Raw genomic sequence first — 57,671 nt, forward strand, 5'->3', positions numbered from 1 at the left:
GGGGAGGCCGACTGCGGAAGGACCGTCGGCGAGCGGCCCCGCGTCAATGGTCACCCCGTTACGGCCGTTGCTCGCAGCGGTCACCTCGTCGAGTTGCACACCGTTGGAGCCACGCGAGACGCGGAAGCCGTCCACGGCGTTCTCCACCGAAGTCGTGCGCGCCACCCGCGACTGGAGCACCTCGCGGTGGAAGACGATTCCGTCGACCAGACTCTTCGTCACCTCGGAATCGATGATCTCGACGGAGCTCGCGTTCGAGACAAAGACTCCGAAGGCGTTGCCTTCGACGGCGATCCGTTGAAGGCGGGCGGTCACTCCCAGTGGGACCGAGTCGCTGGCACTGGGCTGCTGAATGGTCTCGTCGCCGTTCACGGTGGAGATGCCTGATGGTTGCTCTCCATCGTCGTCCGTGGTTCCGCCACTGCCGTCGGCGCCCGCAGAGGACTGCGCTCCGTCCGCCGCCGATGCGGAGCCCCACCCCTGGGTACCGGCTTCATCACCACCACCCGCTGCACCTTCATCGTCGGCGGCGCTAGTGCCCACCCCTACTCCGAACGCGTGGTCGGTTCCGGTCAGAGCCAACCCGCCAGTGTTGCCCGACCAGAACCCGAGAGATTCGAGCCTGACATCCACCATCGACAGCTGTCCCCCGATGGCCCGCACATACGCTCTGCCGTCGCTCGTGTTCGCATCGTGCGACTCGCGAGGTGCGTCCCAGCTGCGGATCAGTGTCGGCTCGTCCGCCTCGCCCTGAACCGCGAGTGTGCCGCCAAGCGTGACGATCGACACGAACCCCTCGGGCTGGCTCGCCAGCTGCAGTTCGCGCACGCCGTCGGCGACGGTGAGCGAGGCGCCGGCCAGAACCGCGAGATGCTCATGCAGGCGGTACACACCTTCGCCCAGGTCGGAGACCGCCACCGGCGCGGCGCTCTGAATCTCTGACAACGTGTACGGCTCCTCCCTCGGGGTGAGCACGAGCGTCGATACGGGCTCTGTCGCGACGCGATACGGCTGTGTGCGGTCGAGCTCGGGTGCGAGATCTCCGGCCGCGACTAGATCGAGGTCGGTCACGCGGGTGTCCTCGCGGCTCACCAGCACTGCCTCGGCCTCGGGATCGCCCTCGTATGCGCTCACCGTCCCGTCCCCCGTGGCGGCGCCGTCATCCTGCTCCGGCCGCTCGGTCGCCGAGGCCGCGGGTGCGAGCAGTGCGAGCACCGCCGCCAAGGCGGCAGAGACAAACGTGCGCGACTCGCGGGCGGTCATGCCGCAGCCTCGCGGGAGCCTGCCAGCGCACGACTCCGCTCTTCGCGTCGAGGCTCCGAGCCCACGGTGTCGAGCGAGCGGGCGTTCTGGCCCTCTCCGCCTACCTGATCCGCTGTGCGAGTCAGCCAGCCCTGCTTGTTCATGGTGGCGAACGCGTAGAGCTTGATCGGGAGCGCGACGAGCACGACCGTGAGTGCCAGGAAAGGCAGGATCAGCAGGTCCGAGGGGTTGCGTCGCAGATTCGACCATCCCCGCACCCCGCGTCCGACCAACAGCCACGCCGCTACGACTGCTCCACCCGCCCAGGTCAGCTCAAGCCGAGAGAAGAAGACGTACCCGAGGGTCAATGCCATCGTGACCGGCGTCAGCAGAATCTGCAGCACCGTCACCTTCGTGACGAAGGGCATTCTCCACAACCAGCCCTTGTAGACGGCAGTCAGGTAGCACCGGTAGGAGTTCCGGCTCCACCGCACTCGCTGCTTCATGAACGCCCGCAGGCTGGCCGGGAACATCGAGACGGCGCGTGCTGAGCGCTGATGCACGGTCTTGTAGCCCGAGGCCAGCACCAGCCAGGTCAGCCGGCCGTCGTCGCCCGCGATGCATCGCCTGCCCAGGAAGTACTCGTTCTCGAGGTGCTCGAGGACAGGAAGGACCGCCTTGCGGCGGTAGACGGCCGTGCGGCCAGAGACGCACGGCACTGCGCCCGCCCGTCCCATGGCCGGCACGTAGTCGTAGTAGCGAAGGTTGACGAGCCAGTCCGCGATGCGTCGCCACAGGCTCGACCCGCGTTCGTAGACGTTCTGCTGGGTCGAGCAGGCTCCGACCTCCGGATCGATGAAAGGCTTCTGCACCTCTTCGAGTAGACGCGGCTGCCACCACGTGTCCGAGTCCACGAGCAGGAGGATCTCGCCGCTGGCCTGCCGGATGCCGCAGCCCAGTGCAGAGCGCTTGCCCGCGTGCTTGAACAGGACCGGTCGCACTCTGTCGTCCTCGAGCGCCACGATCCGGTTGTAGGCCTCGGTGTCCTGCACGTCCAACACGATGATGATCTCTGTCGGGTGCTGAGCGCGCCACGTCTCGAGACACCGCATCAAGATGTCCGGATCCTCGTGGTAGGACGGCACGATCACCGAGGTGGTCGTGCGGAAGTCAGAGTCGATGACCTTGGCCCGGCGCGACAGCACGACCCGGTAGATCCACAGCGACCACACCACGGTGCCCGCCAAGGCGACAGGGAAGAATCCCCGCCACTGGTTCCAGAAATCGATCACTTCATTCGTCGCTGCGTCCACGAGAGACCCTTCATCGGCTGAATGCGGTGTGGTGTCCTGTCGCCCGGGCGACGCTCGAGATTTCGTCGCTAGCCGTCGCCATCAAGGGGTGCGCATCGGAGGCATCGCCCCTCGCCGCGCTACTGGAGGACTTCTTCGACGTTAAGTGTGACAAGCGCCACACTGCAAGCCGAGATGGGCGAATTGGGCAGAATTTACATGCAGTTCACATGACGGCGGGAGCCGAGACTGTTGACGCGCGCAGCACTGTCTAGGAGGCGTCCGGGAGCGCGCCCATCCGTGAGCGAGCTCGTGACACTGAATGTGTCGTGCTGGGTGACAGGAGCCACCCTTGCCACGTCGGCCCCGTCAATGCCCCTGACGCCCGTCCGCGCCTTGCGCAGCGATCTTCCCTTGCAGCCCGACCGCCTGCGTGCGCATCGGAGCGACATCGACGGGCACGAGGCCCGCACGCGTGGCCACCTCGCGCTGCACACCCGCCCGGCCGATGCGCGGGCTGGGATGGCGCAGGGTGACAGGTCAGCGGGGGTCGTCATGATTGTGGGGCACGCCTGATCGCGAGCGGCCGAGTCTGCGAGAGACGCCCCCGCGGCGGCGCTCTCGACCATCGGCCAGGTGCATGTTGACTTCGATTCTCATTAGCAATAGCATCGTCCCTATGAACCTTCGCCCTACCGTCGCAATCACGGCCGTCGCGGCCCTCACCCTTGCCGGGTGCGCCGCAGGCGGCACCTCCCCCACCGCCTCGACCGAGGGCTCAGCTGTGCCCGACGACGCCGCGATCTCCGTCGCCGCCGCCTTCTACCCCCTCCAGTTCGTCGCCGAACGAGTCGGAGGCGAGTTCGCATCAGTCGTCCCGCTCACGGCCCCCGGTGTCGAACCCCACGATCTCGAACTGTCTCCCGCGGTCGTACGGGAAATCCAGGGCGTGGACGTCGTGCTGTTCCTGAGCGAGTTCCAGCCCGCCGTGGACGAGGCCGTCAGCACCACGCAGGTGCGCACGATGGACGCGCACCACATCGTTGAGGAGCACGAGAGCGTGCACGCCGACGAGGACGAGGCCCACGAAGAGGACGACTCTCACGACGACCACGACCACTCGGCTGGGGATCCCCACTTCTGGCTGGATCCGACTCTGCTCGCGGAGTACGCCCATGAGGTATCGGTTGAGCTCGCGGACATCGACCCCGCCAATGCAGGCACGTACGCCACGAACGCAGAAGAGCTCGAGTCGGAGCTCCTCGCACTCGACCAGTCGTACGAGGACGGCCTGGCGCAGTGCGAGCGCCGCGACATCTTCGTCAGCCACGAGGCCTTCGGCTATCTCACGGAGAGGTTCGGCCTCGAGCAGCACGGGCTCTCTGGGCTCGACCCAGAGGCCGAGCCGTCCCCCGCGCGGGTGCGGGAGGTCCGGGACGAGGTGCTGGCGACGGGGGCCACCAATGTCTACTCGGAATCGCTGGTCGATGCCGCCGCCATCGAGGCCCTGGCGTCCGACGCCGGCGTCGAGACCGGAGTGCTCGACCCCCTCGAGGGCGTGTCGGGAGATGACGACTACATTGATGTCATGACCCGCAACCTCGACGCACTGCGAGCAGGGCTTGGCTGCGTCTGACGCCGATCCCCCCACCGGGTCGCCGGTGTTGACCGCGAAGGGCGTGCGAGTCTCGCTGGGCGGCACCGCGATCCTGCACGGGGTCTCCCTGGATGCGCATCGAGGAGAGGTGGTCGCCCTGATGGGCGGCAACGGCTCCGGCAAATCCACATTCGTGCGGGCCCTCGTCGGTGCCGTCACCCCCACCCACGGGGAGATCCACCTGTCCGGACGCCGCCTGACGCCAGCCGCCCGCGCACGGCTCGGCTATGTGCCCCAGCGGCTCACGGCCTCAGGGGGCGTATCCGCGACGGTGGCCGAGGTGGTCGCCTCTGGGCTTCTCGGGAGCCGGCAACTGCGCACTCCCCCACGCTCGCGCACGCTCGTCCATGAGGCGCTCGACACGATGGGGATTCGCGATCTCGCGCGCCGCGACGTGACGCGGCTGTCCGGCGGTCAACAGCAGCGGGCCCTCATCGCCCGGGCCTTGGTCCGCCGCCCCGACGTGCTCGTGCTCGATGAGCCCATGGCTGGCGTCGACATCGAGTCGCAGGTGGCGTTCGCCCACGCGCTGGGTCACCTGAAGGACGGGGGCGCCGCGATCGTCATCGTGCTCCACGAGCTCGGAGCCGTCGCGCGCCACATCGATCAAGCAGTCGTACTCGAGCATGGCTGCGTCACCTACACCGGCGCGCCGCCCACTGACATGGGCGTCCACGCGCTGCCGGGGCACGACCACGAGCATCCACATGCAGACCCTCAGTACGTCGAGGGGCCTTCGCTGGGATGGGACGGGCCATGATCTCGATCCTGCAAGAGCCGCTGGTTCAGCGCATGCTGATCGTCGCGCTCGTGGTCGGCGCGAGCGCGCCCGTGGTCGGCACCTACCTCGTCCAGCGGCGCATGGCGCTGCTCGGCGACGGCATCGGCCACGTCGCGCTCGCCGGAGTCGCCGCTGGCTGGCTCGCGGGGTCCGCCGCGGACCTTGCGCAGCGGGACGCCCTCGCGGTGCCCGGCGCGGTCCTGTTCGCGGTGCTCGGAGCAGTGATCATCGAGCGCATGCGCGCGAATGGCACGGCATCTGCCGACGTCGTGATGGCGATCCTGTTCTACGGAGGGATCGCCCTCGGCGTGCTGCTCATCGGCATCGCAGGCGGCTCCAATGCCAACCTCCTGGGCTACCTGTTCGGATCGATCTCGACCGTCACATGGATGGACGTGTGGGCCACGCTTGCGATGGCCGCCATCATCCTGGTGCTGGGGATCGGGCTTCGCAGCGCCTTGTTCGCGGTCACTCACGATCAGGAGTTCGCGTATTCGACTGGCCTGCCCGTCCAGGCGCTCAACATGGTGGTCGCGGTGCTCGCGGCGGTCACCATCACGGTGTCCATGCGGGTGGTCGGCGTCCTGCTGGTGTCCGCACTGATGATCGTGCCCGTCGCCATCGCACAGCTCCTGACCGGCTCGTTCGCGCGGGTGATGACGGTGGCGATGGCGATAGGTACGGTGCTGTGCCTGACCGGCATCAGCATCACCCTCCAGCACGACCTTCAGCCCGGCGCGCTGATCGTGGTCCTGGGCGTCGCGGCCTATATCGTGGTGGCAGTCGGTGCCGCACTTGTGCGCCGGCAACGACGCCGACGCCCGATCGCGGAGACCACCAGATGACAGCACAACGCATGACGCGGCAACGCACGGCGGTGCTTGAGTTGCTCGACAAGCACTCCGAGTTCCGGTCCGCGCAGGCCTGGCACGAAACCTTGCGCCACGACGGGTCGAGCGTGGGACTCGCGACTGTGTACCGGACGCTCCAATCGCTCGCCGAGGCGGGCAATCTCGACACTGTGGTCACGGACTCCGGCGAGACGTTGTACCGGCGCTGCGAGGCCGGCGACGAGCACCATCACCACCTGCGCTGCCGCATCTGCGGGCGGGCCGAGGACATCGACGTGCCCGACTTCGAGGCATGGGCGGACCGCATCGCACGGTCGCACGGATACTCGCGGATCGATCATACGGTGGAGCTCACCGGTGTCTGCGAGCAGTGCCACGCACGCGGAGCGGACGCGAGCTGATGCCCGGCGTTCCGTCGTTCGTGCTCGCGGGCCCGTGGTGGGGACTGTTCCTGTTCCTGTGCGCCGTGGTATTCCTTCGCACGCAGGCGACCTACTGGCTTGCACGGTGGGCGCGCGGCGGTGCCGACGTGATCGCCGTACGCGGCGAGCCCGACCAGAGTCGCCGCGCGCGCATGGCACGCAAGTTCTCGGGACCGCGCATGGACAAGGCTCGGGTGTTCCTCGAGCGGCGCGGCTACCTGGGCATCCCGGTTTCTTTCCTGACCGTCGGCTTCCAGACCATGGTGAACGCCGCAGCCGGCTACACCCGCATGAGGTTCGATCTCTATACGCTCGCCATGATCCCCGGCTGCCTGATCTGGGCCGCCGTGTACACCGCGATCGGGCTATCGATGTGGGAAGCATGGCTGCGTTCGCCGGAGCTCCTGGGGCTCGCGCTCACGGCCGTGATCGCGCTCGTCTATGCGCTCAACAGATGGCGCCGTCGTGCGACCGCGCGGTCAGCCGCCGAGCCCCTCGACAGGGTCGCCCACGAGGCTCAGAGCTAGGCGGAGCCGAACCTCCGGTTGCGGCGCGCGTACTCCTCGATCGCGGCCCACAGGTGGGTGCGATCGACGTCGGGCCACAGCACGTCGGAGAACACATACTCCGCGTAAGCCGCCTGCCAGGGCAGGAAGTTGCTCGAGCGCTGCTCCCCGCTGGATCGCCAGAACAGGTCCACGTCCGGCATGTCGGGTTCGTCGAGGTGTTTCGCCAGCGTCTTCTCGGAGACCTTGGACGGGTCGAGCTCTCCCGCCGCGACCTTCATGGCGATCGCACGCGCCGCATCGGCAATCTCCGCCCTGCCGCCGTAGTTGACGCACATCGTCAGCGTCAGGACGTCGTTGCCGGCTGTCATCTCCTCGGCACGCTCGAGCTCGTCGATCACGGACTTCCACAGCCGCGGCCGGCGCCCCGCCCACCGCACTCTCACGCCCCACTCGGCCATCTGGTCGCGGCGGCGGCGGATCACGTCCCGATTGAAGCCCATGAGGAACTTCACCTCGTCCGGGCTGCGCTTCCAGTTCTCGGTGCTGAACGCGTACGCGCTGACGTGCTTCACTCCGATGTCGATCGCGCCCGCCACGACGTCGAGCAGGGCCGCCTCTCCACGCGCGTGGCCTTCGGTGCGTGGCAGTCCGCGCTGCTTGGCCCAGCGTCCGTTGCCATCCATCACCACCGCGACATGCGACGGCACGGCCGATGCGGGCAGGTCGGGAGGCGTCGCCCCTCCGGGATGCGGGTACGGCCGGGAGTGCTTCACGGTGGCCAGCCTAGCCGCGCTCTGGCCCCGGACCCCTCCCGAGGTTTGTCGCGTCGGCGGCTCTCAGCGCCATCTGCACCGAAGGCTGACCACCGGAGCTCGTCGACACCTGCTCCGTGCGATCCACGTGGGTGAGCGAGCGCACCTTCCGCTCCAGGTGGAACTGGGTGTACGCCGCGATGAGTCCCGCGGCGTCGCGGCGCGGACGGGCGTCCGAGGCGTCCGCTGAGAGCCAGTCGCCGCTGAGCAGCGCCTCGAGCAGCGAGAACGTCTCGGGCGCCGGTGCCGCGGCCCCGGGAGGCCGACACGCCTCGCACACCGCCCCGCCCCCGGCCACGACGAACGCCCGATGCGGTCCCTCGCGACCGCAACTCGCGCAGTGGTCGAAGCTGGGCTCGTAGCCCGCTAGGGCAAGCGAACGAAGCAAGAAGCTGTCGAGCACCATTCCTGGCTCATGCTCACGCCGGCTCAGCGACCCCAGCGCCCCATGGAGCAGCCGGTACTGATCCCACGCCGGCTCCTTCTCGTGGTCCACGAGCTTGTCCGTAGTCTCGACCATCGCGATGGCCGAGGTGTACACCGCGTAGTCGTCGGCAATGCGCCGCGCATACGGCTCCTTGATCACCACTTGGCTGACGATGTCGAGGTTGCGGCCCTCGTAGAGCTGCACGTCGATCAGCATAAAGGGCTCGACCCGCGATCCCAGTCGAGACGAGGTGCGACGCACGCCCTTGGCCACCGCGCGGACCTTGCCGTGGCGCTTGGTCAGCAGCGTGATGATGCGGTCGGCTTCACCCAGCTTGTGGGTGCGGAGCACGATGGCGTCGTCACGGTAGAGGGGCACTTCCCCATTGTCTCTCGCAGCGTCCACATCGACCCGCCCCCCGCCGCGTCACGCCCGATGCCTTCTACCCCCGACACCTCGCGGAGGCCACACAATCGTTGACTTTCGTACTTAGTACGGTTAGCCTAGCGTGCGTGACTAGTACTAAGTACGACTCGCGCGAGGGGTGAGAGACGGCCCAAGGTCATCTCGCCCTATTGTCAATCCACTTCCGAAAACCCGAACGATGAGTTGCCCTACTCGCCACCCACATCACCAGAAGGATGGAGAACCACCATGTCGAACACCCCAGCAGAGGCCCAGCACCGCAAGGCCGCGACGCCCTCGATCAAGGAACAGCCCCTTTACACGGTTCCCGTCGTGCTCGCGATCTTGATGTTGAGCTCCGGAGGCTTCGTCCTTCTCTTGGCGCAAGCCATCAAGATCTTCTCTTCGATCGGTTACTGAGACGCCGGGGAGGACGCTTCGCGTCGATAACTGCCCGCGGATGCAACCCCGAGACGGCGACCCTTTGTCCCCACCACCCTGACGCCCCGGCGGCCCCTGAGCTCGCCGGGGCGTTTTGTGTACCACCCGCGGCGCCGGCGCTAGTCCTGAGCGCGCTCTAGACCGTCCAAGAGCAGGTCGAGGCCGTACTCGAACGAAGCTCCGAACGAATAGTCCGGACGCATCACATGCTCGGTCGCCAGGCGGACGAGGTTGGGGTACTTGGCTGGATCAAACGCCGCGGAAATCTGCTCGGCGAGCTCAGCGCTGGCCTCGCCTCCCTGCACCGCAAGATTGGCCTCCTCCATTGCGAACCCATAGATGAAGCTGTCGAGGATGGCGTACGCGTGGGCCATCAGTGGCAGCGCCATGCCCCCTCGGCTCAGTGCCGCCAACACGGCCTCGTGGTGCGCGAGCGACTCTGGCCCCGGTGCAGTCCCTGACTCCAGCAAGGGAACCGCCCACGGATGACGCCTCAACACGTCGCGAGCCGAGACACACCGGTTCCAAATGGCGTCACGCCACGGCAGGTCCGGGTCCGGGCGCTTCATCTCGGCAAACACCGCCTCGACCATCGCAGCAAGCAATGCGTCCTTGCCATCCACGTAGTGGTACATCGACATGGGCTTGGTTCCGAGCGAATCAGCGAGCGCGCGGATCGTGAGCGAATCGATCCCGTCGCTGTCCGCGAGCGCCATGGCCGCATCGATCACCTTCTCCCGCGAGAGTCCCGCACGGCGTTGTCCCTGTTCAGACACCGATTCCTCCACTACGTTGACGAAAGCGCTTGACGGACGTACTAAGTACGAATAGTCTCAACTCATCAGTTCGTACTTAGTACCAACCTACACCCGGAGGATAGGTCCCATGACCACTGACCAGGCATCCGCACCGCACCCCCACACACTTGATCAAGTGACCATGCGTGCGGCGGTCCAACGTCGCTATGCCGGTCCGGAGCACATCTCGCTTGCGACAGTGCCTCGTCCAAGCGTCCGACCCGACCAGGTGTTGATCGAGGTTCACGCCGCGGGCGTCGAGCGAGGTGCTTGGCATCTCGCGACCGGTCAACCGCTCGTCATGCGCGCACTGGGCTTCGGCCTGAGACGCCCCCGCCAGCCCATCGTCGGGACCGAGGTTGCCGGCATCGTCGTTGAAATCGGCGAAGCCGTGACCCGCTTTGCCGTGGGCGACGCGATCATGGGCGCGGCCGACGGCGCCTACGCCGAATGGGCCGTCGCGAAAGAATCCGCCGTCACGTTGAAGCCTGCCGATATCTCGTTTGACGAAGCGTCTGCCGTCGGAGTTTCCGGCCTCGCCGCGCTCGTCGCAATCGAGCGCGCACACCTCCGCCCCGAGCAGCGAGTGCTCGTGCTCGGCGCCTCCGGCGGCGTCGGCAGCTTCGCCACTCAACTCGCCGCGGCCGCCGGAGCCCACGTCACCGGCGTCTCGAGCGCGGCCAAAGCGGAGTTTGTCGCGAACCTCGGGGCGGATGCCGTCATCGACTACCGAACGACCGAGGTCACCGCCGCACGGCACTCCTTCGACGTCATCATCGACGCGGGCGGACTGACGCCACTGTGGCGCCTGCGCCGCATCCTCGCGCCCGAGGGGACTCTCGTGATTGTCGGCGGCGAGGGCGGTGGTCGCATCACCGGTGGCGCGGGACGACAACTCCGTGCAGTGTTCGCGTCGCTCGTCACCCGCCGAACCCTCACTTCCATTCTGTCAACGACCAACGCCGATGGTCTGCAGCGGTTGTGTGCTCACATCACTGCGGGTGACGTTCGCGCCGCGGTCACCACGTCGTATCCGCTTGAGCGCGCTTCAGAGGCGCTCGTCGACCTTGGCGCAGGCCGCATCGCAGGCAAGGCCATCATCACGGTTCGCTGATCCCCCACCACACCCCGATTGGACCCCGATGATCTCTTCCGTCTCCCTCTCCCCCTCCAAGGCCGCTCGCTGGGCAGGCGTCGGCTACCTCGTGCTCTTCGTATTGGCGATCGCCGCAAACTTCGGCGTACGAAGCCAACTAGTGGTCGACGACGACCCCGCCACCACCATGGCGAACATCGCCACCAATGAGACGACGTTCAGACTCGGGCTCGCCGCCTTCGTGGCGATCGCAATGATCGACCTCCTCATCGCTTGGGCACTCCACGTCACGTTGCGACGCACCGGTGAACATCGCTCGCTGCTGGCCGCATGGCTCCGCTTCGGATACAGCGTCATCCTTGGCGCATCCCTGACGTTCACGGCACTCGCACTCGAGATCGCCACGGCGGGCGATCGACAGGCGGGACTCACCCTCGCCCAGCGCGAGTCGTTCACCATGCTCGCGCTACACGGTTTCGAGATTGGCTGGCTCATCGCGTTGGTGGCATTCGGGCTACACCTGATCGTGCTCGCGCGGATCTTGTTCGCGTCGAGAATTGCGCCACGCGCACTCAGTGTCGCCCTGGGGGCAGCGGGCGCGGCCTACATCGTCGACACGTTCGCGCACGCGGCGCTCCCCGATTACTCGGCCATCGCATCCATAATGCTCGTGGTGGTCGCCGTGCCATCCATGGTTGCGGAGCTGTGGTTCGCCGGTTGGCTGCTCGCGCGGGCCCCACGTGCCGTCGCTACGGTTCCCGACCGAGAGCTTGCCGCTGCTGTGGTCTGACCCGTCACTCATGCGGGAGCCCCCGTCGCACACCGGTCACGGCGCCTGCGGCGGGGCCTCCGGCAGTTGCAGGCTCAGCGGTCGTCGAGCAGACGCCCCATGCTCATCGCAGGATCCTCGCTCCACCCGAGCGATTCGTAGAACGCGCGCACCTCGCGATTGGTCTCGCGCACCTGCAGGTTAACCTTAATGCAGCCCAGGTCGCGCAATACGTCGACCGCGTGCTCGACGAGCCCGCTTGCCACGCCCCGACGCCGATGCGCGGAAGACACCGCGAGGTGGCACAGCCATCCGCGCACTCCGTCGTAGCCGGCCATCAGCGCGCCAATCGCCTCGCCACCTGTGCCCGCACTATCCGCCGCGCCGCCCGCGGACCCGACCCCCGCATCGGCCGCCGGCACGCACGCGACCCAGAACAGGTCCGGGTCGCGTGCGAGCTTGCGCGCGATCATGCCGTGCGGCTCGTTGCGCGCGGGATCCTCCGGGAAGGCCTCTGTCCACAACGCAGCGACGGCGTCGGTGTCTGCTGCGACAAAGCGCCGCACCGTGTGCTTCACGAAAGCGCTAGCGCTGCGCGCGGTTGACCGCCGAGATAATCGCCTCGAGCGTCGCGGTCGTGATTGACGGGTCCACGCCCACGCCCCACAGGATGTCGTCGCCGATCTGGCACTCGACGTAGGCGGCGGCCTGAGCGTCGCCCCCGCCGGTCATCGCGTGCTCGTGATAGTCGAGCACCTCGACCTTGACCCCGCGAGTGCCGAGCGCCGCGACGAAGGCATCGACCGGGCCGTTCCCGGAGCCCTCGATGGTCACGGCCTGGTCGCCGTCCCGGATGTCCGCCGAGATCGTGTCCGCGCCCTCCTCGGATGACGTGGTGCGCGTGCCGTGCAGTGCGAACCTGCCCCACCTGCGCGCCTCCTCGGTGACGGGCAGGTACTCGTCCTGGAAGATGCGCCAGATGTCCTCGGCCGTCTGCTCCGCGCCGGTGGAATCGGCGGCCACCTGCACCACGCGTGAGAAGTCGATCTGCAGGCGCCGCGGCAGGTCGAGATTGCGCTCGGTCTTGAGCAGGTACGCCACGCCGCCCTTGCCAGACTGCGAGTTGACGCGGATGACAGCCTCATAGGTCTGACCCACGTCTCGCGGGTCGATCGGCAGGTATGGCACGGCCCACGCGAGGTCATCGACCCCCACACCCTGGGCGGCCGCCTTCGCCTCCATCGCCTCGAGGCCCTTCTTGATCGCGTCCTGGTGCGAGCCAGAGAAGGCCGTGAACACCAGGTCGCCGCCCCATGGGTGGCGCGGGTGCACGTCGATCTGGTTGCAGTACTCGACCGTGCGGCGGATCTGGTCGATGTCGGAGAAGTCGATCTGCGGGTCGATGCCCTGGCTGAACAGGTTCATGCCCAACGTCACCAGGTCCACGTTGCCCGTGCGCTCGCCGTTGCCGAACAGGCAGCCCTCGATCCGGTCGGCCCCGGCCATGTAGCCGAGCTCGGCTGCCGCGATGGCGGTGCCCCGGTCGTTGTGCGGGTGCAGGCTCAGCACCACCGAGTCGCGGTAGTCGAGGTGGCGGTTCATCCACTCGATCGAGTCCGCGTACACGTTGGGGGTGGCCATCTCGACGGTCGCCGGCAGGTTGATGATGACCTTGCGGTCCGGGGTCGGCTTCCACACGTCGAGAACGGCGTTGCACACCTTGACGGCATACTCGAGCTCGGTGCCCGTGTAGGACTCGGGGCTGTACTCGTAGAAGACCTGGGTGTCCGGGATGGTCTCCTCGAACTTCTGGCACAGCATCGCGCCATGAGTCGCGATATCCAGGATCTGGTCCTCATCCGCGCGGAACACGACCTCGCGTTGCACGATGGACGTCGAGTTGTACAGGTGCACGATCGCGTTGCGCGCGCCCTCGAGCGACTGATACGTGCGCTCGATCAGGTGCTCGCGCGCCTGGGTCAGCACCTGAATGGTGACGTCCTCGGGGATCTTGTCGCCCTCGATCAGCGCGCGCACGAAGTCGAAGTCGGTCTGGCTCGCCGAGGGGAAGCCCACCTCGATCTCCTTGTAGCCCATCCGCACCAGCAGGTCGAACATGCGCATCTTGCGCTCGATGTTCATGGGCTCGATGAGCGCCTGGTTGCCGTCGCGCAGGTCGACGGCGCACCAACGGGGTGCCTTGTCGATGCGGCGGTCGGGCCAGGTGCGGTCCGGCAGATCGACCGTGATCTGCTCATGGAACGGGCGGTACTTCTGAATCGGCATGGTCGACGGGCGCTGGGCTCCGCCGGTGTAATGGTCGCTCATGATTTGTCCTTCGTCGGGGTCTGTGGCTTTGGTGTCAGCCGGCGCGACAGCCTCCGCGACGAGGGGCCGGCCTGGTGTCAGGCCTCGTCGCGGCGACGAAGAAGAAGCGAGCGTGCACGCATGGTTTCACCATAGCGGACGGCCGATGCGCGGGTCACGCCCGCTCTCAACCAGACTCCCAATGGTCGCTGTGACCCGTGTGACGCATGTGGCCGTTGCGCAGTCTCTGCGCGTCTCACAGGCCCCCTGCGTCACATCGGCCATTGGGAATGGAAGGCGGTCAGAAGCCCATGCGGCCCAGCTGCTTGGGGTCGCGCTGCCATTCCTTGGCGACCTTGACGTGCAGGTCCAGGTACACGCGCCGGCCCAGCAGTCGCTCGATGCCGGTGCGTGCCGTGGCGCCGACGTCGCGCAGGCGCTCGCCCTTGTGGCCGATGATGATGCCCTTCTGAGAGTCGCGCTCGACGAACAGCTGGGCACGAATCTCGAGCACGTCCTTCGAGGCCTCCGGGGAGTCGGGCTCCACCATCTCCTCGATCATCACCGCTATCGAGTGCGGCAGCTCGTCGTGGACGCCTTCAAGAGCGGCTTCGCGGATCAGCTCCGCAACGCGCACGTCCTCGGGCTCGTCCGTGATCTCGCCGTCGATGTAGAGAGGCGGCCCCTTGGGCAGGTACTTGACGAGCAGGTCCGCGAGCACGTCGACCTGGATGTTCTCCACCGAGCTCACCGGGATCACCTCGGCCCAATCCGCAAGCTCGGACACGGCCATCAGGTGCTCGGCGACACGGTGCTTGGGGACAGCATCGACCTTGGTCACGATCGCGATCACGGGGGCACGGGCCTCAGTGAGCTCGCGCGCGATCCACTTGTCGCCCGGGCCGATCTTCTCGTCCGCAGGCAGACAGAAGCCGATGACATCGACCTCGTTGAACGTCTCGCGCACCACGTCGTTGAGGCGCTCCCCAAGCAGCGTGCGCGGCCGGTGAAGTCCGGGCGTGTCCACCAGGATCAGTTGCGCGTCCTCGCGCGTCAGCACGCCCCGGATGGCGCGGCGGGTGGTCTGCGGGCGCGAGGACATGATCGCGACCTTTTCCCCCACCAGGGCGTTGGTGAGAGTGGACTTGCCCACGTTGGGGCGGCCCACGAAGCACGCGAAGCCGCTGCGGTGTGCGGTGACCTCGCCCATGTCAGGCCCGTCCCGCGAGGAAGGTCAGCAGGAGACGGCGCTGGAGCGCGAACATCTCCTTCTCCTCCTCTGGCTCGGCGTGGTCGTAGCCCAACAGGTGCAGGATTCCGTGTGTGGTGAGCAGGAGCATCTCCTCTTCGGGGGTGTGGCCGGCAGTCGCGGCCTGTCGAGCGGCGACCGTGGGGCACACGACGATGTCGCCCAGCAGGCCAGGTGGCGTGGGGGCGTCTGCCGTGCCGGGACGCAGCTCGTCCATGGGAAAGCTGAGCACGTCTGTGGGGCCGGGCTCGTCCATCCACTGCAGGTGCAACTGCTCCATCGCGGCCTCATCGACGAACAGGATGGCGAGCTCCGCACCATCTGCGACGTGCATCTCGCCCAGCACGTACGCTCCGAGTTCCGCGAACTCGACCTCGTCGACGTCCACGTCGGTCTCGTTGTTGACGTCGATCACGCGGGCCCCCCTTGGCGGCCGAACCGGCGGTGCTGACCGCCGCCGCGCGGAGCGGTGCGCTCGTCCATCTTGGCGTAGGCAGTGATGATGTCGCTCACGAGCCGGTGACGCACCACATCGTCGGCATTCAGCTCGCAGAACGCGATGTCGTCGATACCGTCGAGGATCTCTCGCGATGCGCGCAGCCCGGACTGAGTCCCACCAGGCAGGTCGACCTGAGTGACATCTCCGGTCACGACCATGGTCGACCCGAAGCCGAGCCGGGTGAGGAACATCTTCATCTGCTCGCGCGTAGTGTTCTGCGCCTCGTCGAGGATCACGAACGCGTCGTTGAGAGTGCGACCGCGCATGTAGGCCAGCGGGGCGACCTCGATCGAGCCCGCCTCCATGAGGCGCGGGATCGACTCGGGGTCCACCATGTCGTGCAGCGCGTCATACAGCGGACGCAGGTACGGGTCGATCTTCTCGCTGAGCCCGCCCGGCAGGAAGCCCAACCGCTCCCCCGCCTCCACGGCGGGGCGAGTGAGCACGATCCGGTTGACCTTTTTCGACTGCAGCGCGGCGACCGCCTGAGCCATCGCCAGGTACGTCTTGCCCGTACCCGCCGGGCCGATGCCGAAGGTGACCGTGTGGTTCTCGATCGCGTGGACGTACTCGGACTGGCCGTGAGTCTTGGGACGGATGGTGCGGCCCCTGCTCGACAGGATCGACCGCGACAGCACCTCGACCGGGCGGCTCGCGACGACCGTGCCCGTCTCGCCCGCCCCGGCGGCGGCTGCTGCCACACCGCGGGCGGCGCTCAGCATGCGCACGGACTCGCGGGCGACCTCGGGAGTCAGCGGAACGCCGGCCGCCCTCACGGAACGCAGCTCCTCGATGGCGGTGGCCGCCGCCGCGATCTGCGCGTCATCACCCGTCAGGGTGATCTCGTTCCCGCGGACGTGCACGTCGACGTCCTCGAAGCCCCGCTCGATCTCCTTCATGACGCCGTCGCCGCTGCCCATCAGGGCGGTCATCTCTGTGGAGTCATCGATGATCAGCACCCGGCTCGGGCTCATGCGGGGTTCCATTCGAGCTCGCCGCCGCCGATCACGTGGCCGTGCACGTGGAAGACACTCTGGCCGGCGCGCGAACCCGTGTTGAAGATGAGCCGGAACTGGCCGCCGCACTCGGCATCGGCAACGCGCTGGGCGACCTGCGCCATCTCCGCGAGCTCATCGGGGACCTCGCGGGCGGCCTGTGCCACATTGGCCACGTGAGTGCGCGGCACCACCAGCACGTGCACCGGAGCCTTCGGCGCGATATCGCGGAAGGCGACCACGCGGTCGGTCTCAAGCACCATGTCGCCGGGCACGTCGCCGGCGATGATCTTGCAGAAGAGGCAGTCGTCGCTCATACGGCTAGCGTATGCCCCCGTCGGCCTCGTCGTCAGCCGCGTCTGTGGTCGACCAGGAGCCCCGCAGCACCGCGAGCGCGGCGATCGCCGCCGGGCCAGCGGTGGAGGCCCTCAACACGTGCGGTCCCAACAGGGTGGCCTCGGCGCCCGCTGCCGTGATCGCCGCCAGTTCCGTGTCCGCGATGCCGCCCTCGGGCCCCACGATCAGCCACACCGGCTGAGGGGCGCTCGACCACGCCAGCGAGGTCAGACGCGTCGCGGCGACCTCGTGCAGCACCAGGACCCGCTCTCCGCGCTCGACGGCCTCGCGCACCATGCGGACCAGCTCGGTGGTGGTGGCCAGGGGGTCGACGGTCGCCACCAGGGCGCGGCGGGACTGCTTGGTGGCGGTGAGCACCAGTGACTGCCACTTGGCGCGTGCCTTGTCCGCCTTGTCACCCCGCCACTGAACGATGCTGCGCGAAGCCGCCCACGGCACGATCCGGGTCGCGCCCAGTTCGACGGCGGACTCGACCGCCTGTTCGTCCCGCCCGCCCTTCGCGAGCGCCTGGACCAGCACCACCTCGGGATCGTCGTCACGCGATACCGCCTCCACGCGGACGAGCATCCGCTCGGGCGCGGCCTCGACGATCTCACCGGTGGCGCGGCTGCCGTCGCCATCGATGACGTCGACCCTCTCGCCGACGGCCCTGCGCTGCACCGTGACCGCGTGGCGCGCCTCGCCGCCGGTGACGGCGATGACCGAACCGGCCCGTGCATCGGCCGCACTGTCGCTGACGAAGACCGGAGCGCTCACGGAGCTGTCAGCGCACCTTGAAGGCGTCGCGCAGCCTCGAGAACACCCCACCGCCGATGGGGGCGAGGGTCGCCTCGGGCATCTCCTCGCCGCGCAGCACGGCGAGTTGGCGCATCAACTCGCGCTGCTCGTCGTCCAACTCGGAAGGAGTCTGAATGTCCAGGTGCACGAACAGATCACCCCTGCTGCCGCGCTGGAGCCGGCCCACGCCGAGTCCGCGCAGCCGCACGGTGGATCCCGCATGGGTGCCCGGCCGCACGTCGATCTGCTGCTCCCCGTCGAAGGTGTCGACGCCCATGGTCGCGCCCAGCGCCGCCGCCGTCATGGGCACCTCGACCGTGCAGTGCAGGTCGTCCCCCCGGCGCTCGAACGTGGGGTGCTGCTGCTCGCGGATCTCGATGTAGAGGTCGCCCTTGGGTCCGCCACCCGTTCCCGCGTCGCCACGGTTCGGAAGCCGGATGCGGGTGCCCGTCTCGACGCCTGCCGGGATGTCCACGGAGATCGTGTGGCGCGAGTGCGTGCGGCCCTGACCCGAGCAGTCGGCGCAGGGCTGGCGGATGATCGTTCCGTAGCCGCCGCAGCCGGGGCAGGGCGACGTGGTCATCACGGGGCCCAGCAGCGACCGTGCCGTGCGCTGGATCATGCCAGCACCGTTGCACTGCCGGCACGTCTCGGGGGATGTACCGGGTGCACAGCAGCTGCCGCGACACGTCTCGCACGTGTCGGCGAGGTCCACCTGCACCTCGCGCTTCACGCCGAACACGGCCTCCTCGAGAGACACCGTGGTCTGCACGAGCGTGTCGCCGCCGCGCTGGGTGCGCGACGCCGGGCCGCGTTGCTGCGCCGAGCCGAACGGGCTGCCGGAGCCGCCGAAGAACTGCTCGAAGATGTCCTCGAAACCGTATCCCTGAGCGCCGCCCTGCCCGCCTGAGGCCGAGCGGGGGTCGACGCCGCGGTCGTACTGGGCGCGCTTGTCCGCGTTGCCGAGCACCTCGTACGCGGCAGCCACGTTCTTGAAGTGGTCGCCGCCGTCTGGCCCCGCGACATCCGGGTGGTGCTCGCGGGCGAGCTTGCGGTAGGCCTTCTTGATATCTGCCTCGGAGGCGTCTCGTGAGACGCCCAGGGTGGCGTAGTAGTCCTTCACTCGTTCTCCACGACTCTCGATAGGTAACGGGCGACGGCGCGCACTGCGACCATCGTCCCCGGATAATCCATGCGGGTGGGGCCAAGTGCGCCCAGCAGAGACGTCGCGTCTCCGCCGGGTCCATAGCCCGCGGCCACGATCGATGTCCGCGCCAGCGCCTCGTTCTTTGTCTCAGCGCCGATGCGCACTGCGATGTCTCGACCGTCAGCGGCCATCTCGTGCAACAGTCGGAGCAGCACCACTTGTTCCTCAAGCGCGTCCAGCACCGAGCCGATCGCGTCGGACTCGAAGTCGGCTCCGGCGCGAGCAAGGTTCGCCGCACCCGCAAACACCACTCGTTCCACCGTACCGCCACGCGCGGCGGTCACGACCGCATCGGCCACCGCCCTCGCCCAGCCGACCTGTTCCGGGCGGTCGACCCACGCATCGAGAGAGCCCTGGAGGGCCGCCGGCGTGTGGCCCACGGAGGCCTCGTTGAGCTCCCGGGCGACGCGCTCGAACTCCTCATCCGAGGTCACACCTCCCAGGGAGACGGCGGACTGTTCGACACGCGCGTCGGCCGACACGACGACCACGAGGGCGCGCTCGGTGCCGATCCGCACCAGCTCGACGCGGCGCACGGCGGACTCGCGCAGGCTCGGGTACTGCACCACGGCGACCTGACGGGTGAGCTGGCTCAGCAGCCGGACCGAACGCTCGACCACATCGTTGAGGTCGACGGCATCCGACAGAAAGGTCTGAATCGCGCGCTTGTGGGGGTCCTGCAACGCCGATGACGCGAGGTGGTCGACGAAGGAGCGGTATCCGGCGTCGGTGGGGATGCGCCCGGCGCTCGTGTGCGGCTGGGCGATGAGCCCCTCCTCCTCGAGCGCCGCCATGTCGTTGCGGATCGTCGCCGGTGACACCCCGAGCACGTGGGACTCTGCCAGCGCACGCGACCCCACGGGCACCGACGTCGAGACGTAGTCCTCCACGATCGCGTGAAGGATCGCGCGCCTGCGTTCCTCGCTCACCCCACACCTCCCCTACGGACTCGACATACTGGCACTCGGCTGGATCGAGTGCTAATTCTAACGCGCGCTCTTGGCCGGGAGCGTGGCCACATGAGCGACCGGTCCGCAGACAACCTTCCACCGGGTCGAGACGTCGCTCTGGCGAGCGTCGCGCACCTCGGTGCCATGGCCGGGCCACTCGTGCCCGGCATCGTCTATCTCATGCGCCGCCGGCGCGAACCGTGGTCCGCACGCGAGGCAGCGACTGCGACAAACTTCGGATTCCTGGTACTTGCGGGTTTCCTGGTCGCCACTCTTGTGAGAGAACTCGTGCCTTTGCTGGCGTTTCTCGGTACATTGGCCCAGTTGGTGGTCCTCATCGTTGCGGTCGCGCTCAGCTTTCAGGCCTTCCGCTCCGTGCGACGAGGACTGCCAGCGACGTACCCCTACGAGATAAAAGTGGTGAGACACGCATGACTGACAGCACGACTCCCCCACCCCCAGAGCAGCCCTACAACAACGGACAGCCCACTGGCGGGCAGCCCGCCAGCAGCCCGCCGATGTCTGACAGCGAGGGCCGCACCTACGCCACCATCGCGCACGCAGGCGTCGCCGCGAGTGCGTTTCTAGGCATCACGCTCCTGGCGCCTCTCGTGATCTGGCTGATCGCGAAGGAGCGCAGCGCATTCGTCGACAAGGAGGCGAAGGAAGCGCTCAACTTCTCGATCCTGCTCGTGATCCTGTACTTCGTCGGCGGCATCCTCGCCTTCGTTCTGATCGGCTTCCTGGTGCTGGCCGCAGCCTGGATCTGCTCGATCATCTTCGGCGTCATGGGCGCCATCGCCGCCAACAAGGGCCAGAACTACCGCTACCCGGTGAACCTGCGACTGGTGAAGTAGCCCTCAGGGTTCCACCCCGACGCAGCTCAGGGCCCGTCATCCGCCCATTGGCCGATGACGGGCCCGTGGCGTCTCTGTCACGCTTGAGGCATGAGCGAGAACACCCCTCCCGAACCCTCTCCCCAGCCCGACTACGCACAGTCAGCCGTCACGCCGATGCTCGAGTCCGAGGCCCGCACGTGGTCGATGCTCGTCCACATCATCGCGGTGGCCGCCCTGATCCTCAGCGGCGGAACCCTCGGATTCGTGGCGCCGCTGGTGCTGTGGCTGATCTACCGCGAGCGCAGCGCGCTGGTGGACTTCCACGGCAAGCAGAACCTCAACCTCCAGCTCACGCTGCTCGTGACCGGGATCGCCGCCGTGATCCTCGGCACGCTCCTCTTCGTGGTCGGCCTCGCAGTGACCCTGCCGCTGTGGTTCGCGTACTGCGTCTACGCACTCGTCATCTCGATCATCGCGGGGATCAAGGCCAACTCGGGCGAGTACTACCCAATCACATTCACCATCCGATTCCTGCGCTGATCGAGCCGGGTGCGGCACCCGTGCATGCGCACACGCTCTGACGGTTCAGGCAGGAGCGTCCCGCTCAAGGAGCTCCCTCACCCCCTCCGCCGCAGCATCGTCAGGTCCGAGGCGCAGGAACCGCTCGAGCAGTTCGGTGCCCTCCGCGTCACCGACCCGCCACAGCATGATCCCCCGCAGAAGCAATGTGGGAGCGTGCTCGGGCTGAACGTCGAGCACGCTGTCGAGCGCCGCTCCAGCGGCCTCGATCTCGCCCTCCTGCAGCAGCAGCGTGGCGCGCAGATGGCCTACCTCGGGATCAGTGGGGCGCAGACGGTGCGCGGCATCAACGTGCACAGCAGCGCGATCATGCTCCCCCTCGCTGACCAGCGCAGTCGCAAGCGCCACCCGGAGATCGGCATCGGCAGGGGCGTTCGTCACCGCAACAGCGAGCGCCTCCGCCGGCCCGATGCCGGGGGCACCGAGGCCAGCAGTGGCGGCGGTCTGTGGTTCGCCACGACCAGCGGTCACCGCTACGACGAGCACGGTGGCCGCGACCGCGACTGTGACCGCGCCCACCGCCGCGGACAGCGATAGCCGCGAGCGGTCAGCCGGTCGCGACGCCTTGCGTGCCCGTATGAAGGCCATCGCCCCGACAGCCGCCACCACAACGACGGGCGCAACCCACATCACGACACCTGGCCCATTGACCGGCGGTGCGAGCAGGACTTCAGGTCCGTACGCCTCAGCGAAGAACGCGCGCACCTCTCCGGGAGACTCCCCCGCTGCCAGTCGCCGCTCCGCCTCGTCCCGCATGGCGACAGACAGGGGTGCTGTGGAGTCGGCGATGGATTCGCCGATGCAGGTAGGACACCGAATGCTGGTCGTCACGTCCCGCACCGCGGCATCTGCCGTCGCGGGTGCAGGTGCCAACCACGCATAGGCGAGTGCGGCGGCGATTACTCCGAGCGTCACCAGCAAGGCCATGCGCGAACCGGAGTCGATGCCGCGTCGAGAGGCCGTCACGACGCGACCTCCGGCGCGACCACGTCGTCGATCCAGGCGTCGTCGACCGGACCGACCTTCCGCGCCGCCACGTCGCCACTCCGGTCGATCAGGAACGTTTGAGGAAGGCCGCGCACGCCCCACGAAACTGCAATAGCACCTTCGGGATCCGCCACACTAGGGAAGGCAACCTGCTCCTGTTCGACGAACTGCGCGGCGGCATCGGGATGGTCCCTAAAGTTCACTCCGACCACCGCGAACCCTTGGTCATCCCACCGCTGAAGCGCGCGATGAAGCACGGGCACCTCGTCGCGGCAGGGAGCGCACCACGAGGCCCACACCGTCACCACGACAACGTCTCCGCGCAGCCCAGCAAGTTCGATCTGCTCGCCCCGCAAGCCCTCCCCCTCCAGCGGGGGTGCCGGCTGAGGCCCCGATGTCGCCGCGCAGGCACCGAGAGCGGTCGCCACGGCCACCGCCCAGCACCATCGCGCCGCCCTCGTCATGCGCTCGACCGGACAGCAGCTGGCGAGGCGGACGGCAACTCGTGGCGGGGCCGCCCGGGAGCGCCAGCCACGATCACGCCGGCCATCATCAGCACGACGGAGGCCCACAGCCACGGCATCATCGGGTTGACGGCCACCCGCAGCGTGGCGCGCTGTGCGGAATGATCGACTCCCAGGACCGTCACGTACACGTCCGCCCACAACTGCGCGTCGATGGCTGGCCCCGCGAGCACGGCGTCGTGCTCGTGGTACCAGCGCAGTTCGGGCTGCACCTCCTGCACCGGCGCGTTCCCTCGCGCGATGAGCACGCGCGCCATCTCGACTGTGCGGCGCTCCTCGACGGTCTCGTCGACAGCCACCAGGACGGCCGTCACGCCGCCGGCCTCCATGGCCTCACCGACCCCGACCGTCCTCTCAGACACCTGCACCATCCCGCTCCAGACCAGCGCTACGGCCCCGATCGCGACGCCGACATGCGAGAGCGTCGACCCCATGGCCGCGCGGGAGGCGAGCCGGCGCTGAAGTCCGCGCACGACCGCACTCGCGACGACGAATGCGGCCAGCGCACCGGCGGACGTCAAGGCAAGGTCGCGGGTGACGACGGCAAGTACCGCTGCCGCGACCGCTAGTACCGCCATAGCGACCGTCAGCCCGCCTCGCTCGCCCGAACGCAGCCACGGCCCTGCCGCCATCGCCGCTAACAGCACGAGACCGATGGGCGACAGCACCGTCTCGAACCACGGGGGCCCTACGGACACCCGAGCGTTCGAGACCGCTTCGACGACCGCTGGCAGCAGCGATCCTGCAAGCACGATCAGAAGGACCGCGACCACACCCCAACGGTGGACCACCAGCGGCACGTCCTCGATGCCGCGCTCGGGAACCGGAGATGGCCACGACGCTCTCACAGCGACGAAGATCGCGGCAGCACAGGCAGTCGCGGCCAGTCCTGCCAGGAGCGGCCCGAGGGGAGACACGCTGAACGTATGCACGCTGGCGACCACACCGGACCGGGTCAGGAAGGTCGCGATCACAACCAGCGGGTAGCCGGCGAGCGCGAGCGTGGTCGCCCATTGCAGCGCGTTCGCGCGCCGCGTGGTGCGTCCCGCGCTGTGCAGCAGCACCGTCGCCGCCAACCATGGCAGCAGTGACGCGTTTTCGACGGGGTCCCATGCCCAATAGCCACCCCAGCCGAGGACCGCATACGACCACCATGCGCCCAACGCGATCCCGGCGGTGAGCGGAATCCACGCCAAGAGCGTCCAGCGATGGAGGGAGCGCCACCAGGCAGTGCCCCAGCTCCCCGTCGATGCCGCACCCACAGCAAGCGCGAAGGGGGCGCCCAGCAGGGCGAAGCCGGCATACAACAGCGGGGGGTGAACGCCCATGGCCGGGTGGTCCTGAAGGAGGGGGCTCGGTCTTGCACCGACTTCGTCGCCCATACCCGCGAAGGGCTGCGCCACGACAGCCACCACCGCGAACGCGACGACGATGCACTGCAGGACGGCTGCGGCCACGTGCCGCGAGCGGTGAGAGCCGGGCTGCGCCGTCACCGCTGCGAACCACACCGCGACCCCGCTCGAGACCACCAGCCACAGGAGCAGCGAGCCCTCCGTGCCTGCCCACAGCGCTGTCACGCGGTAGTACAGCGGCATGCCTGGTTCGACCGCGCGCTGCGCGTATGCCAGGGATGAGGTACCCGTGACGAGAGCAACGATCATCACGCCCGCCGCGGCGAGCGCGGCCGCCCCGCTCGCCCAGCCGAGCAGGCGTGCCATCCGCGCGGGGTCGCCTGTCCTCCGAGCAGCCGCCCACCAGGCTCCGGCGGATGTGCCTGACAAGACCATCACTGCGATCAGCAGTGCCGTTCCCGCGAGCGTCATCGCGGGCTCGAGACCTCGGGGGCCCGGTACTCGTTCGAGTGCCGGAGCAGCACCTCGGTGGCCGCCAGCGTCCCTCCCCCGCTCCACACGCCCTCAGCCACCGCACCTTCGCCCTCCTGGACAACGCCGGGCAAGGGACCGGCGTAGGTGACCGCGAGCTCGTTCTTGCCGTCGGTGAGGACGAACCGCGACTCTGCGTCGTCCCGAACGATCGTTCCCGGGAGCACGTAGCCTCCCACCCGGAGCACCGCCCCGTCGCGGGGACCCTCGATCACCTCGGTCGGCGTGCGGTAGTACACGAGCCCATCGGCGCTCGCCGTCACTACAAGCACAACCAGAGCCACGCCGGCAGCGATGAGTGCCGCGAGCGGCCATCGCCGTCCTCCAACCGCCCCCTTGGGCGACCCGAGAGTCATGTCACCTCCCACTCGTCGGCAGTCGTGCGGCGGGTCGGGGAGCTCTGGGAGGCCGTCTCCGATGCTCCGGCACGGGACGCCAGCTCCCTCCGGGAGAGGGCGACGATCACCTGCCCGGTGACCAGTGTCGCCGTGAGCACCGCGGCACCCAGGGGGACCGCCATGGCGGCGTCGATGGGCGGCGCGCCCTGACCGTTCAACACCGTGGCGGATTGGTGGAGAGTGCGCCACCACACCACAGACATGTGCACGACGGGCACCGAGACGAACCCGAGCACACCCACCCACGCAGCCGCCGTTCGCGAGCGCCGTCCGTGTGCCGCGGCTCGGGCGGCCAGATAGATGACATAGATGAGACCCATGGCCACGGTGCTGGTGGTGCGGCCGTCCCACACCCAGGCTGTTCCCCACGCGAGCGCGCCCCACACCATCCCCGAGGCGAGCGTAAGCGCAGTGAGCACGAGGCCCACCTGGCCTGCCGCGCGTGCGACGGCCGCCGCACGTGCGCTCCTCGTGCGCAGAAACACGATGCTCGCCACCAGCACGGCCGCGAAGCACAGGTATGCGGACCACGCCGCTGGCACGTGCACGTACATCAGGCGCTGAGCCTCGCCCTGGACGGCGTCGGGCGGCGCTGCGAATGCGAGAACCGCAGCGAGGATGCCGACAGCGACAGTGGCGGCGCGCAGCGCGGGACTTCCGAGGCCGCCGCCGCTCATGTGTCTTTCACGGCTCATCTGTCCTCCTGCATCGGCCGGGCGGCGGTGCACTTGTCCTGACAGCGGTTCATGAGCAGCCCCCGAGAGCGATGCCGGTCAGCGCAATGAAGACGATGCCCCCGCCGAACACCACAGCCGAGGCGAGGGTGCTGATGCCGAGGAAACCGATCGCCGGGTGCTGATCACGCCGCCTACGGCCGATCCGAAAGGCGACGAATCCCGCGAGGATCGTCAGGACCAGCAGCGCTGCGTTGAGGATCAGCACCGCGGTCAAGACACCCGATGAGGGCGCTGTCGCGCCCGCGCTGCGCGCTGCGGTGCAGGCGAAGTCATCGATGGCGTATGAGCCCGCGAGCGACGCCAGCCAGGCCGCAGGCGGAACCAGCGCTAGCGCGACCAGCGCGACGCCTGTGCCTCGTGACATGACCGTTCCGCCAAGCACGTGCTTGGTCTCGTGCGTCTCACTCATCTAGATCGCCATCCTCGGCATCACGTCGGCCACGACCCACGTCATCGCCCACACCACAAGGACTGTCGCCCACAGGATCGACGCGTTCTGCAGTTGCAGGGCTGGGCGCAGATCGCGCCGATGGTGCAGTCGCGCCCACCCGGCTGCGAGCGTGATTCCCAGCGCGAAGGCAAGCGCGAGACAGGACGCACCGAACATGGTCCACACCGTCGAGTCGTAGGCGTGAGCGGTCTGCTCCAAGCCAGACGTGATCCACATGACCGCCGCCGCGATGGCGGCGACGAGCCCAGCGATGATCACGGCGAGCAGGGCGCCGCGCTGGCGCGCCGCGACCTGCACGTCCTCGGCATCCCAGCGGGCATCGCGGTCGGTGCGCGAGCCCCACCACGCCAGAGCAGCGCACGCGAGCAGGAGCGCTCCCACGCCGGCGAATCCGAGAGGAGCCTGGTAGGTGCTGCCCTCTGGCCATGCCGAGGCGTTCACCTGCAGGTACAGGCCCGAGAACGTCAGCGTGACGGCAGCCACGAGGATCACTACTCCAGCACCAGCGGCGCCCCACAGCCCGATCGACCTCCCGCCCGGCTCCTCGATGCGCAGACCTCCCGGAAGAGGTCGCATGTGATTGTGTCCGTACTCGGCTTCGTTCCTCCACCCCCACCCCGCGAGCCCGCCGATGGTGACAGCAATGCCGACGAAGGCGAGCGGGTACCACTGGCTGAGCAGAGACGCCGCGATGGTGCCGAGACCGAGCGGCGGCACCATCGGCCAGGCAGTGGAACGCGGCAACAGCATCGCCGCGTCCGGCTCCCCCGACAGCACAGTCGTGAGGGGACCCGCACGGAACGCGGCAGGCGCTCCGTCGAATGTCTCGCGCACGGGGCCGGACAATGCAGGATCTTCGCGGGCCGGTGGATCCCAGCCCGGGTGACGGCTGCGGATCACCGGGATGCGCGTGAAGTTCTCCGATGCGGGGGGCGACTGCGCGGTCCACTCCAGGCTGTCGCCCTCCCACGGGTTCTGGGCCTCCTCGTGGACGGGACGCCGCAGGCTCACAGCCAAGCTCACGACGAGCACCACGACGCCCACTCCGACGATCATCGATCCGATGGTCGAGAGCAGGTTGACGGTGTCGACTCCAAGCGTCTCCTCGTACGTGTACACCCGCCGCGGCATTCCCCACAGCCCCGCCAGGTGCATCGGGAAGAACGTCAGGTGGAAGCCCACGAAGATCAGCGCGAAGGCGAGCCTCGCCGGGCCTTCCGAATAGAGCCGGCCCGTGAGCTTGGGCCACCAGTGATACAGGCCCGCAAACAGGGGGAAGAGCATTCCGCCGATGATCACGTAGTGGAAATGAGCGACCACGAAGTACGTGTCGTGGACCTGGGAGTCGAACGAGACGGACGCGACCATCACACCAGTCACCCCACCGGCCACGAAGGTGACGATGAAGCCGATCGACCAGAGCATGGGGGCGGTCAACCGCGGACGGCCGGACCACAGCGTTGCGATCCAGGCGAAGACCTGCACGCCGCTGGCAAGGGTGATTGACATGCTGGCCGCCGTGAAGAACCCCATTGCGGCCGCCGGCAGCCCGGTGGTGTACATGTGGTGCACCCACAGCCCAAGGCTCATCACCGCCGTGACGATCACCGCGACGACCACCAGCGGGTACGCGACTAGCGGATGGCGCGCATGGACGGGTATGACGTGGCTGATGATCGCCGCGCCCGGCAGGAACATCACGTAGACCTCGGGATGCCCGAATATCCAGAACAGGTGCTGCCATAGGAGCGGACTGCCACCCAGTTCCTGTTCGAAGAAGGCGGTGCCCACGGTGCGGTCGAGCTCGAGCAGCACGGACGCGACGATCAGCGGGACGAACGCGATGATGATGAGCAGGCCCACCGACAGCATTGTCCAGGCGAAGATCGGCATGCGATTGAGGCTCATGCCCGGCGCGCGGCAGCGCAGCACGCTCACGACGATTTCGATCGCTGCTCCGACGGCCGCGATCTCGGCAAGGGTCAGTCCGAACAGCCAGAAGTCCATCGAGCGGTCGCTGAACTCCGGTCCCGACAGCGGCACGTACGAGAACCATCCGGTGGTGGGAACCATGTCGAACAGGTAGCTCGAATACAGGATGATCCCGCCGAGCAGGTAGCACCAGTAGTTGAACGCGTTGTACCGCGGGAACGGCATGTCCCTCGCCCCGATCAGGAGCGGCAGGAAGTAGGTTGCGAGCCCCTCGAGGAAGGGGATCGCAAACAGGAACATCATGGTGGTCCCGTGCATGGTGAACAGCTCGTTGTACGTCTCCGCCGAGACGAAGTTGCTCTCCGGCTGAGCGAGCTGCGTGCGCATCAGCATTGCGAGGACGCCGCCGATGAGGAAGAAGATGAACGCCGTGACCATGTAGCGCATGCCCACCGACTTGTGCTGGACCACGCTCGTGAAGGCGAACGGACCCGGCGGCTTCGACCACGTCCGGTCGAACCGGTCGCGGCGTTCGATCTCAGCAGCTGTCACGTCGTCACTCCAGCGACTCGAGGTAGGCAACGATGGCGTCCACTTCGCTTGGATCGTCGAAATCCGTGCCAGGCATCAGCGAACCGGGCTTGATGCTCTGCGGGTCCGTGATCCAGGCGGTCAGGCTCTCCGTGTCGTTGGGCAGGATCCCGGCTGCCAATCCGAGCCGGCTTCCCACGTGGGTAAGGTCGGGGGCCGTCTGGCCCGTGGCCGCGGTGCCCTGCACCGCGTGACAGTAGACGCACGACGAGCTCATGAAGACCTCGCGCCCTCGCTCGACCAGAGCGTCCCCCTCCAGTTCGGAGGTGGGCACCTCGTCCGAGACCTCATCCGAGCCCTCGTCCCGATCCCGCAGCCAGGCGTCGAGCTCCGCCTGCTCGTGCGCCACCACCACGAACCGCATGCGTGCGTGCTGCGCGCCGCAGTACTCGGCGCACTGGCCCCAGTACACGCCCGGCTCGTCCGCCTCGAGCCACAAAGGATTGGAACGACCCGGGATCATGTCGACCTTGCCGCCGAGCTCGGGGACCCACAGGCTGTGGATCACGTCCGCAGACGACAGCTCGATGCGAACCCGCTCGCCGACCGGAATGTGGATCTCGTTAGCGCTCGTCACATCGTGGTCGGGGTACGACACCTCCCACCAGAACTGGTGACCGACCACCTCGGCGATCGGTGCGCCGCCCTCCGCAGAGTGGTCCGTCTCTCGCTGCACCGAGATCGCCATCACGGCGATCACACCGACGATGATGGCGGGAATGAGCGCACCGGCGACCGCGACAGCCGCTACCGGGCGCCCGGTCATCGCCGCTCGCCTGCCGGCTGAGTCCTCCGCAGTCGCATCCGCTTCGCCATGACCGCGCCGCGCCAGCGCCACGAACATCAGCACTACGACGATCGCCCACACGACGGCGCCCACTACCGCCATCCACACCCACAGCTCGTGAACGGCCTGGGACTGTGATCCGGCCGGAGCAAGCGCCGACTGCTCACTGGTATCCGTCGAACAGCCCGCAGCAAGCCCCAGCAGCGCCGCGCACGCGAGGGTCCTCGCCGTGATCGAGGGTACGCTCACGGCGCGATCACCTCCACGGTCGCCACCGACACGGATGACTCAGCGCCCTGATAGACATACGTTCCCGGCACGTCCAACGTCACCGCGAACGTCTCTCCGGGCCGTAGCGGCCCGGAGTTGAAGGCCTGTGCACCTCCGGGCACCGCGGGTATCCCGTCCGCGTCCTCGATCACGGCGATCACATGCGTGTAGGCGCCGTTGTTGCGCCAGCGCACTTCGGTGCCGGCCTGCACTGTGAGCACAGCCGGATCCAGTTGGGGGCTTCGAGCCTCGTCGTCGATGACGTGGACCACGGCGACCGGCGGCGGCGTGCACGAGGTCGCGCCCGCTGCCACCACGAGCAGTGCGAGCAGCGCCCCGCCGATGCGTGCCCGCGCGCTCATTCGAGCAGCCTTCGCGGTGCCTCGAAGTAGCGGTTGCGAATGGCCTCAGCGGTGCGGTAAGCGAGAGCACCGACGGTGCCGGTGGGGTTCGCGCCCGCGTTCTGCGGGAACAGCGCGGCGCCCGTCACGAACACGTTCGGCGTGTCCCAGACCTGGCCGTAGCTGTTGGTGACGCTCTCGCCAGGATCGCGCCCCATTGTCACTCCACCAGTGGCGTGGGTGCTCTGGTACACGTCATACCGGTACGGCGCCAGCTCCTTGTCGACCTGCATCCGGTCGGGCCCCATCTCCCGAATGATCTCCTCGGCCCGGTTCGCCAAGAACCGGTAGTTGTTGCGTTCGTTGTCTCGCCAATCGAAGGTGATGCGCAGCAGCGGCCGCCCCCAGTGATCCGTGAATCGCGGGTCGAGGTCGCAGAAGTTGCCCCGGTACGCGGGGCTCTCCCCTTCGATGCCGACGCCGCCGATGCTGTCCCAATGGGTCGCCAGCGTGCGCTTCCACTCGGAGCCCCACCGGCGCTCGGTGAACGGCCCTGCGATCGTCTGTGCCGTGCCGACGGGCTCGCGTTGACCGGCGCTCGGGTACATGCGTCCGCCGCCGATGAAGTTCAGGCCGCTGTGATCGAAGTTGTCGCCGTTGTAATCGAAGATCTGCGGGATCGTGCACCCGTTGCCCATGTAGAAGTTGAAGCGCTGCCCCTCCCAGAGACCCGTGGCCGGTTGTTGGAGGAGCTGATACGTGTAGTTCGTACCCACCATGCCGCGGTCGTTGCCCACCCCGTCCGGATGGGCATCACTACGCGACAGCAGCAGGTTGCGGATGTTCTCCAGCGTGTATGCGGAGGCGATGACGACGTCGGCCGGCTGAAAGTGCTCCTCGCCGTCCTCGTTGATGTAGCGCAGTCCGGTGGCCATGCCGTCGCTGTCGGTCTCGATCCCGAGCACCACCGAGCGGGTCCGCACCTCGTATCGCCCAGTGTCGAGCGCGACGGGCAGCCAGGTCGTGAGCGGCGACGACTTGGCTCCCACCTCGCACCCGTAGCGGGTGCAGAACCCGCAGTACAGGCACCCGGCGCGGGTGTTGCCGAACGGGTCGGTCCAACCCCGGGACAGGATGCCCGCGGGGGTGGGGAACGGGTGCAGGTCCAGCTTCTCTGTCGCCCCCCAGAACTTCTCGCCGAACGAACTTTGGGCGAGCGGGGGGTTGGGGTACGGGCGCTGCCGCGGCCCCTCGAAAGGGTTGCCGCCCGGCAGAATTCGGCCGCCGAGGTTGCCGGCCTGCCCGGACACGCCGATGTCCCATTCGAGGGCGTCGTAGTACTGCTCCATGTCCTCGTAGGACACGGGCCAGTCACGCACGGTCATCTCCTCGGGGATGCGATCCGCGCCGTAGCGATCCTCGTGATGGGTGCGGTACCGAAAGTCGGTGGGCATGAACCGCCACGTCAGCGCGGTCCAATGCACCATCGAGCCCCCCACGCCGGACCCGGGGTTGAACGAGCCGTACTGCCTCATCGGCAGCGCCGCGCTGTTCGAGTCGGGCCGCCAGGTCCAGGACACCCGCGACAGGTCCTGCATGAGCGCATACCGATTGCTGTGCTTCAGGCTGTCGTGGTTGTGCTGGAAGTCCGGGTAGGTCCACCGAGCGTCACCCTGCTCGAGCGACACCATCCGCATCGAGGTGCCTGGCAGCGTGAACGCCGCGATGATCGACGCGGTCATGCCCCCGCCGATGGAGACGATGTCCACCTTGTCGTGGGTGATCATCCCCTCACCACCCCTTGGCGGGGCTGCTCGAGCGCATCCCCTGCCGGGCTGTCGCGCTCATCCGGGTTCATAGGCGGCAGCCCGTCGAGCGACTGAGGCTGGCGCCTGACCCCTGGTGCGCGCATCTCGTCTGGGGACCATGCGCGCCGGGCGCCCGGGTAGCCGATCAGCAGCCATCCCGCGTAGTCCCGGTTTCCCCCGTAGGCGGGATCGGCGAACATGCCCTCGATGGAGTCCGTGCGCACGCGCGAGAAGAAGCCACCCGCGCTGACGTCCCCGAAGGCGGCCTCGATGCTACGCAGAGTGGATCCCGTGGGCCCCTCGGGTCCGTCCGGCTCGGCGCTGAGATCCAAGTCGTCCAGAAGCGTCAGGACCTCGTCCTGCCGCTGCGCGGATAGCTCGGCGAACGGGCCTCCGTGCAGATCCTCCACCAACCGGTCGATGCCGAGCAGGCCTTCGCGATACACCTGCCGGGGGAACACGTCGGACTGGAACCCATAGCGGTACAGCTGATCGGCCTCCACGGCCACGGTCTCCCCATCGTCGGACGAAGGCCCCTCGCCAGCCTCGCGCGCAAAAGGCCCACGAATGTAGGTGGGCTCAGCAAAGAACTCGTGCTCCGCGAGCTTGTGGTCGATGTAGTACAGGACCCCTGCCTCGCGAGCCCCCGGGGACGCCTCGTCGCCGGGAATCAGCCTCGCGATGATCGCGTCGACAGTGGTCGCCTCGGCATCGGTGAAGAACTGCAGAGTGTCATCGCCCGGGGCTCGATCTGCGGGGCCCACATGTTCGTCCTCTTCCCCCGGGACGGAGGCCACGAGGTAGATCCCGCCCGCCGCGAGGGCCCCTCCAAGGAAGCCGCGGCGGGTGATGCGCCTCGGCTCGGTACCTTCTGATTCAGGCTGCGACATGGAATCTCCGGGTGTCGTGCAGTGACATTCTGAGCCAGTTGTGACGGGCGACTCCGGCCCGCCCGGACCGGCCGATATCACCCTTAATGCGACGTTTTTCCAGGTTAAGGTAGGTCCGTGCCGCTGTCCAACGGTCGGCCCCCGCGGCCACCTCCTTCTCTCCGACCGGTGCTGCTTGCCTCGACCGCAGTGACCGGCGCCGTCCTCGGAGTCATCCTGGCGAGCGCGCTGCCCGACGGAGCTGCGAGCGCGCTGCCGGGCGCGCTCGGGGACGGACCCACCACCCTGCGTGTGCTCGCCCGCGTCATCCGTCTCGGAGGCCTCATCACGCTCGTGGGGGGCACTCTCGCGGCGATCTGGGTCATCGAACCGGGTGCACCCGGACTGCGAGGCCGCGATCGCTGCCTGCGGATCGCCGTCTTGGGTGCGATCGGCTGGGGTACGGGGGCCGCGCTCGAGCTGGTCGCCGTGTGGGCCACCATCTCGCCCTCGACCGGCCTCGACTCCGAGGTGCTGCCGGCGCTGCTGAACGCGCGCGTGGGCTCGACGCTCGCCGCCCAGGTGCTCCTAAGCGCGATCGCAACAGCGATGCTGATCGTGCTGGCGCCGGTCGGGACGTCGGCGGAAGCCTCAGGGCTCGCCTCGGGAATCGCGGGCATCTCCGTAGCGGTCTACGGCGGCCACGGGGCGCTCGACGCTGCGCACCAGCTCGCGGGAGCAGCGATCGCCCTGCACGTGATCGCTGCGGCCATGTGGGCTGGCGGCCTGGTCGCGACCCTGCTCGTACTGCCGCTCACCACCGACGCGACGGCCGCCATCAGGAGGTTCGGGGCGCTCGCGCTGTACTGCGCGATGGCGGTCGCCGGAGGCGGCATCGCGGCCGGGGTCCTGATGAACGACCCCGCTCGGCTCACCGAGAGCCGCTATGGCTGGCTGCTGATCGCCAAGGCGGCTGCGCTTGTCGGCGCGATCTCCCTCGCCTGGATCGCGCGCAGACGGATGGTCATCAGCGGCGACAGCGCCGCATCGGCGGCGCGCATCGTGGCCGGTGAAGTGGGGTTCTTGGGGCTCGCCGTTGGCCTCGCGGCGGTGCTGGCGCAGAGCGCACCGGCGGCCCCGCCGGGTCTGACGACGATGGACCCTCTGCTCCAGCCACCCAGCGCGGTGACCCTCGCCACCCTGGCTCCCGACCCCTGGGGAATCGCGACTGCCGTCATCCTCGTCGTGCCATATGTGGCGGCCCTGCTCACCCTGCGTCGGCGCCGAGACTCGTGGCCGATGGGGCGCACGGTCGCGTTCATTGGCGGGGTCGTGGTGCTGCTGCTCGTCACCTGTACTGGCGTGGGTGCGTACGCCGATGTGCTGCTGAGCGCGCACATGGTGCAGCACATGGCCATCAACATGGTCGTGCCGATCCTGCTCGTCCTGGGAGCGCCGCTGTCGCTCGCTCTGCGCACCCTGCCACCGAGACCGAGGGCCTCCCTCCTCGGCGCCACCCGGTCGCGTCCGATCAGGGTGCTGCTCCATCCCGTCGTCGTCACGACCTTGTTCACTGCCAGTCTCTTTGCCATCTACTTCACGCCCGTGTTCGCCGATCTCATGGCCACGCATGCCGGGCACAGCTTCATGCTCACCCACTTCCTCATCACCGGTGCGGCGTTCTTCTGGATGCTGCTGGGCGTCGACCCCGACCCGCACCGTCCGAGCGCCCCTGCCCGCCTGCCCCACATCGCGGCCTCGATGATCGCGCACACGGGCTTCGCGGTCGTGCTGGTCTTCGGCTCCACCGTGATCGGGCTGGAGTGGTTCAGCCTGCAGGCGCCGCTGTGGGCCGTATCCCGTCTGGAGGACCAGTCGCTTGCAGGCGGGATCGCGTGGGGCGTCGGCGAGTTCGTCATGGCCGGTGTGCTGATCTTCGTACTGGTGCGGTGGTTCTCGGCGACCGAGCGCACCGAGGCCGCTCGTCGGCGCCAGGGACGGCGCGCGCACGCCAAGCCCGACACGCACTCGCCTGTCAGCTGACGGCCCACCGCCGAGGTCCACGCATCGCGGGCCTCGGTCAGGTCAACGCGCGTACGGCCGCGTCGGCCAGCAGGCGGCCGCGCAGCGTGAGCCGCAGCGTGCCGGCGATGGCCGCCCGGCCGTCGAGCACGCCGTCAGCCACCAGCGCCGCAACCTGCTGAGAGCGCGGCTCGGGCAGATCCTTGACAGGCAGGCCTTCTGACAGCCGCAGGCGCAGCATCACGGACTCGAGCGCGAGATCCGCCTCAGTCAGCGGCTCACGTTCGGCCTCAGGGCTCTCGCCAGCGTGGAGGCGCTGCGCGTAGACGCGCGGCAGCTTCACGTTCCACCAGCGCTCGGCGGCGACCACCTCGCCTGCGGGGCCGATGCGCGGGCCCAGGTAGCTGTGCGCACCAGGCCCCACACCCCACCAGTCCTGGCTTGTCCAGTACGCGATGTTGTGGCGGCACGCATCGGAAGGAGTGCGCGCCCAGTTGGACACTTCGTACCAGGCATAGCCCGCCTCCGTGAGCCGCGCATCGGCCGCCTCGTACATGTCTGCCTGGGTATCCGGGTCGACCGCCTCGATCTCGCCCCGCCGCAGCTGCATTCCCATGCGGGTCCCCGGCTCGATCACCAGGGCATAGGCGCTGACGTGGTCGGGCCGGAGCGCGATCGCGGCGTCGAGGCTCGCCTCCCAATCAACCAGGGACTCTCCCGGGGTGCCATAGATCAGATCGAGGCTGGTCGCGAGCCCGGCCTCCTTCGCCCAGGTCACGGCGCGCTCGACGTTCTCTGGTCGGTGCGTGCGGTCGAGGGTAGCCAGCACGTGAGGAACGGCGGACTGCATGCCGAACGACACGCGCGTGAAGCCGGCCGATGCGAGGGCATCCAGGGATTCGCGCGTCACCGAGTCCGGGTTGGCTTCCGTCGTCACTTCGGCGTCGGCGGCAAGGCCCCAGGTGCCCCGCACGCCGTCGAGCAGCGCCGCCAGGGCTCCCGCGTCGAGCATCGTCGGGGTACCGCCGCCCACGAACACCGTGCGGGCCGGGCGGTCGTCGCCGGCCATCGCGGTGCGCGCATGCGCCATCTCCCCGAGCGCCGCTCCCACATAGTCGTCACGAGACGAGAACTCGCTCTCGCCGGGCGCGTAGGTGTTGAAGTCGCAGTACCCACACCTCACGGCGCAGAACGGCACGTGGAGGTAGACGCCGAAGTCGCGCGTCGCGCTGTCCGAGTGAGACCGGGCCGGGGCGTCGGGCAGGGCCTGGGCGAGCGAGCCGTCGCCCACGACTACTTCTTCTTGCCCTTGGCGGAACCGTCGTCGGACGTAGACAGGGCCGCGATGAACGCCTCCGGCGGCACCTCGACGGAGCCGATGTTCTTCATGCGCTTCTTGCCGGCCTTCTGCTTCTCGAGCAGCTTGCGCTTGCGGGAGATGTCGCCGCCGTAGCACTTGGCGAGTACGTCCTTGCGGATGGCGCGGATGGTCTCGCGCGCGATGATCCGGGCGCCGATCGCGGCCTGAATGGGCACCTCGAACTGCTGGCGGTCGATCAGGTCCTTGAGCTTGCCCACCATGGACACGCCGTACGCGTACGCGGCGTCCTTGTGCACGATCGCGCTGAAGGCGTCGACCTGCTCGCTCTGGAGCAGGATGTCGACCTTGACCAGGTCGGATGCCTCCTCGCCAGCGGGCTCGTAGTCGAGGCTCGCGTAGCCCTTGGTGCGGGACTTGAGCTGATCAAAGAAGTCGAACACGATCTCCGCGAGCGGCAGCGTGTAGTGCATCTCGACGCGGGTCTCGCTGATGTAGTTCATGGTGCCCATCTGGCCGCGGCGCTCCTGGCACAGCTCCATGACGGACCCGATGAACTCGCTCGGGACCAGGATCGTGGCCTTCACAACGGGCTCGCGCACCTCGGCGATCTTGCCGCCCGGGAACTCGGACGGGTTGGTAACCGTGATCTCCTTGCCGTCCTCCATCTTGACCGTGTAGACCACGTTCGGGGCGGTGGAGATCAGGTCGAGATTGAACTCCCGCTCGAGCCGGTCGCGCACGATTTCGAGGTGCAGGAGTCCCAGGTAGCCGCAGCGGAAGCCGAAGCCCAGTGCGACAGAGCTCTCGGGCTCGTAGACCAGCGACGCGTCGTTGAGCTGCAGCTTGTCCAGGGCGTCGCGCAGCACCGGGAAGTCCGAGCCGTCGAGCGGGAACAGGCCCGAGTAGACCATCGGCCGGGGGTCGCGGTACCCGCCGAGTGACTTCTCCGCCCGGCCTTTGGCTCGCGTGACCGTATCTCCCACCTTGGACAGGCGCACGTCCTTCACGCCGGTGATGAGGTAGCCCACCTCGCCGACCCCCAGGCCCTTCGTGGGAACAGGCTCGGGCGAGATGACGCCGATCTCGAGCAGGTCGTGCGTCGCGAGGGTCGACATCATGGCGATCTTCTCGCGGGGCTTGAGATCGCCGTCGACCACGCGGACGTAGGTGACCACGCCGCGGTACGAGTCGTACACGGAGTCGAAGATCATGGCGCGGGTGGGGGCATCCGGATCGCCAACCGGGTGCGGGATGTCGCGCACCACGCGGTCGAGCAGCTCGGACACGCCCTCGCCGGTCTTGCCGCTCACACGCAACACGTCATCGACGTCGCAGCCGATGAGCTGCGACAGCTCGGCTGCGTAGCGATCGGGATCCGCCGAGGGGAGGTCGATCTTGTTCAGCACCGGGATGATGGTGAGGTCGTTCTCCATCGCCAGGTAGAGGTTGGCGAGCGTCTGCGCCTCGATGCCCTGCGCCGCGTCGACCAGCAGCACGGCGCCCTCGCACGCCGCGAGCGAGCGCGACACCTCGTACGTGAAGTCCACGTGGCCAGGCGTATCGATCATGTTGAGGGCGAACGGGCTGCCGTCCACGTCCCACGGCATCCGCACTGCCTGCGACTTGATGGTGATGCCACGCTCGCGCTCGATGTCCATGCGGTCGAGGTACTGCGCCTTCTGCAGGCGCTCCTCGAGGACACCCGTGATGCCGAGCATGCGGTCGGCAAGAGTCGACTTGCCGTGGTCGATGTGCGCGATGATGCAGAAGTTCCGAAGGAGCTCCGGCGCGGTCGCGGCAGGCACGATGCGGGGATCGGTGGTCACGGTGGTGGCGGTTCCTCGGGTCGAGTGATGCGGATCCCCCATCCTCCCATGCCCCGGCCCGGGCTCATGCGACGGAGGTTCGTGCCGATAGAACCTGATGACGGCGGAAAGAACCCGCCCTCATGACCGTGACACAAGGGGGGCACGGGATGGCGCACCACGAAGACCTTTTCGACCAGACGTTCCAGCACTCGCCCATCGGCATGCTCATTGCGGACGCCGACGGCAAGGTGGTGTCCGTCAACCGCGCGTTCACTCACATCTTTGGGTACGTTGGATCAGCGCTGCTCGGCCAGCAGGCCGATGCGCTCACTCACCCAGACGACCAGGCTCACGAGCGCGAGCTGGCCGAGCACCTCGTCGCCGGCCTGCAGCCCTCGTATCAACTGAACAAGCGCATCTTGCATCGCTCGGGTGACGTGGTGTGGACGCGCTCGACTGTCTCGAGAGTGGTGGACGCCTCGGGCACCGAGCACTTCATCTCTCAACTCGAGGACGTGACCGAGGCGCACAAGGCCAAGGCCCTCCTGACGCGCCGCACGCTTCACGATCCGCTCACCGGCCTCGCCAACCGTGCGCTGGTGCTCGACCGGCTCGCATGCTCGCTGGCTGCGCACCACGAGCGCGACACGACGGTCGCATGCCTGTTCCTCGACGTCGACCACTTCAAGCTGGTCAACGACTCGCTGGGGCACGAGGCCGGCGACACGCTCCTGGTCGAGCTCGCCCGTCGCATCCAGCGAACAGTGCGCCCCGGGGACACCGTCGCGCGGCTCGGAGGCGACGAGTTCGTGGTGGTGCTGGAGGACATCCCGACCCAGGAGGCGGCGCAGGAGCTGCTGACGATCGTGTCCGCAGCCGTGCAGGCACCGGTCCTGATCGAGGGGCACGAGGTGGTGCCGACCGTGAGCGCGGGACTCGCGCTCGCCGAGCACCACATCACCGCGGAGACCCTCCTGCGCAACGCGGACACCGCCATGTCGCACGCCAAGCGCAGCGGCCGCAACCGCATCGAGGTCTTCAGCCCCAACCTGCGCGAGTCCGCTCTGGTGAGATTGTCGATCGAGGCGGAGTTGCGGACGGCAATCCGCGAGGGTGAGCTCGTGGTGCACTACCAACCGATCGTGAATCTCGAGACGCGCGAGACCGTGGCGGTCGAGGCGCTCGTGCGTTGGGACCACCCCACGCGTGGCCTGCTGCTCCCCCACCACTTCATCGACATCTGCGAGGACGCGAACCTCGTGGTGCCGCTGGGGGCGTTCGTCCTCCACGAGGCATGCCGGTTCATCGCGGAGCAACCGGAGTACGAAGGCCGAGTGCTCGTCAACGTGTCGACGCGCCAGATCGGCGGCGCGGACCTCGCCCGCGTGGTCCGGGAGGCGCTCGACGCCACCGGAATTGATCCGGCCCGGCTGGCCCTCGAGATCACCGAGTCGGGGATGCTGCTCGCGACCCAGGCGGCGCACGCCGACATGTCGGCGCTGACGGACATGGGAATCGACCTCATCATCGACGACTTTGGGACCGGGTACTCCGCACTGTCCTCGGTTCTCCAGAACCCCGTCGCCGGGCTCAAGCTAGCGCGGGAGTTCACGCTCCGGCTCGGAGACCGGTCCACGGGAGACCGCATCTCCACGGCAGTGGCCACGCTGGTCGACAGCCTGGGGATGTACGGCGTGATCGAAGGCATCGAGACCGAGGCGCAGTACCGCCAAGCCCTCGGTCATGGCTGGAAGCTGGGGCAGGGATTCCTCTTCGCGTACCCGGCACCGGCGGAGCAGGTCGCGGCCACGTTGCGCGACCAGGCTTCACAGCCCGCTCCCGTTGGCTAGGGTTCGCCTGTGGAGCCCGCTGTCATCCTGCTCACGCTGGCGGTCATCGCCGCGCTGGCGCTCGTGCAGCGCCGCCGGCGGCGCGACCACGAGAGCGCGAGGCGGGATGCGCCCGGTCGCCGCTCCGGCGCACCACGGTCCCCCTATCCCGGCGACTTCGACGGGCACGTCGATGTGCGCTACGCCCCCGCTCGCAATGGCCTACCCGATCCGGGTGAGGTCGTTTGGACGTGGGTGCCGTTCGAGGAGGATCACTCGCGCGGCAAGGACCGGCCCGTGCTGCTGATCGGTCACGACGGGCCGTGGCTGCTGGCTATCCAGCTGTCCAGCCGGGACCACACCGACGACGCCGCACACGAAGCTTCCCGGGGGCGTCACTGGCTCGGAATCGGCGCGGGACCGTGGGACGCACAGCGGCGTCCCTCGTCCGTTCGACTCGATAGGATTGTCCGGGTCGACCCCGGTGGTGTGCGGCGCGAAGGTGCGATGCTGGCACGCCGGACGTTCGACGACGTCGCACGTTCGCTTTCAGCGCTGCATCACTGGTAGCATAGGAAGCCGTGTGTGAGCGCGTCTCGTGCTCCACTCCCCAATTTCCACCCTCATCGTCAAAGGACCGTCGTGGCAAACATCAAGTCGAAGATCAAGCGGATCGGCACGAACGAGAAGTCGCGCCAGCGCAACGTCGCCGTGAAGTCGGAGCTCAAGACCCACGTGCGCCGCGTGCGCGAGGCCGTCGCAGCAGGCGACAAGACCGCCGCTGAGTCCGCTCTCAAGAGCGCCTCGATCAAGCTGGACAAGGCTGCATCGAAGGGCGTGATCCACCAGAACCAGGCGGCGAACCGCAAGTCGTCGCTGGCCAAGAAGATCGCCTCGCTGTAGCAGCAGCTAGCGCCAAGAGCCCCGACTCGCCGACGTGGCGTGCGGGGCTCTTGTCATTCGTGTCGATACTGTCCACTACGTGACACGCCCCCCGGACGCGCCGCGCCCCTGGCACCTGCCCGCATCGGGCCGCCATACTGGCCCATCCCGCCGCGTGCTCCTGGGCCGCCAGGGCATCTTCACGCCCCAGCGTGACCTCTTCGCCTACGAGCTCCTGTTCCGCGCTCCAGGCAGAGTGGGCTTACGAGTCGACCTGTGGAACGCCCGCCAGCAGGACCGTGCCACCGAGCACGTCGTCGCCGCCGCGTTCCACACCGAAGGGCAGCCGCCCCTGGATCGCCTGGCCTTCGTCAACTTCACCCGCAGCTACCTCATCGAGCGGGACTGGATTGGCTTCGATCCGAACCAAGCCGTGATCGAAGTCGTCGAGTCGGCCTTCGCCGACGACGCGTTGCGCCATCGTGTGCGTTCGCTGCGGGAGGATGGCTACCGGATCGCCATCGACGACTTCGTCGCGACCACCTCGCAGCTCGCGCTTCTCGAGCACGCCGACTTCGTCAAGATCGACGTCCGTGACCTGGCCGCTCGCGGACCCGAGCTGGCCGCCGCCGGCAGCGACCGCGGATGCACGATGATCGCGGAGCGCGTGGAGGATGCAAGCACCATGGCGTGGTGTCTCGACCTCGGCTTCGAGCTCTTCCAGGGCCATGGCTTCGAGCCCGCGATCATCATGGACCGCGGTTACGACTCACGCGACGAGCTTCACCCGGCCGCCAGCTGAGCCACTCGCCTCACAGCGCGCTCCATCGCGAAATGCGGTGCCCGCCCGCCGCCCTTGATGTCCGCGTCGGCCTCGGCAATCACCTCGATCGCCTCGCCAAGCGTCTCTGCGGTCCAATGCCGGAGATCGCGTCGAGCCCGATCCACCTGCCACGGGGGGATGCCTAGGTCCTTCGTCGGGTCAAGCCTGCGCCCGCGCGACGCCCCCACCTTGGCGAGGGTGCGCAGCTTGGCGGCGAGCGCGGCCGTGAGGGGCACAGGGTCGACTCCCGACGACAGCGCGTGCCGCGTCAGCGCGATGGCCTGGCGCACGTCGCCGACGATCGCGGCATCGGCAACCGCGAACGCCGTCGCGTTGACCCTGGTGCCGTAGTAGCGGCCGACGGCCTCGTCGTCGACGGTGCCCTCGACATCGTTCATCAGCTGCTGACAGGCGGCGGCGAGCTCTGCGATGTCTCCCCCGACCGCGTCGAACAGGCGGCGGGCCACAGCGGCCTGAATGGGCCGGCCCGCCCGCTCGAACTCCGCCCGGACGAAGTCCACGAGCTCGGCGTCCTTCTTCACAGCGGGGCAGGTGTACTCCGGCACGCTCGCCTTGCGCAGCGTGTCGAGCAGCCGCTTGCCCCGCACGCCGCCCCCGTGCACGATGACCACCACGACGTCGGCCTCGGGTGACTGCGCGTAGGCCAGCGAGTCACTCAGGAACTCGTCGTTCATGGCCTCCGCGCCGCGCACCACCACCAGGCCGGGCTCGTCGAACAGCGACGGACTGGCCGCTGCAAGCAGGGCGCCGCGCGAGTATGCGCCGGCGTCCAGCGCGGTGATCGCCACGCCCCGCCCCATCGCGTGGTGAATCTGCTCGACCGCGCGTTCGGCGAGCAGCGACTCCGGGCCGCTAACAAGTACGAGCGGGGCGGGCTTCGCGCGGTGCCAAGTGGGTTCGGCTGCGCGGGTGCGGGGCGGCATGGCACTAGCGTGCCACGTCCGTCGGACACGTTGACCACGCGAGTGCCCCCGCCACGGTGGCCACCTGGATGTCGCCGCACGTGTCGGTGCGAAGCACCGCGTGCGCATGTGCGCCGTAGAGCGCCAGCGCCGCTGCTGTCGGATGACCGTGGGGGTTGTCTCGTCCGGCGGACACGAGCGCGACTGGCGCGTCGATGACCGCGGCGAGCTCGGGAACCTGGTCCGCAGAGCCGTGGTGCGCGACCTTCACCACATCCACGCTGGCGCCACCCTTGAGCGTATCCAGCAGCTCGCGCTGGCCACGGGTCTCCAGGTCCCCGAGCGCGAGCACCGAGGTGTGACCCGCAACGCCCTGGACCACCACGCTGGCGTCGTTGCTCTCTGCCTGGGCGCGCTCGTGAGCCGTCGACAGCACTGTCAGCGCCACGGCTCCCAGGACAGCCCGCCGGCCGCTCGGGGGAACCTCGACCTGCGCCCCGGCGTCACCGAGCACGCGAGCCGCGGGCCCCTGCGCGCCGGCCGCAGACACCCACGCTGCCTCGACGCGTGCCTGGCTCAGCACGGACACGACCGCACCGTCGTGATCCTGGTGCGGGTGGGTGAGCACCAGCAGCGGCACCCGTGCCACTCCGTGCCGGCTCAGGCATGCCGCCGCACCGCCGCCGGGCGGGCCCGTATCGATCACCACCGCCGCGTCGGACGCAGCTCTGAGCAGGATCATGTCCCCCTGCCCCACGTCGCACATTGCGATCTCCCAGCCCTCCATCACCGGCCGCTCTGCCTGGCGCGGGACCCCGAGTCCGACTCCGATGAGCGCGCAGGCGCCAACGACGGCCGCCGCGCGTCTGCCGACGTGATCGGCTGTGGTGGCGATGATGAGGAGCGCGGTGAGGGCGATCGCCAGCGACACGCCCAGTGGGCCCGGTGCCCACGGAAGCCACGATCCGGGGGCGCTTGATGCGGCGCGCGCCACGGCGGCGATCACCGACGCCGATGCTCCCGCGACGGAGGCCATCAGTGTCGCGGCATCGATGCTGAAGACCGCGAGCACGAGCGTTGCCGCGCCGGTGAGCATGGTCGGCAGCACGGCGAGCCCGGCCACCAGATTCGCCAGCACCGCGTAGGGGCCCAGCCTGGGCTCGATCACGAGCAGCATGGGGGTCACCGCCGCTTGCGCGGCGATGGGGATGGCCGCCACCCTGGCGAGCGTTGGTGTGACCGCGTGCGCGAGCACTCCTGCGACCCGCGGGGCCCACAGCACGATCGCGGCGACGGCCACCACGGACATCCCAAAGCCGAGCGAGCGCGACAGCTGAGGCTCGAGGATCAGGAGAACGATGACGCTGGTCGCGAGGGCCGCGAGACCACGCGCCGGCCGTCCCCACCCGGTCGCGAGCGCGACGGCGACCGCCATGCCGAGCGCACGCAGGACCGAGGACTCGGGTCCGACCAGCGCAGCGAACGTGGCGGCGACGACGAGGATCGCCGCCGCGCGCGCCGTGCGCGGGGCACGCAGCGCGGAGAGCCCCGCGCTGCACGCCATGATGAGAATCGCGAAGTGCGCACCCGACACCGCGGTGAGATGGGCGAGCCCCGCGACGCGCATGTCCTCCACCTGCGACGCAGACATGGTCGACGTGTCCCCCACCACCATCCCACGCACAAGACCCCGCGACTCGTCACCGAGCGATGCGGTGGCGCGTGTGAACCGCTCTCGCCAGGTGACCAGCGCGGTGGGCGGGGCCGCGGCCACCTGACGCGCGTCCCACGCGATCGCCGCCCCCGGCCCCCGGTCGGAGGCCGTCCACCTCGCTTCGACGAGCAGCCTCTCGCCGCGGCTGGTGGGCGAGTCCAGCGACACCACGACGGGAGCGTCCGCAGCGATCCACGCCGCGCAGGCGGGCGGCTCACGGCACTGCGGGCGCCACGCGGCAACGGAGGCCGCGACCCGGTGTCGCTGCTCGCCATTCCAGCCCCGCATGGGCGCCACCTGGCCGGTCACCTCGATCCACGCGTCGGTCTCAGCCGCGGTAACGAGCTCCGTCCCACCGATGGCAGCCCGGTGGCCCTCCGCCGTGGCCACCAGTCCCACCGCCAGCACCACCGTGCCGAGCAGCGCGCTCAGCGCCGCCGTGCGCGAACGCGACCTCACGGCGACCACCGCCATCGTGACAGTCACCGCAACCAGCGCGATCACGAACCAGGGCGGTGGCGCCCATCCTGTGGTGAGCACCAGCGCGGCCGCCCACGCGGCGAGCGCAGCGGGAACCAGGCGCGCGTCGTGGACCGTGCTCACGCGACGGCGGCGTCAGCCAGGCCCGCGACGAGCGCGTCGCCCACGCCGCTCACGCGGGCCAGATCCTCGACGGACGAGAACGGCCCCTGCGCGTCCCGGTCGGCCACAATGCGTGACGCGAGTACCGGCCCGATTCCCGGCAGCTCCTCGAGCTCTTCGGCTGTCGCGGAGTTCAGGTCCACAGGCGCTGCCGGGTCCGCCGCTGCCGGAGCCTCTCCCACCACCGGGACGTGGACCTGCTCGCCATCGTGGGGTTGCCGAGCGAGGTTCACGGCGGCGAGGTCTGCCTCGGGTGTCGCACCGCCCGCGCGCTCGATCGCGTCCGCGATGCGCGCATCGGCGGGCAGCTCGACCAGACCAGGCTCACCGACAGCCCCGCTGACGTGCACGATCACGCCATCCCCGTCCGCGTCTGCCGTCGGGGTCGCTAGGGCGGGCTCTGCGGCGGTGCCCCCGTCGTCGAGCTCGTGCGACACCGAGGCGACCGCGGACGACTGCACGTGGGCCGGCAGCGCCGGCTCGGCCTGCGCCGCCCACCACGCGCCGATTCCCAGCAGGGTCAGCGCCACGGCCGCAGTGACGGCGACGCGCGGCTCCAGGCGCCAACGCACCCGTGTCGCGTCATCGGCGATCTCCCTGCCGTAAGCCGCGGCGTAAGCACGCGACGCCACCCGGGCGGCGCTGTCGGCCCAGCGTTCGGACACCTCGCTGCCCGGCGGGCGGGCCAGCGCGTCGCGATCGTCGGCTGAGTTCTCGTCAGGGGTGTTCCTGGGCACACGAGCACGCTAGGTCGCCGCCCCTTGGGGATGCGCACGCATGCGGCGCGCACGGTGCAGCACCCGTGTCAGCGACGAGCTGGGGACGGGTGCGAAGTCAGCGGACCCGGTCGGGAAGGTCTGCGACCACAGCGGCCAGCGTCCCCGGACCGGTGTGCACGGCGAGGACGGCGCTCACGGACGTGCGCACGAGCATCGCGAGCTCCGGGTGGCGTGCCTCGAGCTCACCTGCCGCCTGGTCTCCGTAGTCGCCGGCCCCCAGGGCCAGGACGGCCGATGCGGGGTGCGCCATCTGCACCATCGCCGCCTCGGCGCGCGCGAGCACGGCAGCGCGCGCGCGATGCGTGCTCCGCACGCGCTCGACCATCTCCACCTCGCCGCCGATCAACTCGAGCACCGGCCGCACGCTGAGGACCCGGCCCACCGCGGCGACCGCGGGCGACACGCGCCCTCCGCGCTGCAGGAAGTCAAGCGTGTCGACGGTGAACACGCAGGTGGCGCCGCGCGCGACCCGCTCGGCCTCCGCGGCGACCTCGTCCGGACCAGCGCCCTCGCGCGCGAGGGCCGCCGCCGCCACTGCGGCGAAACCCGTCGCCATGGCGAGAGTGCGCGAGTCCACCACAGTGACCGGCACGTCGGCGCGGGCCGCAGCCGCCTGCGCGCCGTTGACGGTGCCGGACATCTTGGACGAGATGAGCACGGCGACCACATGCGTCGCGCCTTCGGCGGCGGCCCGAGCGAAAGCGTTCTCAAACGCCCCCACCGAGGGCTGCGAAGTGCTCGTCTCGCGACCTGACGTGAGCGCGTCGAGCACCTCGTCGGGACCGATCTGCTCGCCCTCGTCGCGCGCGCGCCCGTCGATCACGACCTGGAGCGGTACTACCCCGATCCCCCACTTCCGCGCGAGCTCGGGCGGCAGCGACGCAGCCGAGTCGGTGACGACGGTGACGGGTCCGGGCATGACAGTCAGCGTAGCGACGGGTGACCGGCATCGCTCAGAGGCGGTGCGCCGTGCGGCGAGGGCCGCGCGCTACTTCGGAACGATGTTGACGAGCCTGGGCGCGCGCACGATGACCGTGCGGATCTCCGCGCCGTCGAGTGCGCGCTGAACGGTGGCAGAGGCGAGCGCCGCTTCCCTCAGCGCGTCCTCGCCGATGTCGGGCGCGACCTCGAGACGATCACGGACCTTGCCCTTGATCTGCACCACGGCCGTCACGGTCTCCTCGACGAGCAGCGACTCGTCTACCGCCGGCCATCCCGCGCGCGCGACGTTGTCGTGGCCGAGCATCGACCACATGTCCTCCGAGCAGTAGGGCGCGAACAGGCTCAGCAGCACCGCGACCGCCTCGGCAGCCTCGCGCACGGCCGGGTCACCGGCCCCCGGGCCCGAGTCGATCGCCTTGCGGGTCGCGTTCACGAGCTCCATCACCCGGGCGACGACCACGTTGAACCGGAACCCCTCGACCAGCGTGCCGCAGTCGTGGAGCGTGCGGTGGGTGACGGCACGCAGAGCCGCGTCGCCGGCGGAAGCATCGGCCCCGGGCTGGGAGTCGACGTCGCGCGCCAGGCGCCAAGCACGCGCCAAGAACTTCGCGCTGCCAGCGGGCGACACATCCGCCCAGTCGATGTCGTCCTCGGGAGGTCCGGCGAACGCCATCGTGAGGCGGATCGCGTCGACCCCGTACTCGTCGAGCTGCTCGCTCAGACGCACGAGGTTGCCGCGGCTCTTCGACATGGCCGAGCCGTCCATCTGGACCATGCCCTGATTGAGCAGCGCGCTGAACGGCTCCTCGAAGTCGACCATCCCCATGTCATGCAGGGCCTTGGTGAAGAAGCGGGCATACAGCAGGTGGAGGATCGCGTGTGTCACGCCGCCCACGTACTGGTCAATCGGTGCCCAGCGCGCCGCCTCGGACGGGTCGAACGGGCCGTCGGTCTTGCCCGGCGACAGGAACCGCAGGAAGTACCAGGACGAGTCCACGAAGGTGTCCATGGTGTCCGTGTCGCGGGTGGCGGGGCCCTCGCACGTGGGGCAGGTGGTGGTCACCCACTCGGTCGCCGCTCCCAGCGGGGAGGTGCCCTTTGGCTTGAGGTCGAGGCCCTCGGCAGGCGGGAGCTCGACGGGCAGCTGGTCGTCGGGAACCGCGACCTCGCCGCAGGACTCGCAGTGCACGATGGGGATCGGCGTGCCCCAGTAGCGCTGGCGGGAGATCAGCCAGTCGCGAAGCCGGTAGTTCGTCGAAGCGCGGCCCAGACCGTCGGCGCCGAGACGGGCCGTGATAGCGGCGATGGCCTCTTCCTTCGCCATGCCGTCCAGGTCCCCGGAGTTGACGAGAGTGCCGTCCCCCGTGGTCGCGATACCGGAAATGGCCGGATCGGGCAGCGGCTGACCTTCCTCGTCACGACAGTCGAGCACCGCCCGTACGGGCAAATCCATCGCGCGGGCGAAGTCGAGGTCGCGCTGGTCGTGGGCGGGCACCGCCATGATCACGCCGTGACCGTAGTCCGCCAGCACATAGTCGGATGCCCAGATGGGCAGCCGTTCGCCATTGACGGGGTTGATCGCGTACATGTCGAGGAACACCCCGGTCTTGGGCCGCTCGGTGCTCAGGCGGTCGATGTCGCTCGAGCTGCGCACGCTCTCCACGTACGCCTCGAAGTCCCGCCTAACCCCCGCATCGGCGCTCGCGGCAAGCTCAGCGGCGAGGTCCGAGTCCGCGGCCACCACCATGAAGGTCGCGCCGTGAAGCGTGTCGGGACGGGTCGTGTAGATGTCGACCGGCTCGTCGCGGCCCTCGATGCGGAACGTGACGTCGGCCCCCGCCGAGCGCCCGATCCAGTTGCGCTGCATCGCGATCACTTTGGACGGCCACGTCTCCTGCAGCCCGTCCAGGTCGTCGAGCAGGCGGTCTGCGTAGTCCGTGACCTTGAAGTACCACTGGTTGAGCTTCTTCTTGGTGACCGGGGTGTCGCACCGCTCGCAGAGCCCGCCCACGACCTGCTCGTTCGCGAGCACGGTCTGGTCCTTGGGGCACCAGTTGACGTTGCTGTGCTTGCGGTAGGCCAGCCCGCGCTCGTGCATGCGGGTGAAGAGCCACTGGTTCCAGCGGTAGTAGTCCGGACGGTGAGTCGCGAGCACCCGATCCCAGTCGAACGAGCACGCGTAGCGTTCCATCGAGGCGCGCTGCTGAGCGATGTTGTCCTCGGTCCAGCCGCGCGGGTCCAGTCCGCGAGTGATCGCGGCGTTCTCCGCGGGCAGCCCGAACGAGTCCCATCCAATGGGGTGCATCACGTTGTAGCCGCGCTGGAACCAGTATCGCGCGATGACGTCGCCAAGCGCGTAGGCCTCGGCATGACCCATGTGGAGGTCCCCGGAGGGGTAAGGGAACATGTCGAGCACGTACTTGGTGGGCCGGTCGTCCTCGGGGCCCGCTGCGCGGAACGGCTGGGTGCGGCGCCACTCGGGCAGCCAACGCTCCTCGATCGCGCGGAAGTCGTAGCGGGAAACGTCGGTCTCAGGGCTCGCGGAAGTCACCCGCCGATTCTATCGGCGTGTGGGCAGGCTCCAATTCGGCCCAGATAGCGCCTGATACATGGCCGAAACCTGGGGCATCATTCTCGAAACAGAGATTGTCTAGCGTGATCAAGACGCCGGCGTCCACGCTTCAGACGCGCCGGTGGCACTCCGCGTCGGGAGCTCTCACCCCAACAAGGAGCATGACCTCGATGCACTCACCATCCATGTCGTCGCGCACGCGACGGATGACAGTCCTGAGCGGCCTCGTCGCCGCCAGCATGATGTTTGCGGGAGGGGCCGCATATGCGGCGCCCACCGCAGGCACACCAACCGTCGAGGCACCCGCCTCCGTCGACGAGGGCGACACGTTCACCGTGACCGTGACGCTGCCCGCGACCGAGGACGTCTTCGCGTACTCGACGACTCTGGCCTTCGATCCCGCCCTCGTCGAGTACGTCGATGACAGTGCGGCGGGTCCCGACGGCGGGTTCTCCTCGTCCTCCACTACGGCCGATGCGGTCACGTTCACCCACACACGCCTGGGCGGCTCTCCGGCACTCGACGGCGACCTCGTGCTGTTCACGGCCGAGTTCGTCGCTCTCGGCGGCGGCTCCGCCGCCTTCGAAATCGGTGCGCTCACGCTGGTGGGCACGGACACCGAGGAGCTGTCGGTGGACGCCGAGGCTTCAGCCGACACCGAGATCACCCCCGCAGACGGTGGCACCGATGGCGGTGGCACCGATGGCGGTGGCACCGATGGTGGTGGAGACGGCGGCACGGACGGAGGCACCGATGGTGGGACTGATGGCGAGACCGACGGCGGCACCGATGGTGGCGACGGCGGCACCGGCACTGGCGACGGCACTGCTGAACCAGTCTCCGACGACGTCAGCGTGGGCGGGTCCGGAGCGGACAACCTGTCTGACACTGGCGCCTCGCCCGCGGGCTTGATCGCGGCCGCCGCCATCGCTCTCGCACTCGGCATCACGCTGGTCGTGCGCAAGTCGGTGATGGCCCGATGACCGCCAACGCACCCCTCGATCACTCATCCAGCAGGAGAATGTCCATGAAGTCTCGTCGTACCCTCTCCGCCGTGGGTGCCGGAGCGCTCGCCGCGACGCTGGCCATGCCGGCCGTCGCCTCGGCCGCACCCGGCGAAGCCCCTGCGGCCTTCCTCTCCCCCTACTACACCGAGCTCGACGTGACGGGCGACCGTCAGGTGTCGACCGCGGACCTTGAGGTCGTGGCCAACAGTCTCGGAGCCACGGCCGACTCCGCGTCGTGGGACACCGTCGCGGCCGCGGACGTGGACGAGGACGGCACCATCACCGTCACCGACCTCGCGGCGGTGTCGCAGCGCATGATCTATGACGACGGCGAGTTCGAGATCGTCGAGGCCAGCGTGCTCGACATGCAGGCGGCGATGAACGCCGGCGTGACGTCCTCGGTGGCGATCACCCAGGAGTACCTGGACCGCATCTCGGCGTACGACACCGTCACCATCGACCCGGCCGACGGTGGGCGCCCGCTGAACTCGATCATCTCTACCAGCGCGGTGGCTCTGGACGCTGCCGCGCAGGCGGACGCGGTTCGCGAGTCCGACGGGATGACGAGCATGCTGCTCGGCGTGCCGATCGCGCTCAAGGACAACTACAACACCTCCGACATGCCGACGACCGGCGGCTGCTCGTGCTGGGACGACAACTGGACCGAGGACGACGCCTCCATGGTGGAGGGCCTCCGGGACGCGGGAGCCGTGATCCTCGCCAAGGCGAGCCTCGACGAGTTCGCCTACGGTTTCAGCTCGGTATTCAGCTCCTTCCAGGAGCCGGGTGAAATCACGCCGATCGCCAGCCCGTACAACACCACGCGCACGGCCGGCGGATCCTCGGGGGGAAGCGCGGCATCCGTCGCGGCGAACCTCGTCGGCATCGCACTCGGCACCGACACGGGCGGGTCGATCCGCGTGCCCGCGTCCTACAACCAACTCGTGGGCGTACGGCCCACGGTGGGACTGTCCAGCCGCGACGGCATCATCCCCCTCGCGCTCTCGCAGGACACGGGCGGACCGCTCACGCGTAGCGTGGTCGACGCGGCCGTGTCGATGGATGCCCTGACCGGAGTGGACGAGAACGACCCCGTGACCTCCAACCAGGCGGGTCTCGTTCCTGAGTCCTACACGGCGTACCTCGATGAGGACGCGCTGGACGGCGCCCGGATCGGCTACGCCTCGTCGATGCTCCCGACCTCGAACGCGACCGTGATGGCCGGGTGGAACGCCGCCGTCGCGGCGATGGAGGCCCAAGGCGCCACTGTTGTCGAGATCACGCCGCCGGAGGCCTTCACCGCGGTCCTGGAAGAGGGAAGCGGCAGCACGAACGAGTTCAAGCACGATCTGGACGAGTACGTCGAGGCCTACCTTGCACCCGAGGTCGAGTTGCGCACGCTGACCGAGATCCTGGAGACGGAGAACTTCGTCACCCAGCGCCGCGGCACGTACGAATACCGCAACGGCGTCACCTCTGAGACCTACGAGGAGTGGGCCGGTCCCGAGGGTTCGCACACTCTTCAGTTGGCGGCGGGTAAGGAGCTGCTCCACGGCATGTTCGACGAGTACGAGCTGGACTCGCTCGTGTACCCCTCCACCGTGATCTACGGGACGTACAGCCGCAACATGCGGCTGAGCCCTAACACGGGTATGCCGGCGGTCACCGTACCGATGACCGTGGAGACCGAGGGCGACCGCGCAGGCGGCGGCGCTGGACTGGAGTTCCTGGGACGCGACTTCGCCGAGGGCACCATCCTGGGTCTGGCGTACGCGTTCGAGCAGGCCACCGACGTGCGCACCACGCCGGCGCTGTACGGGCCTGTCGAGGACTGACGGCACAGCACAGCACAGGCGGGGCCCCGGGAGATATCCCGGGGCCCTGTCGCGTGACACAGGCGGACACCACGAGTGGCATACCCCACACCACTGTTTACTTGGGCTCAGCGGATGCCGATCATCCCCAAGGGATGTCGCGCGCGGCCGTCGCGCGACCCCGCTGATCGAGAGGCAGGCCCGCGCATCCACGCACGCATCACCCGCACGCGAATCTTCGCTACCCGCGCCGCGAGCGCGCTCGCCATGGGCGCCGCGCTCGCCTTCTTCGTGACGCCCGCTCAGGCGCAGGTGGTCTCGCCCAGCCCGAGCGATACGCCCTCGGTTGCGCCGTCTAGCACCGTGGCGCCCACCGCGACGCCGGAGCCGACGACGAGCCCCGCTCCCGGCACCACACCGAGGCCTTCGCCGGCGCCCACCGCTGAGCCCGACGCCGCCGAGTCACCGGCTCCCGCCCCGAGCCCGTCGACGTCGAACGATCCAGCGCCGCCGAGCGACGAGCCGACCCCGGACACCGCCGATGGCGCTGATGAGTCCGCCGACGCCCCATCCACCACCGACCTCGAGATCGCCGCCTCGGCAGGACCGCGCATCCAGTTCGTCGACGTCTCCAGCCGCACCGGCGACGCCCTGTACTCGGAGTTCGCCGCCGAGATCGCATGGCTCGCCGATTCCGGCCTCAGCGAGGGTTGGCTCCTGTCCGACGGCTCGCGCGAGTTCCGGCCCTACGCGTCAGTGTCCAGGGACGCGATGGCGGCCTTCCTCTACCGGTTCGCCTCATCGCCAGCTCACGTGCCGCCCACCCGGTCTCCCTTCGTGGATGTGCTCCCCACCACGACCGAGTTCTACCCCGAGATCACGTGGGCCGCTGATGCGGGCATCTCCACAGGCTGGAAGGTCTCCGGCGGCAACGCGTACCGCCCCTTCACCGCGATCACGCGCGAGGCGATGGCGGCGTTCCTGTACCGCTATGCCGGCTCCCCCGATGTGACGCTCCCCCAACGCTCCCCGTTCATCGATGTCTCGTCCTCGTCGCCGTTCTACAAGGCCATGGTGTGGCTCGAATCCACCGGCGCCTCCAACGGCTGGCAGACCGACAACGGCGCGGAGTTCCGCCCGCGCGCGACCATCACCCGAGACGCCATGGCGGCGTTCGTCAATCGGCTGGACAGCGTGGGCGTGGCGTTCACGCCGGTCGATGCCTCGACGCCGCTGCTGCGCCACTCGGTGATGTACGTCTACGGTGCCGACACCCTCAACATCCGGTCGGGCCCGACGACGTCGCACACGGTGATCGCCAGGCTCTCGCGAGACGCGGCAGTGCCCACCACGGGCACCGTGTCGTCCGGCGGCTGGATCGAGGTGCTCATCGATGGCAAGCGCGGCTGGGCGTCTGGCTACTACCTGATCGGCAAGGGGGGTGCGACGATCACCCAGGCGAAATCCACGTACTCCAACGGCCGCATCCCTGAGTCACACCTGTGCCCGCTGTCGTGGGATCGCGCCGAGATCCTCCTGTGCCAGGCGGCCGAGGACTTCGAACGGCTCAACCTCGCCTTCCGGGACCGCTACGGCTACAACATCCCCGTGAACGACTCGTACCGCGATTACGCAGGACAGGTCAGGGCGAAGGAACTGTACGGGTATCTCGCCGCGACGCCCGGGACGTCCAATCACGGCTGGGCGGCCGCGGTCGACATCTCCGGATCCTCTCTGCCCGGCGGCTACCAGGGAGCCACCTATCTGTGGCTGCGCCAGCAGCTCGCGGGCTACAACTGGGTGCTGCCCACGTGGGCGCGGCCGGCAGGCAGCAAGCCCGAGCCCTGGCACTTCGAGTACACGGGCTGAGCTCAGCCCTCCGCCAGTCGGGCCGCCAGGGCATCGAGGGACACCAGCCACTCCCGCCGCGCCTCGAGTTCGGCGGGAATCTGCAGCCGGTGCGCCCCTGGGTCCGCGAGGAACTCCGTCAGCTCGGGCAGTTGGAACAGCTGCGCCTTCTGGCGGAAGTAGTCGCTGGCACCCATCAGGTAGGCGGGTTTGCCCATGAACGCGCCGAACAGGGCGGTGTGGTACGACGACGAGAGCACGACATCCACATCGAGCACGCCCACGAGCTCGGACGGCAGACCCGTCCCGAACCCGTACTCGAGGGACGCCTTGGCGATATCGATCACCGAGAAGTCGGCGAACGGCAGGTCCTCAGCGAGCGCCGTGACGGTGTCCAGAGTGTCGCGGACCTCGGGGCGCGGATCGTCGTACGCGTGGAGGAGCACGAGCTCGCAGCCGGGCATCGCTGCCACCACCTCATCGAGCACGCCCCGCCACATGGCGAGGGCACGGGCACCGCCGGCGTAGTCGGAGGTGTTCATGTGGATCGCGACACGGACCGGCCCCTCCGCGCGCACATGACCTTCCGCCGCACGCGCCCAGTCCTGGAAGATCTCGGTGAGGTCGTCGAAGGTGAATCCCACAGGAACGTCGAGCCCGCCGCTGGCCAGATCGAAAGACACGTGGTCGCGCAGGCCCACCTGGACGATCCGGTGATGTCGCGCAAGCTCCGTGAATCCCTCGAGAGCGGGCGCGTCGATCTGGAGTCCAGAGAAGAGGATCGGTGCCTCGCCGGCATCGCGCGCGACGGCGTCGATCAACGGGAAGTGCTCGCCGCCCCATCGTGCATTGAGGTAGCCGCCGCCCACGACGTGGAGCAGACGACCGTCGCGCGGCAGCGCGACCTCGACCAAGCCCGCAGTGCGCAGATCCTGGGGACGAGTCGTCGCGAAGACCACCGCATCGGCCGGATACCACGCCTCCAGCTCGACGGCCCTCCCTCCCGGCAGCGCCGCGTGCCCCGGCATGATCAGAGTCACCGGGAGAGTCTCACGCTCTCTCCAGGACGCCAGGATGTTCTTGGTCTGCAGGATGTCGCCAAAGTTGGAGTGGCCGTTGGAGCCGGTGTAGACGACCACGCCTGCTCCGTGCTCGGCGAGCACGCTGGCGGTGGCGGGCAACGCGTAGTACCTCATCGCACTGCGAGCCCACTCTCCGCGTCCCGCGGACCGCGGCAGGTAGCCGGGCAGGCCCTCGAGCAGCGCGTCGAAGGCGTCCCTCGATGACCGCCGCACCACCCGGTGGTGCGCGGCGACGGCTCGCGCCCGCGCTCCTGCAGGATCCGAGCGCAGTGCCTCGATCGCCGCGAGGTAGCCGTCGATGCCCGACCTCGGGTCGACGGGAAAGGCCACCTCGTCGTCGATCATCTCTGACATTCCGCCCACCATCGGCGCGATGACGGGCAGCCCGCTCGCCATCGCCTCGAGCACCACCATCGCGATGCCTTCGTAGTCCGAAGTCAGCAGCAGCGCATCGAACTGCTCGGGGTGAGCGTTGAGGAACCCGCCGTCGAACGGCTCCTCAACGACCGCGACTCCCGCGGCTGCGCGTGCCAGGTGCTCGCGCCACTGCTCGTCCGTCTCGATCACGGGCCGACCCCTGATCACGATCTCGACCGGCTCCCCGCGCTCGTGCAGCACGTCCGAGATGTCGGCGACGCGATCGAGCCGCTTTTGGAGGTCGAAACGTCCCGCCCACAGGAGACGGACCGGGCCCGACGACGGCCGGCGCTCGGCGCGCGCGGCCAACGCCGGCGCCAGAGCCTCGGTGTCGACCACGGTGAACACCGTGAACAGCTCGCCCGGCACGCCCTGGACCTGCACGACCTGATCCACGAACGCTTGGCTATCCGTGAGGATGCCCGTCACGTGATCATAGAAGTCGCGGGATCGGTTGTAGAGGAACGACCATTCGGACTGGTCGTCGTAGCGGTCGATGCAGAACGTCTGGAGGTAGATGCGGCTGTGCGGAGCGATCTGGCGGCCGAAACGCTCGACCGCCCAGAAGCCGGCAACGGAGTTGTTGATGTGGATCGTGTCTGGCCGGAGTTGCGCGCACACCATCGCGAGCACTTGCTCGGTGAACTGCGGCCACAGTCCGAACTGCCCGAGCTCGACAACGGTGACGCCGCTCGGCACCTCCGCCAGGTGCTCGGAGGCATCGGGCTCGGTGGTGATGAGCGCGACTGTCGCGCCGGGCCTGAGCCGCTGCACCGCGTGCAGGTGCTCGAGCGTCATGCGGTCGCCGCCGCCGGTGCGGACCCACAGCGCCACCGCGAGGAAGTCGACCTCGGCCGGCAGCTGATCGATGGCGGACCAGTACGCGAAGCGGTCGGGCACGGACAGGTCGTCGTAGTCGGTGCCGACGGTGCGGTACTCCACCAGGTGGCGCTCCACGGGGGTGCGCAGCAGCGGCTGCAGGAGGTGGGCACCGTGCCAGTCGTTGATCTCGTGCGCGGTGAGGGCGCGAAGCTCGGCGGGCACCTCACGGAGCTCCGGGGACGGGCCGTTCGCGCGAAGCTCGTGTGCGACTCTCCCGGCGACCCCGCGCGCCAGACGTGCCGCGCGGCGCAGCGCGCGCACCGGCAGCGGGCGTGAGCGCGGGGCCGGCGCGCCCTGGGGTGCACGCTGCAGCCGGCTCGCGAGGCGTGCCGCCTCGGTGCGGGCGAGCGTCTTGTCTCGCATCAACGCGTTGCGCGGGACCAGCGATCCCCCGTGCGCGTGAGACAGCGACCCGTGATGACGCACGTGGTAGTACAGCGTGGTCTCTGCAGCGATCAGATGAGGGATGCCGGCCGCGACGGTGTCGCAGTTGAAGGCCCAGTCCTCGGGTCCGAAGCCCGTGTGAGGCCGGCACTCGCGGTACGGGTGCGCGAGCGCGACCTCGCGGTGCATCAGCGCGAAGGCGTCCCACATGTTGAACCACGCCAGCAGCCCCGGCTGGAAGCGGGGGTCACGCGTGCTCATCAGCGGCCACACCGCGAGGTCATCCCCGAACTTCAGGATGCGCGCGGGATGAACGATGCTCGGCTCGGTCGCCGCGCCGAGCACGGCGTGAGCGGCGGCCAGCCAGTTCTCGGAGGGCAGGTTGTCGGCGTCGAGCACGCCCACCAGCGGCGCCGTCGACGCCGCGATGCCGTCGTTGCGCGCGAGCCCCAGGTCGCCGTGGTCGACGTCGGTGACCTGCACACGGACGGCATCGGCGAGCACGGCTCCGGCGACGAGCTCATCGACCTGCTCGACGGTCCGTGCGTCCGCACGGTCGCGGACGAGAACAACCTCGACCGAGAGGCCAGCGTGACTCGCGTGCGCCAGGGTGCGGGCCAGACCGCGCACCGTCGGGATCATCAACCGGCCCTCGCGGTGGGTGGTGACGACGACGGCGATGTCTGGGCGGGGGGTCACCGGATCAGGCTACCGGCTGCACGCCCCCACAGCCTCACGCCACCTGGGTCACGGAGACGGTGACGTCCAGATGCTCGGTGCTGCCTGCGACCACACCGGTGAGGGGCGGGATGTCCGAGTACTCGCGGGCGCGGCCCACGATCACGTGGTGGTCCCCGACCTCCCGGTCGTTGGTCGGGTCGAAGCCCGTCCACTCCCCCGTCCACCACTCGATCCAGGCGTGCGACTCGCCGTTGACCGTCTCGCCGATCTCGGCGTCTCGCTTCGGGTGGAGATAGCCCGATACGTAGCGCGCAGGGATGCCCACGCTGCGCAACGCGCCTGCGGCGAGTTGCGCGAGGTCTTGGCACACCCCGGACCGCGCCTGCCAAGCGTCCGATGCGGCAGTGTGAACATTCGTCGCGCCTGGCACATAGCGGATCTCGTCGTACAGATGCTCGCAG

General features: G+C 68.7%; 53 protein-coding genes (2 of these 53 cut by a window edge). 19 read left to right on the top strand and 34 right to left on the bottom strand.

The annotated features are described in order from the left end of the window. Together ACNI3K_RS12355 and ACNI3K_RS12360 are read right to left on the bottom strand one after the other, a co-directional pair. Positions 1–1,263, bottom strand: partial view of a right-handed parallel beta-helix repeat-containing protein gene (locus tag ACNI3K_RS12355; RefSeq protein ID WP_419392209.1) — the 5' portion only. It extends 756 nt beyond the left edge of the window; the window shows 1,263 of its 2,019 coding nt (coding positions 1–1,263); it begins with the start codon at positions 1,261–1,263; its stop codon lies beyond the left edge, outside the window. Further along, positions 1,260–2,555, bottom strand: coding sequence for a glycosyltransferase (locus ACNI3K_RS12360; protein WP_419392210.1), 1,296 nt, complete (start codon positions 2,553–2,555; stop codon positions 1,260–1,262). The genes ACNI3K_RS12355 and ACNI3K_RS12360 overlap by 4 nt, the downstream gene beginning before the upstream one ends. 658 nt (positions 2,556–3,213) lie before the next feature. On the opposite strand from ACNI3K_RS12360, the gene ACNI3K_RS12365 reads away from it, so the two are divergent. From ACNI3K_RS12365 to ACNI3K_RS12385, 5 genes are read left to right on the top strand one after another with little or no spacing between them, the layout of a single operon-like run. Beyond that, complete coding sequence (locus ACNI3K_RS12365) at positions 3,214–4,170, top strand: metal ABC transporter substrate-binding protein (RefSeq protein ID WP_419392211.1); 957 nt, start codon at positions 3,214–3,216, stop codon at positions 4,168–4,170. Further along, positions 4,157–4,951 (top strand): metal ABC transporter ATP-binding protein, encoded by a 795-nt coding sequence (locus tag ACNI3K_RS12370; protein WP_419392212.1) that lies wholly within the window; start codon positions 4,157–4,159, stop codon positions 4,949–4,951. Before ACNI3K_RS12365 ends, ACNI3K_RS12370 begins: the two co-directional genes overlap by 14 nt. Continuing rightward, the gene (locus tag ACNI3K_RS12375) at positions 4,948–5,817 is read left to right on the top strand and encodes a metal ABC transporter permease (protein WP_419392213.1); all 870 of its coding nucleotides are present in this window, start codon (positions 4,948–4,950) and stop codon (positions 5,815–5,817) included. Before ACNI3K_RS12370 ends, ACNI3K_RS12375 begins: the two co-directional genes overlap by 4 nt. Further along, complete coding sequence (locus tag ACNI3K_RS12380; protein WP_419392214.1) at positions 5,814–6,224, top strand: Fur family transcriptional regulator; 411 nt, start codon at positions 5,814–5,816, stop codon at positions 6,222–6,224. Before ACNI3K_RS12375 ends, ACNI3K_RS12380 begins: the two co-directional genes overlap by 4 nt. Further along, the gene (locus ACNI3K_RS12385) at positions 6,224–6,772 is read left to right on the top strand and encodes a DedA family protein (protein ID WP_419392215.1); all 549 of its coding nucleotides are present in this window, start codon (positions 6,224–6,226) and stop codon (positions 6,770–6,772) included. Before ACNI3K_RS12380 ends, ACNI3K_RS12385 begins: the two co-directional genes overlap by 1 nt. On the opposite strand, the gene ACNI3K_RS12390 is transcribed toward ACNI3K_RS12385, so the two are convergent. Further along, positions 6,769–7,527, bottom strand: coding sequence for an isoprenyl transferase (locus ACNI3K_RS12390; protein ID WP_419392216.1), 759 nt, complete (start codon positions 7,525–7,527; stop codon positions 6,769–6,771). The genes ACNI3K_RS12385 and ACNI3K_RS12390 overlap by 4 nt on opposite strands. A 10-nt stretch (positions 7,528–7,537) precedes the next feature. After that, positions 7,538–8,371: a DNA repair protein RecO gene (recO, locus tag ACNI3K_RS12395; protein WP_419392217.1), complete on the bottom strand. Its 834-nt coding sequence runs from the start codon at positions 8,369–8,371 to the stop codon at positions 7,538–7,540. Between the two features lie 276 nt (positions 8,372–8,647). Between recO and ACNI3K_RS12400 the strand changes: the two genes are divergently transcribed. Then, positions 8,648–8,818 carry a hypothetical protein gene (locus tag ACNI3K_RS12400; protein ID WP_419392218.1) on the top strand — a complete coding sequence of 57 codons (171 nt, stop codon included), beginning with the start codon at positions 8,648–8,650 and terminating at the stop codon, positions 8,816–8,818. 140 nt (positions 8,819–8,958) lie between these two features. Here the strand turns inward: ACNI3K_RS12400 and ACNI3K_RS12405 are convergent, their stop codons facing one another. Next, positions 8,959–9,615: a TetR/AcrR family transcriptional regulator gene (locus ACNI3K_RS12405; RefSeq protein WP_419392219.1), complete on the bottom strand. Its 657-nt coding sequence runs from the start codon at positions 9,613–9,615 to the stop codon at positions 8,959–8,961. 109 nt (positions 9,616–9,724) lie between these two features. On the opposite strand from ACNI3K_RS12405, the gene ACNI3K_RS12410 reads away from it, so the two are divergent. Together ACNI3K_RS12410 and ACNI3K_RS12415 are read left to right on the top strand one after the other, a co-directional pair. Further along, positions 9,725–10,750 (top strand): NAD(P)-dependent alcohol dehydrogenase, encoded by a 1,026-nt coding sequence (locus ACNI3K_RS12410; RefSeq protein ID WP_419392220.1) that lies wholly within the window; start codon positions 9,725–9,727, stop codon positions 10,748–10,750. A gap of 28 nt (positions 10,751–10,778) precedes the next feature. Beyond that, positions 10,779–11,522, top strand: a complete 744-nt coding sequence (locus tag ACNI3K_RS12415) for a DUF4386 domain-containing protein (RefSeq protein WP_419392221.1) — start codon at positions 10,779–10,781, stop codon at positions 11,520–11,522. A gap of 74 nt (positions 11,523–11,596) precedes the next feature. Here ACNI3K_RS12415 and ACNI3K_RS12420 read toward each other — a convergent pair whose 3' ends face one another. The 9 genes from ACNI3K_RS12420 to hrcA all read right to left on the bottom strand — a co-directional run bounded on the left by ACNI3K_RS12420 (position 11,597) and on the right by hrcA (position 19,821). Further along, complete coding sequence (locus ACNI3K_RS12420; RefSeq protein ID WP_419392222.1) at positions 11,597–12,079, bottom strand: GNAT family N-acetyltransferase; 483 nt, start codon at positions 12,077–12,079, stop codon at positions 11,597–11,599. A gap of 7 nt (positions 12,080–12,086) precedes the next feature. Then, positions 12,087–13,829: a 2-isopropylmalate synthase gene (gene leuA / locus ACNI3K_RS12425; RefSeq protein ID WP_419392223.1), complete on the bottom strand. Its 1,743-nt coding sequence runs from the start codon at positions 13,827–13,829 to the stop codon at positions 12,087–12,089. Between the two features lie 280 nt (positions 13,830–14,109). After that, positions 14,110–15,018, bottom strand: coding sequence for a GTPase Era (gene era / locus ACNI3K_RS12430; RefSeq protein WP_419392224.1), 909 nt, complete (start codon positions 15,016–15,018; stop codon positions 14,110–14,112). Position 15,019: 1 nt separating this feature from the next. Further along, positions 15,020–15,472, bottom strand: coding sequence for an rRNA maturation RNase YbeY (gene ybeY / locus ACNI3K_RS12435; protein WP_419392225.1), 453 nt, complete (start codon positions 15,470–15,472; stop codon positions 15,020–15,022). Then, complete coding sequence (locus ACNI3K_RS12440; protein WP_419392226.1) at positions 15,469–16,530, bottom strand: PhoH family protein; 1,062 nt, start codon at positions 16,528–16,530, stop codon at positions 15,469–15,471. Before ACNI3K_RS12440 ends, ybeY begins: the two co-directional genes overlap by 4 nt. Beyond that, on the bottom strand, positions 16,527–16,868 hold the full coding sequence (locus ACNI3K_RS12445) for a histidine triad nucleotide-binding protein (protein ID WP_419392227.1): 342 nt from the start codon (positions 16,866–16,868) through the stop codon (positions 16,527–16,529). Before ACNI3K_RS12445 ends, ACNI3K_RS12440 begins: the two co-directional genes overlap by 4 nt. A 4-nt stretch (positions 16,869–16,872) precedes the next feature. After that, on the bottom strand, positions 16,873–17,664 hold the full coding sequence (locus ACNI3K_RS12450) for a 16S rRNA (uracil(1498)-N(3))-methyltransferase (protein WP_419392228.1): 792 nt from the start codon (positions 17,662–17,664) through the stop codon (positions 16,873–16,875). A 7-nt stretch (positions 17,665–17,671) separates the two neighbouring features. Further along, complete coding sequence (gene dnaJ / locus ACNI3K_RS12455; RefSeq protein ID WP_419392229.1) at positions 17,672–18,808, bottom strand: molecular chaperone DnaJ; 1,137 nt, start codon at positions 18,806–18,808, stop codon at positions 17,672–17,674. Then, a complete protein-coding gene (hrcA, locus tag ACNI3K_RS12460) occupies positions 18,805–19,821 on the bottom strand; it encodes a heat-inducible transcriptional repressor HrcA (RefSeq protein WP_419392230.1) in 1,017 nt (338 codons plus the stop codon). The genes dnaJ and hrcA overlap by 4 nt, the downstream gene beginning before the upstream one ends. A gap of 90 nt (positions 19,822–19,911) precedes the next feature. On the opposite strand from hrcA, the gene ACNI3K_RS12465 reads away from it, so the two are divergent. The 3 genes from ACNI3K_RS12465 to ACNI3K_RS12475 all read left to right on the top strand — a co-directional run bounded on the left by ACNI3K_RS12465 (position 19,912) and on the right by ACNI3K_RS12475 (position 21,221). Next, positions 19,912–20,277, top strand: coding sequence for a magnetosome magnetite crystal formation protein family (locus tag ACNI3K_RS12465; RefSeq protein WP_419392231.1), 366 nt, complete (start codon positions 19,912–19,914; stop codon positions 20,275–20,277). Beyond that, positions 20,274–20,699 carry a DUF4870 domain-containing protein gene (locus tag ACNI3K_RS12470; protein ID WP_419392232.1) on the top strand — a complete coding sequence of 142 codons (426 nt, stop codon included), beginning with the start codon at positions 20,274–20,276 and terminating at the stop codon, positions 20,697–20,699. The genes ACNI3K_RS12465 and ACNI3K_RS12470 overlap by 4 nt, the downstream gene beginning before the upstream one ends. 90 nt (positions 20,700–20,789) lie before the next feature. After that, on the top strand, positions 20,790–21,221 hold the full coding sequence (locus tag ACNI3K_RS12475) for a DUF4870 domain-containing protein (protein ID WP_419392233.1): 432 nt from the start codon (positions 20,790–20,792) through the stop codon (positions 21,219–21,221). Positions 21,222–21,266: 45 nt separating this feature from the next. Here the strand turns inward: ACNI3K_RS12475 and ACNI3K_RS12480 are convergent, their stop codons facing one another. The 11 genes from ACNI3K_RS12480 to ACNI3K_RS12530 are packed head-to-tail and all read right to left on the bottom strand — an operon-like array spanning position 21,267 to position 32,859. Further along, positions 21,267–22,226 carry a cytochrome c-type biogenesis protein CcmH gene (locus ACNI3K_RS12480; RefSeq protein ID WP_419392234.1) on the bottom strand — a complete coding sequence of 320 codons (960 nt, stop codon included), beginning with the start codon at positions 22,224–22,226 and terminating at the stop codon, positions 21,267–21,269. Next, complete coding sequence (locus ACNI3K_RS12485) at positions 22,223–22,711, bottom strand: TlpA family protein disulfide reductase (protein WP_419392235.1); 489 nt, start codon at positions 22,709–22,711, stop codon at positions 22,223–22,225. The genes ACNI3K_RS12480 and ACNI3K_RS12485 overlap by 4 nt, the downstream gene beginning before the upstream one ends. Further along, a complete protein-coding gene (gene ccsA / locus ACNI3K_RS12490; protein WP_419392236.1) occupies positions 22,708–24,594 on the bottom strand; it encodes a cytochrome c biogenesis protein CcsA in 1,887 nt (628 codons plus the stop codon). Before ccsA (ACNI3K_RS12490) ends, ACNI3K_RS12485 begins: the two co-directional genes overlap by 4 nt. Further along, positions 24,591–25,010 carry a cytochrome c maturation protein CcmE gene (locus tag ACNI3K_RS12495; protein WP_419392237.1) on the bottom strand — a complete coding sequence of 140 codons (420 nt, stop codon included), beginning with the start codon at positions 25,008–25,010 and terminating at the stop codon, positions 24,591–24,593. The genes ccsA (ACNI3K_RS12490) and ACNI3K_RS12495 overlap by 4 nt, the downstream gene beginning before the upstream one ends. Beyond that, positions 25,007–25,747, bottom strand: a complete 741-nt coding sequence (ccsA, locus tag ACNI3K_RS12500) for a cytochrome c biogenesis protein CcsA (RefSeq protein WP_419392238.1) — start codon at positions 25,745–25,747, stop codon at positions 25,007–25,009. The genes ACNI3K_RS12495 and ccsA (ACNI3K_RS12500) overlap by 4 nt, the downstream gene beginning before the upstream one ends. A gap of 49 nt (positions 25,748–25,796) precedes the next feature. After that, a complete protein-coding gene (locus tag ACNI3K_RS12505) occupies positions 25,797–26,198 on the bottom strand; it encodes a hypothetical protein (RefSeq protein WP_419392239.1) in 402 nt (133 codons plus the stop codon). Beyond that, on the bottom strand, positions 26,199–28,724 hold the full coding sequence (gene ctaD, locus ACNI3K_RS12510; RefSeq protein ID WP_419392240.1) for a cytochrome c oxidase subunit I: 2,526 nt from the start codon (positions 28,722–28,724) through the stop codon (positions 26,199–26,201). A gap of 4 nt (positions 28,725–28,728) precedes the next feature. Continuing rightward, the gene (coxB, locus tag ACNI3K_RS12515; protein WP_419392241.1) at positions 28,729–29,799 is read right to left on the bottom strand and encodes a cytochrome c oxidase subunit II; all 1,071 of its coding nucleotides are present in this window, start codon (positions 29,797–29,799) and stop codon (positions 28,729–28,731) included. Next, positions 29,796–30,182, bottom strand: a complete 387-nt coding sequence (locus ACNI3K_RS12520; protein ID WP_419392242.1) for a cupredoxin domain-containing protein — start codon at positions 30,180–30,182, stop codon at positions 29,796–29,798. Before ACNI3K_RS12520 ends, coxB begins: the two co-directional genes overlap by 4 nt. After that, a complete protein-coding gene (locus ACNI3K_RS12525) occupies positions 30,179–31,948 on the bottom strand; it encodes a GMC family oxidoreductase (protein ID WP_419392243.1) in 1,770 nt (589 codons plus the stop codon). Before ACNI3K_RS12525 ends, ACNI3K_RS12520 begins: the two co-directional genes overlap by 4 nt. Continuing rightward, on the bottom strand, positions 31,945–32,859 hold the full coding sequence (locus tag ACNI3K_RS12530) for a gluconate 2-dehydrogenase subunit 3 family protein (protein WP_419392244.1): 915 nt from the start codon (positions 32,857–32,859) through the stop codon (positions 31,945–31,947). The genes ACNI3K_RS12525 and ACNI3K_RS12530 overlap by 4 nt, the downstream gene beginning before the upstream one ends. 168 nt (positions 32,860–33,027) lie before the next feature. Between ACNI3K_RS12530 and ACNI3K_RS12535 the strand changes: the two genes are divergently transcribed. Beyond that, the gene (locus ACNI3K_RS12535) at positions 33,028–34,881 is read left to right on the top strand and encodes a bifunctional copper resistance protein CopD/cytochrome c oxidase assembly protein (protein WP_419392245.1); all 1,854 of its coding nucleotides are present in this window, start codon (positions 33,028–33,030) and stop codon (positions 34,879–34,881) included. Between the two features lie 37 nt (positions 34,882–34,918). Here ACNI3K_RS12535 and hemW read toward each other — a convergent pair whose 3' ends face one another. Then, positions 34,919–36,151: a radical SAM family heme chaperone HemW gene (hemW, locus tag ACNI3K_RS12540; RefSeq protein WP_419392246.1), complete on the bottom strand. Its 1,233-nt coding sequence runs from the start codon at positions 36,149–36,151 to the stop codon at positions 34,919–34,921. A 2-nt stretch (positions 36,152–36,153) separates the two neighbouring features. Continuing rightward, on the bottom strand, positions 36,154–38,007 hold the full coding sequence (gene lepA / locus ACNI3K_RS12545) for a translation elongation factor 4 (protein WP_419392247.1): 1,854 nt from the start codon (positions 38,005–38,007) through the stop codon (positions 36,154–36,156). A gap of 149 nt (positions 38,008–38,156) precedes the next feature. On the opposite strand from lepA, the gene ACNI3K_RS12550 reads away from it, so the two are divergent. From ACNI3K_RS12550 to ACNI3K_RS12565, 4 genes are all read left to right on the top strand, one after another. Next, on the top strand, positions 38,157–39,839 hold the full coding sequence (locus tag ACNI3K_RS12550) for a putative bifunctional diguanylate cyclase/phosphodiesterase (protein WP_419392248.1): 1,683 nt from the start codon (positions 38,157–38,159) through the stop codon (positions 39,837–39,839). Positions 39,840–39,848: 9 nt separating this feature from the next. Then, positions 39,849–40,388, top strand: a complete 540-nt coding sequence (locus tag ACNI3K_RS12555) for a type II toxin-antitoxin system PemK/MazF family toxin (protein WP_419392249.1) — start codon at positions 39,849–39,851, stop codon at positions 40,386–40,388. Between the two features lie 72 nt (positions 40,389–40,460). Then, entirely contained in the window at positions 40,461–40,721 is a 261-nt protein-coding gene (gene rpsT, locus ACNI3K_RS12560; RefSeq protein WP_419392250.1) for a 30S ribosomal protein S20, read from the top strand. 79 nt (positions 40,722–40,800) lie between these two features. Further along, positions 40,801–41,502 (top strand): EAL and HDOD domain-containing protein, encoded by a 702-nt coding sequence (locus ACNI3K_RS12565; RefSeq protein WP_419392251.1) that lies wholly within the window; start codon positions 40,801–40,803, stop codon positions 41,500–41,502. Here ACNI3K_RS12565 and holA read toward each other — a convergent pair. From holA to leuS, 5 genes are all read right to left on the bottom strand, one after another. After that, positions 41,484–42,467: a DNA polymerase III subunit delta gene (holA, locus tag ACNI3K_RS12570; RefSeq protein ID WP_419392252.1), complete on the bottom strand. Its 984-nt coding sequence runs from the start codon at positions 42,465–42,467 to the stop codon at positions 41,484–41,486. The two genes, ACNI3K_RS12565 and holA, sit on opposite strands and share 19 nt — an antisense overlap. 4 nt (positions 42,468–42,471) lie before the next feature. Next, positions 42,472–44,763 carry a ComEC/Rec2 family competence protein gene (locus ACNI3K_RS12575; RefSeq protein ID WP_419392253.1) on the bottom strand — a complete coding sequence of 764 codons (2,292 nt, stop codon included), beginning with the start codon at positions 44,761–44,763 and terminating at the stop codon, positions 42,472–42,474. Further along, positions 44,760–45,539, bottom strand: a complete 780-nt coding sequence (locus ACNI3K_RS12580; RefSeq protein ID WP_419392254.1) for a ComEA family DNA-binding protein — start codon at positions 45,537–45,539, stop codon at positions 44,760–44,762. Before ACNI3K_RS12580 ends, ACNI3K_RS12575 begins: the two co-directional genes overlap by 4 nt. Positions 45,540–45,636: 97 nt before the next feature. Beyond that, positions 45,637–46,500 (bottom strand): DegV family protein, encoded by an 864-nt coding sequence (locus ACNI3K_RS12585; RefSeq protein WP_419392255.1) that lies wholly within the window; start codon positions 46,498–46,500, stop codon positions 45,637–45,639. Between the two features lie 69 nt (positions 46,501–46,569). Then, the gene (leuS, locus tag ACNI3K_RS12590) at positions 46,570–49,074 is read right to left on the bottom strand and encodes a leucine--tRNA ligase (protein WP_419392256.1); all 2,505 of its coding nucleotides are present in this window, start codon (positions 49,072–49,074) and stop codon (positions 46,570–46,572) included. A gap of 227 nt (positions 49,075–49,301) precedes the next feature. Between leuS and ACNI3K_RS12595 the strand changes: the two genes are divergently transcribed. The 3 genes from ACNI3K_RS12595 (at position 49,302) to ACNI3K_RS12605 (ending at position 53,785) form a co-directional block, all read left to right on the top strand. Next, positions 49,302–50,078, top strand: a complete 777-nt coding sequence (locus tag ACNI3K_RS12595; protein WP_419392257.1) for a cohesin domain-containing protein — start codon at positions 49,302–49,304, stop codon at positions 50,076–50,078. Between the two features lie 44 nt (positions 50,079–50,122). Continuing rightward, positions 50,123–51,937: an amidase family protein gene (locus ACNI3K_RS12600; RefSeq protein ID WP_419392258.1), complete on the top strand. Its 1,815-nt coding sequence runs from the start codon at positions 50,123–50,125 to the stop codon at positions 51,935–51,937. A 114-nt stretch (positions 51,938–52,051) separates the two neighbouring features. After that, positions 52,052–53,785 (top strand): SH3 domain-containing protein, encoded by a 1,734-nt coding sequence (locus tag ACNI3K_RS12605; RefSeq protein ID WP_419392259.1) that lies wholly within the window; start codon positions 52,052–52,054, stop codon positions 53,783–53,785. Positions 53,786–53,787: 2 nt separating this feature from the next. Here the strand turns inward: ACNI3K_RS12605 and ACNI3K_RS12610 are convergent, their stop codons facing one another. Beyond that, the gene (locus tag ACNI3K_RS12610; RefSeq protein WP_419392260.1) at positions 53,788–57,228 is read right to left on the bottom strand and encodes a glycosyltransferase; all 3,441 of its coding nucleotides are present in this window, start codon (positions 57,226–57,228) and stop codon (positions 53,788–53,790) included. A gap of 34 nt (positions 57,229–57,262) precedes the next feature. Further along, positions 57,263–57,671: the final stretch of a transglutaminase family protein gene (locus tag ACNI3K_RS12615; protein WP_419392261.1), read on the bottom strand. The gene runs 428 nt beyond the window's last position; the window shows 409 of its 837 coding nt (coding positions 429–837); its start codon lies beyond the right edge, outside the window; its stop codon occupies positions 57,263–57,265.

The sequence above is a fragment of the Demequina ureilytica genome (genome assembly GCF_048553575.1).
Taxonomy (GTDB): Bacteria; Actinomycetota; Actinomycetes; order Actinomycetales; family Demequinaceae; genus Demequina.

What these genes read in the sequence shown, in the direction of transcription:
- holA (WP_419392252.1), bottom strand. Translation starts at nt 42,467, where the DNA reads ATGCCGCCCCGCACCCGCGCAGCCGAACCCACTTGGCACCGCGCGAAG.
- ACNI3K_RS12380 (WP_419392214.1), top strand. Translation starts at nt 5,814, where the DNA reads ATGACAGCACAACGCATGACGCGGCAACGCACGGCGGTGCTTGAGTTG.
- leuA (WP_419392223.1), bottom strand. Translation starts at nt 13,829, where the DNA reads ATGAGCGACCATTACACCGGCGGAGCCCAGCGCCCGTCGACCATGCCG.
- ccsA (WP_419392238.1), bottom strand. Translation starts at nt 25,747, where the DNA reads ATGAGCCGTGAAAGACACATGAGCGGCGGCGGCCTCGGAAGTCCCGCG.
- ACNI3K_RS12600 (WP_419392258.1), top strand. Translation starts at nt 50,123, where the DNA reads ATGAAGTCTCGTCGTACCCTCTCCGCCGTGGGTGCCGGAGCGCTCGCC.
- ACNI3K_RS12475 (WP_419392233.1), top strand. Translation starts at nt 20,790, where the DNA reads ATGAGCGAGAACACCCCTCCCGAACCCTCTCCCCAGCCCGACTACGCA.
- ACNI3K_RS12470 (WP_419392232.1), top strand. Translation starts at nt 20,274, where the DNA reads ATGACTGACAGCACGACTCCCCCACCCCCAGAGCAGCCCTACAACAAC.
- era (WP_419392224.1), bottom strand. Translation starts at nt 15,018, where the DNA reads ATGGGCGAGGTCACCGCACACCGCAGCGGCTTCGCGTGCTTCGTGGGC.
- ACNI3K_RS12520 (WP_419392242.1), bottom strand. Translation starts at nt 30,182, where the DNA reads ATGAGCGCGCGGGCACGCATCGGCGGGGCGCTGCTCGCACTGCTCGTG.
- ACNI3K_RS12505 (WP_419392239.1), bottom strand. Translation starts at nt 26,198, where the DNA reads ATGAGTGAGACGCACGAGACCAAGCACGTGCTTGGCGGAACGGTCATG.
- ACNI3K_RS12385 (WP_419392215.1), top strand. Translation starts at nt 6,224, where the DNA reads ATGCCCGGCGTTCCGTCGTTCGTGCTCGCGGGCCCGTGGTGGGGACTG.
- ACNI3K_RS12415 (WP_419392221.1), top strand. Translation starts at nt 10,779, where the DNA reads ATGATCTCTTCCGTCTCCCTCTCCCCCTCCAAGGCCGCTCGCTGGGCA.
- ACNI3K_RS12525 (WP_419392243.1), bottom strand. Translation starts at nt 31,948, where the DNA reads ATGATCACCCACGACAAGGTGGACATCGTCTCCATCGGCGGGGGCATG.
- ACNI3K_RS12550 (WP_419392248.1), top strand. Translation starts at nt 38,157, where the DNA reads ATGGCGCACCACGAAGACCTTTTCGACCAGACGTTCCAGCACTCGCCC.
- ACNI3K_RS12445 (WP_419392227.1), bottom strand. Translation starts at nt 16,868, where the DNA reads ATGAGCGACGACTGCCTCTTCTGCAAGATCATCGCCGGCGACGTGCCC.
- ACNI3K_RS12530 (WP_419392244.1), bottom strand. Translation starts at nt 32,859, where the DNA reads ATGTCGCAGCCTGAATCAGAAGGTACCGAGCCGAGGCGCATCACCCGC.
- ACNI3K_RS12605 (WP_419392259.1), top strand. Translation starts at nt 52,052, where the DNA reads ATGCCGATCATCCCCAAGGGATGTCGCGCGCGGCCGTCGCGCGACCCC.
- ACNI3K_RS12400 (WP_419392218.1), top strand. Translation starts at nt 8,648, where the DNA reads ATGTCGAACACCCCAGCAGAGGCCCAGCACCGCAAGGCCGCGACGCCC.
- ACNI3K_RS12440 (WP_419392226.1), bottom strand. Translation starts at nt 16,530, where the DNA reads ATGAGCCCGAGCCGGGTGCTGATCATCGATGACTCCACAGAGATGACC.
- ACNI3K_RS12365 (WP_419392211.1), top strand. Translation starts at nt 3,214, where the DNA reads ATGAACCTTCGCCCTACCGTCGCAATCACGGCCGTCGCGGCCCTCACC.
- ACNI3K_RS12595 (WP_419392257.1), top strand. Translation starts at nt 49,302, where the DNA reads ATGACAGTCCTGAGCGGCCTCGTCGCCGCCAGCATGATGTTTGCGGGA.
- ACNI3K_RS12465 (WP_419392231.1), top strand. Translation starts at nt 19,912, where the DNA reads ATGAGCGACCGGTCCGCAGACAACCTTCCACCGGGTCGAGACGTCGCT.
- ACNI3K_RS12495 (WP_419392237.1), bottom strand. Translation starts at nt 25,010, where the DNA reads ATGACTCTCGGGTCGCCCAAGGGGGCGGTTGGAGGACGGCGATGGCCG.
- ACNI3K_RS12375 (WP_419392213.1), top strand. Translation starts at nt 4,948, where the DNA reads ATGATCTCGATCCTGCAAGAGCCGCTGGTTCAGCGCATGCTGATCGTC.
- ccsA (WP_419392236.1), bottom strand. Translation starts at nt 24,594, where the DNA reads ATGACGCTCGCGGGAACGGCACTGCTGATCGCAGTGATGGTCTTGTCA.
- ACNI3K_RS12410 (WP_419392220.1), top strand. Translation starts at nt 9,725, where the DNA reads ATGACCACTGACCAGGCATCCGCACCGCACCCCCACACACTTGATCAA.
- ACNI3K_RS12585 (WP_419392255.1), bottom strand. Translation starts at nt 46,500, where the DNA reads ATGCCCGGACCCGTCACCGTCGTCACCGACTCGGCTGCGTCGCTGCCG.
- ACNI3K_RS12485 (WP_419392235.1), bottom strand. Translation starts at nt 22,711, where the DNA reads ATGACGAGGGCGGCGCGATGGTGCTGGGCGGTGGCCGTGGCGACCGCT.